The organism is Providencia sp. JUb39 (assembly GCF_012272845.1).
GTDB lineage: Bacteria > Pseudomonadota > Gammaproteobacteria > Enterobacterales > Enterobacteriaceae > Providencia > Providencia lanzhouensis.
Genome location: NZ_JAAWXD020000001.1, coordinates 3,916,549 through 3,974,219 on the forward strand (window position 1 = coordinate 3,916,549; position 57,671 = coordinate 3,974,219).

The window sequence follows — 57,671 nt, forward strand, 5'->3', positions numbered from 1 at the left end:
TTAATAAAAAACCATAGTTGATCTAACGGTTTATACTTCTCGACCAAAGTATAGCGGATATTCGGGCGATCAAAGCTGCTCACATGAACTAATGGGTCATTAAGCTCGAGTAAGCGAATAATATCAGCGCGCGTGGTTTCATCTGCCGTGGCAGTCAGCGCCATCACTGGTACATTCGGTAAAGAGTGACGTAATTGACCTAATGAACGATATTCAGGGCGGAAATCGTGGCCCCATTGGGAAATACAGTGTGCTTCATCTACCGCCAATAAGGCGATATCCCAGCTACCAATTTGCTGAATAAAATAGTCAGTCAATAAACGCTCTGGCGCCACATACAGAAGCTTAATTTTCCCTTGAGCGCATAATTCCATAATTTGGCGCTGCTCTAGCGGGGTTTGTGAGGAATTTAAACAAGCCGCTTCAACGCCGTGTAACTTGAGTTGATCGACTTGATCCTTCATTAAGGAAATTAAAGGTGATACCACCAGCGTAATGCCTTGTTTGACCAGCGCAGGCACTTGGTAGCAGAGCGATTTCCCGCCCCCTGTTGGCATCAATACTAAGCAGTCACGACCATCGAGGATACCGCCAATGACAGCATCTTGCCCCGGACGAAAGGATTGGTAGCCGAATGTGCTATTGAGCACATTTTCAGCGAGTGAAAGTTGATTGATAACGCAAGCGGTAGACACGAATTCCCTCTAGAGGTTGAAACAAATAGCTGCCCGAAAAGAGCAGCTATTGGCAAGATATTACCCTGAAATGACTGGAATGTCTGCCCAGATCACATGATATCGTTAAGCATCACACCGATACCAAAACGTGTTTGGCGATAGTCGTAGTCTATCATCGACTCACCATAACCGCTAAATAGCTGGGTATACAAACGCACATGCTTCGTCATTGGATAGCTCCAGCCCAACTCCGCGTTACCATACCCTGTATTCCAGTTATAGTGACCCGCAGCTGAAATAACGCTATCCCCAAGTGCATATCCCACTTTTACGCGGTAATAGCCGAGATATTTATTAATATCTGGATTGTCATCACTACTTTCACTTTCAGGAATGCGGTACCACGGTTTCAATTCAACTTGCCAGTCACCCTTTTGCGCCATTGCTCGGGCATAAACACGGTTCCAACTACGGGATGTTGGATCGGAGCGACCATTTGATTCATGGTTAAATCCCGTTTCGAATTCGCGTAACGTCCAGCCTGCAAATTGGTTATCAAGCGCCCAACCGATAAAAATCTGTGGTTCATAGTTGGTTTCACGAAATGGCGAGGACTCTTTCTTATTACTTAATTGCCACCAAGAACGCTGGGTATAAGATGCCGCAAGAACCGAATTTTCCCCCGCAATACCACGCCAAATAGGGAACGCCAAGCTTAATTGGAATTTCACTTCATCTTTCAGTGCATCATTACCCCAATCATAACTCGCGATAGCCTTCTTATTCATCGAAGACGTATAGGTATAAATGATGTAATTGGGTTCATAAGGATACAGAACGAATGGGTTATCATAATTTTGCAGTAACCCCGAAATAATACTTCCGCGAACGGGTGTATGATTTTCAGTATCCTGCTGTGCCGGTTCGTTGGTATTGTCAGATGCAAAAAGTGAAACAGACCAGAAACAGAGCACAGAACTCAACAACATTTGTAAAGCGCGCATTTGCCATTCCTATTTCAACTGCGGTGAAAAAATTTGCCTCATTTTACACCGAAAAATGATCAACCGTTGAAAGATTATTCATTTGTTTTCTAGATATTAGCACATACATAATGTTAACTTATCATTAACATCATAGACAAGGATCCTAAAATGAATGACCGCATCTATACCTTCGAAGAAGCCAGCAAGTTTATGAGCGATGCATTTATCTATAAAATGCCTTTTAATCAATTACTTGGAATTGAACTACTACAAATGACGGATGGCTTAGTCCAGCTATCCGTGAAAAACCGTCCTGAGCTTATTGGTAATTTCACCCAAAACATTCTCCATGGTGGTGTTATTGCATCCTTATTAGATGTTGCGGGAGGCATGGTGTGTATCAACCGGATCCTTCAACGCATTGAGCCCCTCGTTCACCAAGATATTGCCGACAAGATGTCCAAAATGGGTACGATTGATTTACGCGTTGACTATTTGCGCCCTGGTCGTGGAGAGGTTTTTATCGCGAGCGCCAGCTTACTACGCGATGGTAATAAAATCGCCGTTACCCGCTGTGAATTACATAATGAAAAAAATCAGCATATTGCTACAGCCACTGCGACTTATTTGATTGGGTAAAAAAATCTGAGCGAATGAAACAGCCTAGTAAATAATTAATAACCTCATTAACTAATAGCTTGTAAAAAAACCTGAGCAATGTCACATTAACGGCATCACACATCGAGCCTCTCACATTCTTGGCTTCGATCTCTCAGTTTGACTTTATATCAATTTCAGAGCTATTCATGAGCCAACAAAATACTACCAAAGGCGTACTATGTGCCTTAGGCGCTTATTTTATTTGGGGTGTCGCCCCCATTTATTTTAAATCCATCAAAGAAGTGCCTGCAGAAGAAATTTTGACTCACCGTATTATTTGGTCATTCTTCTTTATGCTGTTATTACTGACCATCACGCGCCATTGGAATTATTTCCGCCAAGTCTTAAAACAGCCTAAAAAGATCTTAATTTTAGGTGTAACAGCTGTGACAATTGCGTCTAACTGGCTGATTTATATCTGGGCGGTAAATAATGGGCATATGCTGCAAGCCAGCTTAGGGTATTTTATCAACCCTCTGGTTAACGTATTGTTTGGCATGATATTTTTACATGAACGCTTCCGCCGAATGCAATGGGTTGCGGTCGGATTAGCTCTTACCGGCGTATTAATTCAACTCTGGCAGTTTGGCTCCGTGCCAATCATTGGATTAAGCCTTGCCGTGACGTTTGCCACCTACGGTTTATTACGTAAAAAATTAGGTGTTGATGCGCAAACGGGTATGACATTTGAAACCTTATGGCTGCTACCTGTCGGCGTTATCTTCCTATTATTCTTTGCAGATAGCCCGACAAGCGACATGACGATGAACAGCTGGCATTTAAATATTCTCCTGATCGCTGCAGGGATTATTACCACAGTGCCATTGTTACTGTTTACTGAAGCCGCTAACCATTTAAGACTATCAACGTTAGGGTTCTTCCAGTATTTAGGCCCAAGCATTATGTTCTTACTCGCCGTATTTGTGTATGGCGAAGTAATGACCCAAGAATTGTTAATTACATTTGGTTTTATCTGGGTTGCATTAATTTTATTTACTTTAGATGCTTTATATACACAGCAGAAACTCAGAAGAAAATAGAATTTAATTTTTCGTATTATGGGCATTCGTGCCCATAATATCTGTCTTAAATTAGTATTAACCCGCTTATTATATTACCCACTTAATGCACGTTTCATTTAATGGAACTGGAAAGTTTAAATTATTTAATATAATCAGCTTATTTTTATTAAAAATAATTTACCTTTTAGGTGTTTTTCTCTTGTTTGGGTTAATTCCAAAATTAAAGATTTTATCTTTATATTTCAATATATTATAAAAATTTTTATTCCTTGATTTTATCGGGAATTTGATTCATATTTAACTTACGTTAAATTTAACCTTGTTTATACACCTTTCAAATATCAACCCATTGAAATAAAACAGTATATTTATTTGTTGAAATAAATGATTGCTTAATAGGAACTTGATAATTATATTGTACGCCGCTTGTATTCACCCCAGCGGATGGTAATGGTCCGATTCATTACTGACGTTTCATTAAAGTGCGCACGATGACAGTGATTTATATTCTGTCCTGGTGCGAGGTTTTCTGAAATTGAATACAAGGCGTCTATCCACATACCTAATTAAATGATTTGTGTATGTAAAAAACAAAACATGTAGTGCTATAGCTCAAGTTATATGGCTGCATTTTAGGTTCACTCGGCCTGTGTATTCAGACAGAGTTAACGTTGTTAAGGGCTTTTGGGAAGGGCTTCAAAATGCAACAGAATACCGTTCAAATGAAACGTGTACTGACCACCCCTGCGTTAGTATTTTTCGGGCTGGCCTATATGGTCCCACTCGGAATTTTTACCACCTATGGACAAGTGACTGTATTAAGTGAAGGGCATTTGCCTATCGCTTATTTAATTACGCTCGCTGCTGTCTTCTTTACCGCCATGAGCTATTGCCGTATGACCAGTGCACTCCCGCTTTCTGGGTCTGCTTATTCGTATGTGCAAAAAACCTTTGGTGGCACTCTTGGATTTCTTGTTGGTTGGGCACAACTGCTGGATTATCTATTTCTGCCGATTATTAACTACATTGCGATTGGGATCTTTGTCCACGAAGCGTTCCCGAATATCCCAATGCCAGTGATAATCTGCTCAACCATCGCTGTTGTCAGCATCATGAACATTTTGGGTATCAAATTGGTATCTTGGATGAATATGCTGATTATTCTGATGCAATTTGTCTTCATCGCCATTTTCTTGTACATCTGCTTGCAAAACGCGATGGTACTGGATGTTGAAGCATTGATGGCACCGCTCACTGTGATGTCATCACAAGTGTCGGGGCTGTTTGCGGGTGCTGCGGTACTGTGCTTAGCCTTCTTAGGCTTTGATGCCATTTCAACCATGGCCGAAGAAACAAAAGACGCACGCCGTGCTTTACCTAAAGCGATTTTATATACCGTATTTATTGCGGGAGCCTTGTTTATTGCCATCTCTTACGGCGCACATTTAATGTATCCGGTATGGCAAGATTTTCTCCCTAATACGGATGTTGCCAGTATCGCGGTGATGCAGCAAGTGGGCGATAAAATGAAGTGGATCGGCGCCTCCTTGATGGCATCAAGCTTTATTACCGCTTATGTTATCGGAGTCTTTGCTTCAGCAATGACTTCACAAGCCAGTATCGTGCGTATTTTCTATGCAATGGGTCGTGAAGGTGTGCTACCACGCTCTATCTTTGCGTATTTGCACCCACGCCTGAATACACCGGTCTATTCCATTATCTTTGTGGCTGTGGCTTCGTTGATGTCGCTGGTGTTATCACTCAGCATGGTTGCGTCGATGATTAGCTTTGGTGCGCTAATAGCCTTTACCTTTGTGAACTTGTCAGTCATCAAACATTTCTACATCGACCGCAAAGCCTCGTTGGATAATACCAAGCTGCTCACTTGTCTGATCATGCCATCCATTGGGGTTGTTTTAACCTTGTGGTTATGGACAAGTTTAGATGCAGAAGCCTTCACAGTCGGCTTATGCTGGCTAGCAGCAGGGGCAGGCTACCTCACGCTTCTGACTCATGGTTTTACTCGTCGTCCACCTGCTATCTCTGATGCCGAGACTGAGATGATTATCAATTAATCCTCCGGTACCTTTCGTTGATTATGGGGAAGCTTATCTTCCCCATTGTTTTTTTGGTTCTGGCTCCGTAGGAGCCCCTGATACAGACGGTTTACGATGAATAATAAAATTGCTGATGTTATTTATTTCAACGGTTATATCTATACCGCAGACAGTCAAGATAGTGTTGTCGACGCTATCGCCTTGAAAGAAGGTTATATTCTTGCAACAGGGACTTCAGATGAATTACATCAATATGTTGGTCCAGAAACTGAGAGCATCGACCTTGAAGGCAAGATGATGATGCCAGGGATCATTGATGGACATATGCACCCATTTTGGGGCGGCATTCAGCTGTTCGGCTGCCATCTTAATTACGAATCCCTGACTATCGACCAAATTTTACAACGCGTGCAAGATCACCTCGATAAAGATCCTCGCACCGGCGAAAATGACTGGCTAAAAGTCACGGCATGGTTACGCCAAGGCATGTTACCAGCAGGTATTGATATGTACCGTGAAGACATGGACAAGCTCAATACTAAGCGCCCAGTGGTGTTGTTCTCTAATGACTGCCATACCCTCTTAGCCAATAGTCGCGCCCTCGAATTATTCGGGATCACCAAAGAGACCCCTGAGCCACCTGATGGCAAAATCGGTAAATACGAGAATGGCGAACTTAACGGAATTTTAGAAGATGCACCTGCCATGCGTGCTGCGGATAGCATCCCGTCTATTCGTGATGAGCAAGCGGTTGAAGTGGCTGAATTAGTCCAAAAAGTATTGAATCAGCAAGGCGTTACCATGGTGATGGATGCCCGTGTTTCTGAGCAGCAATTAAGCGCGTTCCACCAACTTCAACAACGTGGTGAACTCACTTTGCGCTTCCAAGCTGCACGCGAAATCACGCCTGATGATACCCCGAATGTGGCTGCCGTTGCGGCTGCTGTCGATAAAGCCGTGGCGTTCGCCAAAAAATGGCACCAAGCAGAGTGGACACCGGCACCAGGTATTGGTCTGCGTAATATCAAAATGTTTGTGGATGGCGTGCTGCAATATCCAACCATGACTGCCTCATTATTACAGCCATACCGCGTGAACAAAGGGACTGATTCCGCCCCGAATTGGGTAGAAACCGATAACTACGGCGACCTCTATTTCACGGCTGAAATTCTCGATGAGCTACTCGAAAAAATCGCCGCAGCGGGTTACGACCCTCACTTACATACCGTCGGTGAAGGCGCCGTCTCTATCGTGCTGGATGCCATTGAGAAAATGCGTGCGGCTCACCCAGAGAAAGATATCCGCCCAGGCCTTGCTCACAATGAATTGGTTGATGCCAAAGATTATGCCCGTTTTGCGCGCCTGAAAACCATTGCATGCTTATCATTCCAGTGGGCAGCACCAACGCCTGAACTGGCTGCTTTCGAGAAAAATATGCTGGGCGAAACCCGTTTCCAACAGCTCGAACCTATCGCTAAGTTTATTGATGCAGGTGCAGTGGTTGCCTTTGGTAGTGATTGGCCAATTGATGATTTTGACGAATGGTATGATTTAAAAGTCGCCGCAACCCGCCGTGGCCGTGATATTAATGGTCAGCCAGCCCCAAGGCTGGATAACGACCGTGATATGACCGTGAGCGAAGTTTTACGTTCAGCGACCATTGACTCTGCTTATGCTCAACATCGTGAAGATGTTTTAGGATCACTTGAGGCAGGTAAATTCGCGGACATGATCGTGCTGGATCGCAATGTATTTACCATCCCAGCAGATGATATTGAAAATGTGAAAGTACTACGCACTATTGTGGGCGGAAAAACGGTTCATATCGCTTCTTAAGTATTTAATTATCATTAATCTGATGAAGGCGTAAAAATATGCCTTCATCTCAATCAATTAAACCTGTAAGTTAAAATAATAACCTTATTACCTAAAATAATAACTTAATGCTAAAATCCTGTTATATAAATAGGAATACCAAATATAGATTGATAATAAGAATTCACGTTTTCTGCACTTTTAACATGATCTGAAACGCTAACTTCCTTATTTAGGTTAGCACTGTTTTCAGCAATACGATTTGATGTTGCGTCAATATTGTATTGCCCTGCTTTCCTTATGACCCTATCATAACGCCCAACTCTATGAATTAATTCATTGTTGTCATTTATTTTAGCTTCTTTTTCTTTCATTCTGGTATTATTTTCATAATACTCATCAAAAATCTTATTTTGCTCGAGCCCAAATTCATAATATTCTGAATCACTAGTAAAATCATCCCTATCCTTATTAATAAATTCAGAATTCAAACGTTCTTCTAATTGACCGTTACGATATCTCAACACATTAAATTCATGTTCCAGTTCATTTTTTTCTTTTCGTAGCAACTCAATAAGCTTTTTGTTTTGTTCAAGTTTATTCATTTATAACTTCATCCATGTTGAAAGCATCATTTCTTTCACCAGAAGTAATGCTTTTATTAAAAACCATCTAATAAGAGAACAGGAATTATATAAAAAATATATAGTTAGCCATTAATCAATAATGGAACCTCGCCTGTAGCTCTAGTTAAAATGCTATCTAGCATACTGTTATGATTAATACTAACGATATTAGTTGTATCAATGCATGAAATGACCTCAACTAATTTTTCAAGGCTATACATCTCATTTATATACTCATTACCATAATCAACCATTTCATACTCCTGTCCAGATTCAAAGCAACTCACAATTTCTGGAGTATTATATTCTTCATACTGGTGCTCAGATTGGTTATTCATATAAATCTCATCTTTATATTTTAAATTTTTAATATCAGTCTTAAGTTTAATTAAATCCGAATTCAAATTCAGCATAATATTTCCTTTACCATTAAGATCATTAATATAAATTAAATAAGCAACAATCAATCACAGCTTGAAAAAAATCAAAGTTAAAAAATAAATAACCGCTGATAGATATAAAAACAAATAATTATAATAATTCCACTTGAAAGATATTATTGATTAATTTTTACATTATCAATAGATAATGTGATTTAAAACTTACTTTAGGAGCTAATTCAAAATCTGAAAAGAAATCAAGAAAAATACTCATATGAAAAATTAAAACCATAAAGTTAAAGAATAAAACATTTATTTATAAAGGAATCAATTTTAGGATAAAGATTAATTTTACTCTTTTTTCCTTTTCTCTCTTGCAAAAGGAAAAAGTTCCCGTTAATATCCGCTGCGTTTTCATTCATTTAATCAATTCACTGCAAGGAGGTTCATCATGACAACAATTAATCAAACTCTTTGCGGGCAACCACAGAAATAGTCTTAAACGTTAAAAATAACCTTAGACGTTATAAATCGTTTTAAACGTTAGTTCAGCTATCTTCTCAAAACTTGCCTGCTAATCACCTTATTTTTCACATTAAAAATGAGTTAATAGCTTATGGGCAATACCCTTCATTCTGTCGGTGAACACGTTAGTTATATCGCGACAGAATCTACATGGATTGAAAGTAAAGCAATCCAACAATTACAAACAACCGCTAATTTACCCGACATGGTTTCTGTGGTCGGCATGCCTGACTTACACCCAGGACGTGGCTACCCAATTGGTGCAGCATTTTTCTCAGCTAAACGCTTCTATCCGGCGTTGGTTGGCAATGATATTGGCTGTGGCATGAGCCTGTTCCAAACTGATATTAAGCGCGCCAAAGTTAACTTGGATAAGCTGGAAAAACAGCTCTCTGAAATGATGGATCATGCGCCATTAGAGTGGCTAGATGAACACGTTCCTGAGTCGATGAAATCCCATGATTTTATGACTTCGCTCAGTTCTATTGGTGGCGGTAACCATTTCGCGGAGTTTCAATCCGTCGATAAAATCATAAACCAAGAATTGTTTGAGCAAAGCGGTCTTGATAAACAAAAATTGTTATTACTCGTGCACAGTGGATCGCGTGGTTTAGGGCAATCTATTCTACGCCAGCATGTTGAGCAACATAGCCATAATGGGCTGGATGAACAATCCGATGATGCCAAGACTTACCTCAAAGCACACCAAGACGCGCTACAGTTCGCACAGATCAATCGCCTATTGATTGGGCTGCGCATGATGCAGCAAGTTAAGGCTTCGGGGGAGCAACGTTTCGATCTCAATCATAATCTTGTTGAGCCATGCCATATCGACGGGATCAACGGCTGGCTACACCGCAAAGGTGCTACGCCATCCGATAGAGGTTTCGTGGTGATCCCCGGCTCTCGCGGTGACTACAGCTATTTAGTGGCGCCAGTTGCCAGTGATTTGAGCTTAAATTCCCTCGCTCACGGTGCAGGGCGAAAATGGATGAGAACGGAATGCAAAGGTCGTTTATCACATAAATATACGCCATTACAGCTATCCCGAACCACTTTAGGCAGCCGAGTCATTTGTGCAAACAAACAATTGATTTATGAAGAAGCACCGCAGTCCTATAAATCCATTGAGACCGTTATCGAAAGCATGGTTGAGGTCGGCATTATTCAGGTTATTGCCCGCTTAGCGCCCGTGATCACCTATAAAACGAGCGGAGATTGTTAATGACATTATTACAGTTTTCCTCAGCTCAAGGACCCGATGAGTGCTGTATCGCCGTGGAAAAAGCGTTTTCTTGTTTTTTAAAAGAAGCCGCTTTGTTAGATGTTCAAGTTGATGTGTTGGAGTCTTTTCCATCCAAGCAGGGACTAAAGTCAGTGTTAGTCTCCTTAGAGGGGAAACAGAGCGAACAGCTGATCAACGCGTGGAGTGGAACCGTTCAATGGCAATGCCAAAGCCCTCTGCGACCACGCCATAAACGCAAAAACTGGTTTATTAGCATAATCACATTTGCGCCTATTCAGCCCCTAGAGGAGAGTGAAATCGAATATGAATTCACAAAATCTCAAGGTGCAGGAGGTCAGCATGTGAATAAAACCTGTTCCGCGGTGCGTGCCAAACATATCGCAACAGGGATTAGTGTGAAAGTTCAATCGGAGCGTAGCCAGCATGCCAATAAAAAACTGGCGAAAGAGCTAATCCATTGGAAGCTCAGTGAATTTCAATCTCAACAACTGAATTCCTTAGATAAGCAGCGCCATCTTTCTCATTATCAAATTGAGCGAGGTAATGCGGCATTAATTTTTGCTGGAAAAGAGTTTAAACGAGTTAACTAAGTTATGGTGAGCCACCATAAATCGGAGGCTCACCAATTTACTTCCTAGTAATTATGCGGAATACCAAGATAAATACCACCCCCGCCATAAATAGCGCTTGGTCCAAATGCATTCAACAGATTGTTATCAACTGGGCTACCGTCTTTTGAACTTAATGTAGCAATTTGCTCAATCATCATCGATTCCTTTTGATTGCCGTTAAGACAGATCGAAATTTGCGGCTCATTCATTCTTGTTAATGTCTCATTTGCAACCTCAGAAAATTGAAGGTATTGAGCATTTAAATTACAAAATGCCTGATCTATTATCACTTTATTATTATAAAATGATAATACAGCTTGCTGAGTGAATGGTTCTGACAATAAAATATCCTTAGGAAAAACAGCAGGTTTCTGAGGTAAGGAGTCAATAATAGACTGTAATTTATTTATAAAATCCACTGCATAATCTAAATTATCACCACTTTCTAAATCATTTAGAAAATTATCTATTTTTGTTATTGCGGCTTCATAGCCAGAATATTTTTCCTGGTTAATTCTAACTTCCTCTTCCGCTTGTAAAATATATTGCTCTGTAGATTCTTTATCTTTCGTTAAAATGGAAGTATTTCTACCAATAAAATTCTTTAAATCAATCAGGTGCTTTTCTTGGCTTTCTTTATAATTTTCAAAAGATTCTTTGTACACTTCAAAATGCAATTTAAATTGATTAAATTTATTTTTTAAGTTAATCATATAATTCATCCTTTATTTATATTTAAACTAACAAACTTTTTATTATCTTTATGTCAACAAGATAATAGATTCAAAATAAAGGTAGGTGGATTAAAAAACAAACTTATTATTTATATATAAGTTGTAGTTTTATTATTACAGTGATTAATTTACAGCCCGCCCCTTTGCAGAGGCGGCATGGACGAGAAAGGGTTACAGTATTTTTTCAGTTAAAAACCAACCGGCAATACTTTCACGCTTTTGTTGAGTAGGTAGGACTTCATGGGGAAAATCTTCAGACATAAAAAACACCATGCGACCTGCAAGCGGCTCTAAGGTAAATAGCTCGTTATCTTGAATATCATACATAACAATCTCACCACCATCTCCCTGCTGCCATGATTCATTCATATACAGAACAGTGGTTATTCGACGACGTCCTTGTCCACGGAAGTTATCCACATGCTTTTTATAGAACCCACCATTAGGATAGCGACAAAAATGCGTTTCAAAATCCCTAAGCCCAAGAAATAACTGGCAGTTAAGTTCCTGACGCAAATTTTCCATCTTATCTAGATAGTGCACGATTGGCGCTCCCATTTCAGGTTCGAGCCACACCGTTTGGTCGCCACGGATGGTTTTGTTGTCTTGTAATGTATTTTGATAGCCAATACGCGCGTCTTGTAACGTATCGGGGATACAACTTTTAATAGCCTGAATTTCTGACAGATTCAGAAATTCGTTCCACACATACCAACCTTGTGTGGAAAGTGAATCAATAAGTTGATTGATAGACATGATGAATCTAAGAGTGGTGATTAGGTAAGATTTTATACTTGATTAGTGTAAAAAATTAAAATAAAAAACGTAAATCTTGATGATTCAATAACCATATCGAAACTATGAACTTAAAAATTATTCATGCCCTATCATAGGACTAAAGATATTCAAACAAAAAAGGTACCTGGATACATCAGGTACCTTAAGAGACGATGAAAAATCAACCTTCTCACTACGAGACATTAGCTACAAAAACCAGTTCGTCCTCTACCACCACAACTACATTTAACTGGTGATGTATCTGCAATAGCAATAAGCTCATTGAAAAATATATTACTCATTTCAACTATGTTAAAACCAGATATCATCTCTAAAATTATTTGTTCATTACTTTGAGATAACATTAATTCTTTTTGATATGCTGCTATTAATACTTCGGATTTTTCCATATTAAATTCTTGCGTCACTTGGAACTCTAATTGATGAATTTCCATTAAAGCATTGTTTATGTGTTTATATTGACTATTAATAAATACGATATTTTTTTGAATTGGTCTAGGTAAAGAATTAAAATCACTTAATAAAATTATTGATACTAAATTTTTTTCATTAAAATCCTGCGAGGAATAACTCAATAAATTAGCTTTTTTATATGTGTCTATTTCAGTCGCTAAACTTTCAGAATTCCAATCTCGATTTTTTATAGTATCTAACTCTTCATTCATTTCAGATATTCTATTCTTGAGTGAAGCTTGCATTGCTTCTGAGATTTTTTCTAGTTTCGATACTTCATTATCAATTAGTTTCTTTACCTCAGCATAATTATTCATATCATAAGCTATCGCGTTTTTATTCAAAATAATATCCGCAGCCTTTATTTTAGCAATCCGATTATTTATCATATTCAATAATCGACTGATTTTATTAATCTCAGATTTAGTTTCCATATAAAAATCCTTTTTAAACAAATGAAATTAAATTTTATTCCAATTATATTAGAATAACAAATTCAGATTTTATATAGTTAGCATGGTAACCAAAAAATATTAATATAAATACTTACACCTCAATAAAGAATTTATTGATATTCTCAATCATATAGGTAAAGCAGAGAATTTATTATTTCTACTTTACCTATATAAAAACTAAATGTTCTCTAATCGCGCATAAGACGCCACCAGCCATTTAATCCCTTGCCCTTGAAAAGCAATTTGCAAGCGGCAATGTTCCCCACTACCTTCGAGATTAATAATAGTGCCTTCACCGAATTTAGGGTGCATCACTCTCTGCCCTAACGCATAGCCAGAATCATTTTGGCTAATCGGTGTGCCAAGACGTTGATGGCTGACAGGGCGGGAAACCGTGGCTCTTAATCGAACTTCCTCCACACACTCCGTCGGCAGCTCGCCAATAAAACGGGATGGGCGATGGTAAACTTCTTTGCCATAAAGACGACGGCTTTCGGCGTAAGTGATTGTCAATTTCACCATAGCGCGGGTGATCCCCACATAGGCAAGACGGCGCTCTTCTTCTAAGCGCCCACTTTCATCCATCGACATTTGGCTTGGGAACATGCCTTCTTCCACACCCACCATAAACACAACAGGGAATTCCAGCCCTTTCGCCGAGTGTAGCGTCATCAATTGCACCGCATCTTGGCTGGCATCCGCTTGGCTGTCTCCGGATTCCAATGCCGCATGAGATAAAAATGCCTGTAATGGCATCAAATCTTGGTCTTCATCTTGATAACTAAAATCGCGGGTTGCGTTAACTAACTCTTCCAAGTTTTCAATTCGCGCTTGGGCTTTCTCGCCTTTTTCCTGCTCATACATCGCGCGCAAACCAGAGTCATTGATCACACGGTCAGCTTGCACATGCAGTGGCATCTCTTGGGTTTCTTTCGCTAATGCGTCGATTAACTCTAAGAAACGTTCGATGGAGCTTGCCGCTCTTCCTCCCAGGACTTGCTCGCGAAGTAAGTACTCACAACTTTCCCATAGTGTCAGTTGCTGATCCCGTGCAGTTTGGCGAACCGTATCCAACGTGCGCTCACCAATGCCTCGTGTTGGCGTGTTGACCACACGCTCAAAAGAGGCATCGTCGTTACGGTTAGCAATTAATCGAAGGTAGGATAATGCGTCTTTGATCTCTTGGCGTTCAAAGAAGCGCTGACCACCATAAATACGGTATGCCATCGCGCCTTGAATCAACGCTTCTTCCATCACACGAGATTGAGCGTTGCTGCGGTAAAGAATGGCACAGTCTTGCAGCGCACCGCCATTTTCATGCCACTGTTTAATTCGCCCAACCACATAGCGAGCTTCATCAAGCTCATTGAAGGCGCAATAAAGGGAAATCGGCTCACCATCACCGCCCTCCGTCCATAAATTCTTACCGAGACGGTCACTGTTATTGGCGATAAGCGTATTTGCTGCTTTCAAAATATTGTTGGTCGAACGGTAGTTTTGCTCGAGTCGGATAGTTTCTGCGCCGGGGAAATCATTCAAGAAACGCTGAATATTTTCAACTTGAGCGCCACGCCAGCCATAGATTGATTGGTCATCATCGCCGACAATCATCACTTTGCCAGTCTCACCCGCTAACACGCGGATCCACGCATATTGAATGCTGTTGGTATCTTGGAACTCATCCACCAAAATATTGGTAAAACGCTCGCGATAATGCTGTAAAACATGAGGCTTATTCAGCCATAGCTCATGAGCGCGTAGCAGTAATTCGGCAAAATCTACCAGCCCTGCACGGTCACAAGCTTCTTGATAGGCTTGATACACTTTCAGCCATGTCGCTTCGACTGGATTACCATAGCTTTCAACATGCTGAGGACGCAGCCCTTCATCTTTTTTGCCGTTGATGTACCACATTCCCTGACGAGGCGGCCACTGCTTCTCATCAAGATTCATGGCTTTAAGCAGGCGACGAATCAAACGGTACTGGTCATCACTGTCTAGAATTTGGAAATCTTGCGGCAGATTCGCATCCAAGTAATGCTGGCGAAGTAAACGGTGTGCGAGACCGTGGAAAGTACCGATCCACATGCCGCCTTCGCTAGTTCCCACCAACTGATTGATACGATGACGCATTTCTGCGGCGGCTTTGTTGGTAAACGTCACGGCCATAATCGAAAATGGGGAGGCATTCTCCACCGACATAAGCCACGCAATGCGATGAACCAACACACGGGTTTTACCGCTACCTGCACCTGCAAGTACCAGTAAATTAGTGCGCGGGGCTGCAACCGCTTCGCGCTGTTTGTCATTAAGACCTTCGAGCAGATATGAGACGTCCATAGTTACCATCAAAGCAAGACAGTGGCTTCCACCACTGTGAGGTTACTGACAAAGAGGGAGAAAAGCGTGGTTTTTCCCTCTTTGTGTTATCAGGCGAAAATCAATAACTTGATTTTCCTCGTTTATTTTCATAAACCTAAACAACCATTTCAAACCTGATTGGTTTGGTAATGGTTTAACAGTGGCTACCACCACTGTGTTTTTATACAGAGAAAGGATTATACCAATGACAGGAGAGAATCCAACCGACAAATTTCCACATGAGGCAATACGCGCCCCTCTTTCTCATCCATTAACGTCATATGATCCACGTTGAACCAGCAGGCTTGCATACCGCTATTAATCGCCCCTTCTACGTCGGTCAGCAGATTATCTCCAACATGTAAAATAGCGCCCGGCTCGATATTCAAACGAGTAGAGGCAAGGTGATACATATCGCAGCATGGCTTAGAGCGCCCATCCGGACCCGCTTTTAATACAAACTGAAAATATTGCCCTAGCCCACACGCTTGCGGCTCTGCGTTACCATTTGTAATCGCCACCAGCGGTAATTTTTCGGCTAATTTTGCTAGCGTTTCATGAGTGGATTGCGGGACATGAATTTGATTACGCCAGTAGGTAAAGTGCGCCATAATATCGTCCGCACCTTTGAGGGCATCCTCTTTATTATAACCATAGTGGCACAGCATCATTTTCGACGATAGCCAGCGCCAGCGGGTAATATCATGGCGAATATCCGGCTCTTGTTCTTCCACAAGATAGCGAAAAGCATAAATGTCATCGTTCGTAAAATGATGAAAACGCGGGTCATATTCACGAATAAACCGTAAAACTTCTTCCTCCGTTTTATCAATCACGGGATGGTTGTCGTACAACGTATCATCCAAATCAAACGTCATCGCTTTGATGGGTGATAACGGACGGTAAAAATGCATTAAGATTTCTCCCTCTTCGCTCGCGGATGTGCCACATCATAAACATTAGCGAGATGTTGGAAATCAAGATGGGTGTAGATTTGGGTGGTAGAGAGATTAGCATGACCTAATAACTCTTGTACCCCTCGTAAATTACCACTTGATTCGAGAATATGAGTTGCAAAAGAGTGACGTAATTTATGGGGATTTATATGGCTATTTACCGCTTGTTTAATACCCCACTGCTCAAACCGCTTTTGCACATTGCGATTCGAAATACGCTTACCACTTTTCGTGGAAATAAATACCGCGCCATCGACAGGCTCGTACAATTCACGCATTTCAAGCCAGCGTTTTAACCAACTCACTGCCGTTTTCCCTAGAGGAATTTTGCGTTCCTTGCTGCCTTTCCCCATCACCCAAACCTCACCTAAATTGAGGTCAAGGTGCTTCACATCCAAACCAACCAGCTCAGAGAGACGCAATCCCGCGCCATACATCACTTCCAGCATGGTTCTGTCTCGCACCACGAGCGGGTCGCCACTGTCCATATTCAACAGTTGAGAAACTTCGTCCACATCCATATTTTTCGGTAGACGTTTTTTCGCTTTAGGGGCATGAATAGTTTTAACTGGGTTTGCCGGTAGCTCGCCTTGCTGCACCATCCAATCACAAAAACTACGTAGTGCGGAAAGCCTTAATGCCATGCTCGCTGCTTGCAAGCCTGTTCGACGGCTCTTCGCGGCAATATTGCGCCCTATCGTCATATCCAACTGCTGCCATTGGCTCACTTTCAGTTCACCTAAAATTTGGCAAACTGCACCTAATTGGCGACGATAATTCGTTATCGTGACTGGACTCAATCGACGTTCAACACGGAGGTAACGCAAAAAGGCTTCCACTTGAATCATCAGCCCTTCAGGCTGAATGTCTACAGGCGTTCTATCCATTGACATAATAACCTCGGTAGAATTTGAGCCACTTTTTCCAGCATTACTGTACCCATACCCTGTTGATAGTGCTCACGGTCACGGCTGGTAAATATCACCATACCGGATTCCCCATGATGCCCAAACAACGAAATCGCTACTGAACCTACATTTTGTGCATCAGGAAGTAAAAGCTGCAACTCAGGACCATTTAGTCGCCCAAGATAATTTAGGTTATCCCCAAAACGCTGAATACGTATGGGTTCAAAAACGCGGCGTGGGAGCACCAATTCGTAGGCATCCAATGGCGCAGATAATCGCCAGCTATCACTAAATAGGCGTACAGAAGCCCCTGATAACCCGAGTTTTTTAGCCCAGCGATTCAACACAAACAGCATCTCCCGCAAACTATTTGCGGAAGACATTTCAATGACGAGATAAAGAAGCTCATCGAACAGTAGTCCATTTTCGTGGGCTTGTTCCACCATAAAGCGGATATCCTGCTCGAGATTTTTGATTTTTTGACGTTGACGGCTCATCACCAATTCAGGAAGCGAGATAGCCTCCTGAACGGCATGAGGAACCTTGATATGTTCAGCAAGAGACGCATTGCGAATAAAGAAATAAGGGTTCTGTTTTAAATATTGCACCACATCTTGCTCATCAATTAACTGAGCAATCTCCGGCACTTGTTCAGGCTTATCCATTATTCCCCTCTTTCCACTCAATCAAGATTAAATTTGGATCACTCCATCATAAACATGGGTCGCAGGACCTGTCATATACAGCGGTGATCCGGGACCTTCCCAACTAATATCGAGGGAACCGCCCGGCAAATCGACACGAACACGGCTAGCTAATAATCCCTGTCCTACACCCACGGCAACTGCGGCGCATGCACCGCTACCGCATGCTTGGGTTTCCCCCGCACCACGTTCATAAACACGTAGGCGAATATAGTCTGCGCTGACAATCTCCATAAAACCGATGTTGGCACGTTCAGGGAAGCGTTCGTGGCTTTCCAATGCAGGACCCAACACTTCTACCTCTGCAGTTTGGACACTGTCCACTTGCACCACACAGTGTGGATTTCCCATCGAGACAACACCCGCAAACACTGTACGTTCTTGTGCTCGAATAATATAGGTTTTTTCCGCTTTCACGGCACGAAAAGGGACGTTTTGCGGCTCAAAATCAGGCTCGCCCATATTCACACAAACATCATCATTTTCATTAATTGTGAGAGTCATTCGCCCAGACTGAGTGCTCACTTTAATTTTTTGTTTGTTTGTCAGACCTTTTAAACGGACAAAACGTGCAAAACAGCGCGCTCCGTTGCCACATTGTGCAACTTCACTGCCATCTGCGTTAAAAATACGGTAATGGAAATCGAGATCAGGATCATAAGGGGCTTCGACCAGTAAAAGCTGATCAAAACCGACGCCAGTATGCCTATCCGCTAAACGACAAATCAGTTCAGGTGAAAAATAGACATTCTGTGTGACGCCATCCACCACCATAAAATCATTGCCTAAGCCATGCATTTTTGAGAACTGCAATTCACGTTCCATAACAGAGGCTTACTGTTTGGTCGCAGCAGGCTCTTGGTTCGAGCTGCTTGGAGCTTTAGGTTGCACGTCAGATTTAGCAGGCGCCGCTGCATTGTCTTCAGGCGGAAAATATAACGGCCCTTTTAAGCCACAGCCAGAAAGGGTGAATAAAACGAGAAGTGCGCTAAGTCCAAATAAACTTTTTTTCATTATGATGTTTCGCCTGTAAGACTAAATTTTGCAATCTGATATTTCACACAGTAACAGGTGTCGCTTTTCAAATCACGCCTGTTTATCAAACATATTAATATTATATACGTTAAATAATTCAAATGGCATCTCACAAGTAAGATGTGCGCCGTTTGACCCCCGAACACATTCAACCCTATAATTTCGCCTAAATAAAAGTATAAACAGGAAATACATCATGAACGATAGCGAATTTCATCAGTTAGCAGAGCAATTGCTCAGCTCGATTGAAGAGCATTTAGATAATTACGATGGCGATGCGGATATTGATAGTGAAATTAATGGCGGCGTCATGACCTTAAGCTTTGAAGATGGCAGCAAAATCATCATCAACAAACAAGAAGCCTTCCACCAAATCTGGTTAGCAACCAAACAAGGTGGTTATCATTATGATTATAAAGATGGAAAATGGATTTGCGACCGTTCAGGTCAAGAGTTCTTGTCCATGCTGGGCAATGCAATTACCTTCCAAAGCCACTTCCCATTCTCGTTCTAAATACGCACACAAAAAAATCATAGGCGGAGTCTATAATTTACTCGGCCTATTTTTTATTTTAATAAAATCAATAATATTGGGCGTGCTGTTTAGAGTGGTCTAGCTGCTCAGATTGGCTTAACTGAGGTGCTGAGGGATATTCATCATCCTCTTCTTCTTCAGTAAATGGCCAAGAAGCATCAGAGAAGACAATAACTTGCTTTTTGCCTTCTTCTTCCACAATTTGATAAAACTGTGGCAAATTGAAATTGATAAAGTTTGCACCGTAGGTAAAGCGGTCATGGGAGGAGGAGTAGAATTTGCTAACATCGCGCACTAGCTCTTCTTTGGAACCTTCACAATGAGAGTATATTTCCACGCGATTAGCTTCATCCAATACGTAGATATTAAACCCTGTATTATCTGATGTATTTTCAAAGAAAAACTGCACAATTCCTTCGCTGGCATAGCCATCCACAACTGCAGGAAGATGATTATCCCCTTTCGCTTGTAATTTTACCGGCCAACCATGCAACTTGTTATGGGAGATTGCACCGTAAAACTCAACAGCATTTTCGAGTTTTTGTACAGAGACGTTTAAACGCTCAAAGAACAGACCCCATGTTTGCCCTGCAATGCGTAATGCCTTAAAGCGACCAGGTTCATGACGATTGCTGGATAAGCGCAATTCAATGCATTCGGACACTAGCTGCTGTACACGAGTACGAATAAGCCCACGTAAATGTTCGCTATAACAGAATACTTCAACTGCTTCAGGCGGAGCCGCGTCTTGGTGCATTTTACCGAGGATGGTTTTTAGCGCTTCTAACATACACTGCTCGCCGCTGAAATGCAGGGTACGAACTTCATTCCATGAATTGCGATACAGAAGATCGATGCTGCTTATCAAACATTGCTGAGATTCACCAAAACTGAAAATATCCAGTTTTCTGAAATCCACATGCACCACCTGCTCAGAATAGACCTGTGTCGGATCTTTTTCTAAGTTAACGATGATGGCTAAGTGGCGGATTTCACACGGGCTATACAGTGCTTTAGGGGTTGGAGCTGGCAATCTTATTGGGAAATGGCTCGATACATCATGCATTAATTCCAATAACTTACGCTCATCGCATTGGGATTTACCATGATGCATATGAACTTGCGTATTTTCAGTCAGTAACCCATTAAAATAGGCCCACGCCACCAGCTTATTCAGATAGCGGTTATATTCTAAAGGTTGATGACCGATAATCGTGTCGATTTGCGGCGCTTGGTTATACAGATACCAGCCGCTACGATTGGCACGCCCTTCAGGCACATAAATAAATGTCAGGTGCTCTTCGCTAAGATCCGGTGAAATTTGTGGATTTACTAATGTCACTTTACCAGGTAGCGCTTCAAACGCGGCATATAACTTACGGGTTAATACCCCAATATCTTGTGGGCTAGCACTAACACTTAAATTATTACGACGGGCAAATCGAATTAAGTTACGGTAACTTTGCATCATCGTATCGAGCAGCTCATTATGCGCTTCACGCACACGCTCAATTTTCCACTGGTTACGCGTATCTAACACAGCCAGACGCTCGGCGCTCCATCCCCACGACTCCACTAGCTGGGACAGTACATCACGACGCCAACCGGAACATTGGTCATCTTCATCTTCAGAAAGCTTTTCACAGACTTTTAGATAGAAGCAGCGACGAATTAAATCTAAACGTGTGGAATCATTAATTTCAGTCAGATAACGGGTTACGCGCTCCAACATGAGACAGTATGAATCCAATCCGTAACAGACGATTTCACCGGCATGTAAATGGCGTTTAAACTCCAACGCTAACAACTTACCGTGTGGATAATCCCAAGAGTAGGACTCCAGTAAAATACTTTTCAACACCGCTTTATACGGAGAATCGACACTTTTATATAGCTGCCACAAACTGGCGCCAAAGTATTCCGCGGCTGACAATTCACCGAGGCCGCCTAAATCCAGCCATTCGTTTGGTGTTAGTACCCCTTGAGCGTACAGCCCCATGACATATTCGTCATAGTGTTGCTCTTCTTCAACAGGCACCATTGTCCATAGCAGACGTTTCCCAGCCATACGCACCGCTGTACGATAAAATTCATCCAGCAATAAAATATGTTGTGTTGAACCACAATCTTCACCACCAAGATGCCCGCTCGCATTATGGCGAAAACGATTTTCATCGATTAAAAAGACAGTGACATCAATGCCCAGCGAGGCTGCCCACTGTTCAATTAACGTACATTTTTTCTGTAAAGATCGTTTTTCTTCGTTATCTAACCAAGAAGGATGACAAACCCACACATCAATATCAGAGCAGTGACTTTGCCCCACAGAGGAGGTACTACCCATCGAGTAAATGCCTGTAATTGGCAATTCACCATTAGCTTGGCTGTTTGTGGATAAGAAGCGTTCGAAAGGTTGTAACCATTTGAGTTGTTCTGCATCTGGCGAGAAGAAACAGACGCCATGAGGGACGTTGCCTTCAATATAACCCGGCATCATTGGATGATGATAATGAAACAAGACCGGCAACAAGCTGTAGACCTTCGAAAAGGTTTCACTCATAGAAGCCGTCGCGCGTTCCAACCGTAATTGGTTTATCGCATCAAGTCTTTGCTTTAAAGTTTCAATATAGAGGTACAAAGGTTACGCCTGACTGAAAGAATGTAATGACAAACCTGGGGAATTTTCCCAGCACCCAACAGATAGAGAAAAACTTAAATTACTTTTCAAAGGGATTGTCGGAAACGTGATCAATTTAACACCTTGGAGCAAAAGGGTAAAGTAGATCACATAATTTTTCCCGTCTATTTTTAGTACAAATTATTTTTCAACATATTGTATAAAAAGACTTTTTATTTTTGCATTGCAGAAATATCCCTTGTTTTTCAATGGAATAATATCACCATCATGGGTTGTATAACAAAAAAGCGGCCTTAATCTAAATTCAGCCCAGTGCTGGCAGGGTCTGCGCTTACACGCTTCAACAAAATTCCTTCAAAATATCACCCACTGTAATTCTAAAAAAGCACGAATAGCTAAAGAAATTTGTTATCTAGATCCTCTTTTAAGTCATTTTTTTCCAAGAGACTCACAAAAAAGATGTAAAAAAGCGAACTTCACTTGATACATCTCATCCGTTCATTCTTCTTATATCGCTCATTCTGCGACCAACTGGAAAAATTACCGCTAACATGTTAAAACTAACGCCAATTGTATGGTTAATCTGCGGCGATATTCGCCTGAGAAAACAGTGAAATGACATCAACAAATATCGTGCGTATCGCAACGCGTAAAAGCCCTCTAGCGCTATGGCAAGCTTATTTCGTAAAAGCAGAATTAGAGCAACGCCATCCTGGATTACAGGTAGAGTTAGTCCCAATGGTCACCAAAGGGGACATTATTTTAGATACCCCATTAGCAAAAGTCGGTGGAAAAGGTTTATTCGTCAAAGAATTAGAGCTGGCGTTACTTGAAGGTCGCGCAGATATTGCCGTTCACTCAATGAAGGACGTACCTGTAGAGTTCCCTGAAGGGTTAGGCTTGGTCACCATTTGTGAGCGCGAAGACCCACGAGATGCGTTCGTTTCTAACCATTATGCCAATATTGATGCACTCCCAGCGGGCAGCATCGTCGGTACATCCAGCTTACGCCGTCAGTGCCAGTTACGAGAATTACGTCCAGATTTAGTTATCCGTGACCTACGCGGCAACGTCGGTACCCGCCTGTCTAAGCTCGACAACGGCGAATACGATGCCATTATCCTTGCGGTGGCAGGTCTAAAACGCTTAAAACTTGATGAGCGTATCAAAGCTGCACTAGAACCAGAGCAATCTTTACCTGCCGTTGGACAAGGCGCCGTAGGTATTGAGTGCCGCTTAGATGATCAACGCACCCGTGACTTACTCGCAGCATTGAATCACGATGAAACCTCCGTGTGTGTCCTTGCTGAACGCGCCATGAATATGCGCCTTGAAGGTGGTTGCCAAGTGCCTATTGGGAGCTATGCTATTTGGCAAGGGGATAAAATCTGGTTACGCGCGCTCGTCGGTGCCCCAGATGGCAGCCAAGTCATTCGTGGAGAACGCTTAATCGCGCCTGCCGACGCAATCCAAGCTGGTATTTCTCTCGCAGAAGAGTTACTTGATAATGGCGCCCGTGAAATTCTCACAGAAGTCTATAAAGGCAATGCACCAGCATGAAGGTCCTTGTTACTCGCCCAGAGCCATCAGGCTCCGCGTTGATAACAGCCATTAATGCTACTGGAGGGCAGGCTTACCCGGCTCCCTTAATTACGATTGAAGCGGGTTCACAGCTCAATACTTTGTGCTCTCGCTTAAATGGATTATCGGAAAACGATCTTGTCTTTCTTTTATCCAAAAATGCCGTCTGGTATGCACATTTAGCATTGGAACAAGCAGGACGAGACTGGTCAGATAAGTTATCCTACTATGGTATAGGACAATCTACAGGTCACTATTTTCAACAACTAACTGGGCAAACTATCCGTTGGGCTGAAGCAGGAGAAACCAGCGAGGTGTTACTCACCCACCCTGACCTGCAAAATTTAGTGGGGAAACGTGCCTTACTCCTTCGAGGTAATGGCGGTCGTGAACTCCTTGCCTCAACATTACGCGCTCGAGGTGCAGATGTTGATTACTGCGAATGCTACGCAAGGCGACCTATACACTATGATAAAACTGAGTTTAACCAAACTTGGTTTAACACGGGTATCACCGACATTGTGGTGACAAGCGGTGAAATGTTGACCCTACTTAACGATTTGATTGCTGAAGATATGCAACAATGGTGGTATTCCCGCCGGCTACTGGTTGTCAGCGAACGAATTGCAGAAAAAGCCCGCCAAAGTGGGTGGCGTCGGGTCAGTGTGGCAACTAGCGCAGATAATCACGCTTTACTTGAAGCATTAATTTCAACCGATATGGGATGCTAATTTATGACGGAACAAGACAAAATTACCGACACTGTTAATGATGAAGCTGTGACAGAGAAAAAAGAGACTCGTCAGCCGACGCCTTCATCCAAACAGAAACGCCCTGGTCTTGCAGTCAGTGCGATCGCTATCGCCATTATCGTCGTCATGGGCGGCGGGATGTACTACTTTACTCAGCAAAGTAATGCGCAATTGGTTCATGATAATAACCAACTGAAACAGCAAGTCAGTGAATTAGTTGAACAACAAAATGCCGATAGACAACGTGTAGATGCGCTCATCGCGACCAACACCGAGCTAAAAAACCATGCGCGTGATTATGAAGATCAACTCAATCGTCGCATGCAAGAATTACAAGCTCACGTCACCGCACTCTCCAGCTCAGACGTAAAAAACTGGCTGATTGCCCAAGCTGATTTTATGGTGAAAATGGCAGGTCGCAAATTATGGAATGACCATGATCCTGTTACTGCTGCCGTTCTACTCAAAAGCGCAGACACCAGTTTAGCGGAAATGAATGACCCAAGTTTGTTGGATATTCGTAAAGCTATCGCCAATGATATGAACAAGCTAGCTGCCATCAACCAAATTGATTATGACGGCATTATTTTACGTTTGAATCAGCTCAGTAATGATGTCGATAACTTACGCCTCGCCGATTTAAATAATGGCGACGCACCGGAAGATACTGGCACCAATGTCAGCGACGATATTGCAGACTGGAAAGATAACCTCGCGCGCAGCTGGAAAAGTTTCACGAGCGATTTTATCACCGTACGCGCTCGTGATGGCTCCGAAGCCCCATTGTTAGCACCAAACCAAGATATTTATCTGCGTGAAAATATTCGCTCCCAATTGCTCATTGCGGCTCAAGCTGTACCACGTTATCAAGAAGAGACATATAAACAGTCCCTTGAGCAAGCTTCCACGTGGGTACGCGCTTACTTTGATGTGGACGCACCAGCCACTAAAGCCTTTTTGACGGAACTCGATGATTTAATTAATCAACCGATTGATGCCGATATGCCTGAAACTTTAGAAAGCCAAGCGAAGCTGGAAAAAGTGATGCAAACACGAGTGCGCAATTTATTATCTCAAAATCCAGAACCAACTGGCGTTTCCGAGGATGCTGCGCTTGAAGCAGTAAAAGAAGCCGATAAAGCTGCTGAAGAGGTGACGGCTCCATCAGATACACAAACCGACAAACCGGACGTTGCCGCCGAAGCTCCTGTAACGGACGCGGCAAACGCCCCTGAGCATAAGGGGTGATCATGATTAAAGTCTTTGTTCTCTTTATCGTCCTGATTGCGGGCATTATCTTGGGTCCTCTATTAGCAGGTCACCAAGGCTATGTATTTATTCGTACCGATAGCTACGATATTACGACCAGCGTCACCAGCCTTGTGCTGTGTTTTATCCTGCTGCAATTTGTTCTGTTATTCCTTGGATGGTGCTACCGCCGCTTTATGAGCACCACCTCACGGACAAAAGGCTGGCTCAGCGGTCATAAATACCATAAAGCGCACACTCAAACGCAAAAAGCCTTACTCAAATTAGCCGAAGGTGATTTGGAGCAAGTCGAGAAACTAATGAGTAAGCATGCTGATTTTTCTCAGCAGCCAGTCATTAACTACTTGATGGCAGCTGAAGCCGCCCAGCAACGTGGGGATAGTTATCGCACCCATCAATATTTAGATAGGGCTGCTGAAGCCGCAGGTAAAGATCAACTTCCCGTGGATATTAGCCGTGTTCGCATCCAATTGGCGGAAGGCGAAATTCATGCTGCCCGTAATGGCATCGACAAGCTGCTCGACCAAGCACCACGCCACCCAGAAATTTTACGTTTAGCTGAACAAGCTTACTTAGGTACCGGCGCATACCAAGCACTCATTGAGCTGCTGCCGATTATGGCAAAAGTCCAGTTACATAATGAAGATGAGCTTGAAGCGTTAAAACTCAAAGCGTACAAAGGGCTCATGAACCAATGTATGGCTGAAGGTGGTAGCGATGGCTTGAAAAATTGGTGGAAAGCTCAGCCGCGTAAAGTTCGCCATGAAGTGCCATTACAAGCTTTCTTAGCCGAACATTTAATTGAATGTGGTGATACGCGTAGCGCAGAAAAGATGATTATTGATGGATTGAAGCAGCAATATGACGAACGTCTATTGTTGTTGATCCCGAAATTACAGAGCGAACAACCTGAAGTGCTTGAAAAAACGCTGTTAAGCCTCGTCAAACAGTCTGGTGCGACACCATTACTCAATAGCACATTGGGGATCCTTGCGCTTCAACATGCCCAATGGGAAAAAGCAGAAACCTACTTTAAAGCCGCATTAGCGCAGCGTTTTGATGCTTATGATGCAGCTTGGTTAGCCGATGCTTATGACAAGCTACACAAACCGAATGAAGCGGCGAAAATTCGCCAAGAGGCGCTCACTCACTCCCTCAAGCAAGAGCGAGCAAAAGCGTAAATTTTTAACTCATTCGTTAAGCTTTTATCTAAAACGCCTCCTAATCCGAGGCGTTTTTTATATCTGCAGTTTGGATCTTTACTATTTATCTCAAAAAGATAGTCTTTGAGAGCGTCACTTTTAGCGAATCGAGGCAAACCGCATATTGCTATGTTATAAAAGGGTCACATAGTGTATAAATAATCGTATACATTTTCGTTTTGAATGAATTCAGGATAAAGATATGAATGTAGTGAAAACTCTCTGGCGTTGGATTGTAGCGAGCCAAAATCGTTTACAGATCTTTTTTGACCTGCTACTTCTGATTTTATCCCCGTTTATTTTTATTTCGATCATTGGCTTCAATACCGCCGATCTGAATAAAGATATCTTTATTATTACCTTTATTATTATTGCCTATACCTATGTGACTCGCTGGATCAGCAAGTGGTTAAGCAAAGAGAAAAAAGCGTAAGCGAGAAGATAACGTTTCTTTCCTAATGCTCATCAGGTTAGGAAAGAACATGACAACCCAAGATTGATACAAAAAAAACACCTGCCGAAGCAGGTGTAAATAACAATCAGGTCTACAGACGGATGGTGCCTCACTCAACGTTTCGCCCGTTCGCTGATGGTAAGAGGATTAGCTCTTGATCATCTAAATTGGACAATAGGCACCGATAATCGGCTTTGCGTCATCCCTGGGTTTATGAAGCTAGGCTGTCATAATAAGTGGGATGAGCATCTACATAATAGATAATGCAGAATGCGTGCCAACTTTTATATCGTTCCACTTTTTTCTTTTTTCACCTCGTAACTCCCCTGCTTCTAAACGATATTTTTATTTCTTACTTATTGTGATTTTTTAACACCTCACTCTTACCAAATCCCATTCTGTTCGATTCAGCTATTTTGTCTCAATTTAGAGACAGCTTAGAATGCCTATTAATTTCTCCATATAAATCAATCAGTAAAATGTCTCTTTTTGACGACATGGAAATAGGGGTTTGTATCGGATCTGAGACAAATATTTTTATTCATAAAAAACATAACGTTATAAGCACATTCAGATAAGAACCATTCTTGTTAAAAGCGATGCCTGAGATATCAATAATAAAGATAATAAAAAATAGACTCATAGATAAAGATAAGAAGATAAGAAGATAAGAAGATAAGAATATGGAAAGGAAAATAATCAGGTTAGAAATGGTTAAGGTTTTAAAATGCAAAAACCCCGCTCGATTGAGCGGGGTTCTTTAAATTGGTCGGCGAGAGAGGATTCGAACCTCCGACCCACTGGTCCCAAACCAGTTGCGCTACCAAGCTGCGCTACTCGCCGAAATTTAACTGCTTAAGGCAGTAACTCGACATCATTTTTTTCGTGGTGCGAAAGGGGGGACTTGAACCCCCACGTCCATAGGACACTAACACCTGAAGCTAGCGCGTCTACCAATTCCGCCACCCTCGCAATGTCACAAAAAAAATGGGGTGGCTAATGGGACTCGAACCCACGACAACTGGAATCACAATCCAGGGCTCTACCAACTGAGCTATAGCCACCATAACTTCACTTATTTCAAAGTGTTGTCATACTACTACATACAACTTTATTTTGCCACCGTAGCTTGTCACCTTTTGATGGTGCGCCCGACAGGATTCGAACCTGAGACCTCTGCCTCCGGAGGGCAGCGCTCTATCCAGCTGAGCTACGGGCGCTTAACGCCGTTGCGGGAGAGGATAGTACGGATTTATCCCCCTGCTGTCTAGTCCTTTTTTCAATAAAATTATCGATTGCTTGCCTTTTATCCATTTCGTCGAGAAAGAGAGCATTTTTTCCCTCTTTCTCGCCTATTTTGGCGTTTCTGACTCGAAAACAATTTCTATGATGGACTTTTTTCCTTACGGCTCAGGCAGCGGATTACAAAATAAAGCCCTGAAACCGTCAATAAAAAGATAGCCCCAACAATCAGTGACAAACGCGTTTCTGGATTAATCGCCATCCCCACCAGCACACAGCCTAAAAACAGCAGTGTGGCGTAGTTCACCCATGGAAACAGAATCGATTTAAACGTATGCCCTGCCATCTGCTGCTGGTTCTGCTTGCGAAAACGTAGCTGGCTGGTCAAGATCACTAACCAAGGTACCATTCCCGGCAAGACACTCGCACTATATACATACACAAACACCTGCTCAGGATTTGGAATGATGTAGTTCAAGCTCGACCCTGCAACCAAGCATAAGATAGTAAAACCGACACAACGCGCTGGAACGCCGTTTTTCGTCAGTTTTAATAGTCCACTTGGTAACTGCTTATTTTGCGCCAGTGCGTATAGCATACGTCCGCCGCTGTACATGCCGCTATTGCAACCAGATAATGCTGCGGTGAGCACCACAAAGTTAATAACCGCGGCTGCCGAGACAATTCCCACTTTAGCGAACGTCATCACAAACGGGCTGCCTTGTTGCCCGACTTCCGTCCACGGGAACAGTGTCACCACAATAAAAATGGCGCCGACATAGAAAATAAGAATACGCCACAGAATATTATTGATGGCTTTTTTCAGTGTCACTTGCGGATTTTTGGCTTCTCCCGCGGTGATCCCGACGAGCTCAACACCTTGATAAGACGCCACCACAATACACAACGCAAATAAGAAACCTTTCCAGCCACCAGCGAAGAATCCGCCATGCTCAGTCAAGTTAGCCAATCCAATCGGTTCGAAATTATTGCCAAGACCAAAGAAAATTAACCCCAAACCAATCAAAATCATCACGACGATCGTGGTCACTTTGATCATCGCAAACCAGAACTCTAGCTCGCCGTATAGCCTTACTGCGGCGAGGTTTGCCAGTGCCACCAACGCAACGGCAACCATCGCAAATATCCACTGGGGCACATCAGGGAACCAATACTTTGCATATTCCCCTATTGCGGTTATCTCTGAAATTCCAACCGCGACCCACATAAACCAATAACCCCACGCGGTTAAACACCCCCAAAAAGGACTTAAATATTTATAACCAAATGAAGCGAATGAACCAGTGACTGGCTCCAGAAAGAGCATTTCGCCCATAGAACGCATGATGAAGAAGACAAATAACCCTGCGATAATATACGCCAGCAATACGGATGGTCCCGCCCACTTCAACGTACTCGCTGAGCCCATAAATAGCCCAACCCCAATTGTTCCGCCCAAAGCAATCAGCTCAATATGACGGGCTTCTAGCCCTCGCTGAAGACCTTGCTGTGGCTTGTCCATAATTTCCCCTGTCGATAATAACCATTCGATATTCGCAGCTCTAATAGCCATAACTTTTTAGTCATCGCGGCTGGTTGTCGAAAATAAAATAAAAAATACAATCTCCCAAGATACCGTGAGATCCCTTAGGTTGCATCTATTTTTGAACAATTACAGGTATATTTGAAGCGAGAATGGTGGTGCCAGAAAGGAATAAACCCGCATTATGCGGGTTTATTCAGTCAGAAAAGCGCTTAAAGCTTACCGCCGTAGTAGTAGCCTAAAAACTTCAGCAATTTAAACTGTCGTTTAATTCGTGTTGGTTGGGAAAGTAAGCGATACAGCCATTCTAGCCCTAAGTTTTGCCAGACTTTAGGCGCACGCTTAACGTGACCGGTGAACACGTCATAAGTCCCACCGACACCCATATATAAGGCATCAGGATGCACGACACGGCAATCACGCATAAAGATTTCTTGCTTAGGAGAGCCCATCGCCACGGTCACAATCTTGGCACCGCTCGCGTGAATACGCTCAAACAGTGCACTGCGGTCTTCTGCCGTAAAGTAGCCATCTTGGGAATCCACAATGTTGACATTCCATTGTGCGCGTAGCTTCGCTTTGGTCTGCTCAAGAATTTCTGGCTTGCCGCCCACTAAAAATACTGGGGTGCCTTCTTTTCCTGCGCGCTCCATTAAGCCTTCCCATAAGTCGGCACCTGCCACACGAGAAACCTCGGCTTTCGGATATTTACGGCGAATAGCACGCACAATGCTGATCCCATCTGCATAAAGGTATTCTGCCTGCCCTAATAAGGTATTCAGCGCAGTATCTTGCTCTGCGATCATCACTTTCTCTGCGTTGATAGCCACTAATGTGCCTGTTTTGGTCTTACCGTCAGCAAACAGATAGTCCAAGAAATGGGCCATGTTTTTAAAGCCCCAAATATTATGACCTCTGATGCTATATTGAGGAATTGACGACTGTTCCATGATGCTCCTTTTAACGGCTTTCCCGTTGACCACTTTTTAAATATAAAGCGGCTTTGGTACGAATAAGACCGGCACTTTCAAATAACCAGTACAGTAATTTAGCTAATACTAAACATAGCCCGAAGACTAAACAGAAAAAGACTACGCGCGAGACAAAGGAGTCGACCCCTTCACGAGCTAATACAATCATGTTGAAGATGGCGCCGAAACAAAATGCCTGCATAATCGCAGCCTTGTAACGGTTGGATTCTTTTAGGCTTAAACCATAAATCCAATCAAACCATTTAATGATCATACCCACCACGATGGCGCCCAGCGGGATAAACAGCACGCCCCCCATGACCACCAGAGAACCAATTAACGTAGGAGAAATCGCTAACCCAGAATGGTTATTCAGCACTTCCCACGTAAAATAGTTAGCTGAGTTTAATACCGTATCAGGGCGCTCAGGCCATACCCATGCTGGAATAAACACATAGAAATCACGGATAATCGGCGCTAAACCTTGGAATTCCATTTGGTCATAATAGCTGAGCAATAATCCTAAGTTTTCCCATGGCGAGAACGTATCGCGAGTTAGATACAAGAAGGTGTAAAACGCTTCGGCACCGCTCACATCAAGACCGTAACGCTTGAGAGCTAACCAGAACATCCCAACAATACTTGCCACACCCGCCGCTGCCAGCATCCAAAGCGTGATCCAGCCTCTGACAATCCCGATAAATAGGAACAGGGCAAATGCCAAGATAATGTTGGCACGGGTTCCGCCTACAATCACATAAGTTAAGAAACCGAATGAAACCGTGCTGATCAGGAAGAAAATCCAGCGTTTTTGTGTGGGTTTCAAGAAATAAACAATCAGCATTGCAGGGATGAAGAAGTAGAAAAAGCGCTTCAATGCCACGCCCGACACCTGACTGGAGAATATCTGGCTATAGGATTTCAACTTAAACAGTAAAAAGCCGTTATCCATGAAGAAAATGCCTACAGTGATCACAGCCACGGCAATAAGTAGCAGGCAGGTCAGATTGGTTTCCACCTTATTCATGCTAAATACGGCACGACGCTGGGTATCCACGCGCTTAGTTAAACGCGTTTTGTACGTCACATAGTAAATGGCGTAGAAGCTGGTTGACGCCAACATGGCATACATCAAGTAATCTGCGGGGACGATTGCCACGTCAAACTGGAAAACCAATGCACAAGTCAGCGGAAATCCGAAGTAAAACGTCAGCAAATACAATAAGGTAAAGAAAATATTAAAATTAAAGCGCACGCGTAAAAACTCTTTATACATCAGCGTGCCGATAAAGATAATAGAGATTAGGTAGATAAGCGCTAAGCCACCCAATTCAAGCAATGTCATGCTTTCGCCTCCGCAATGCTGAGGATCTGTTTCCAGCCATCAGTAAAGTTAGGCGCAAAGAATTCAATATGCTGTTTATTCAGCGAATTCATTTGGCGTTGCGCTTCATCCACTAATGGCAGAGTCAGCTCATCACCATAGAAAAAGACTGGGACATTCTGCGCCGTTAAATCTTGCCAGAAGGTATTTTGGCGACTAATGACAAAAGGAATAGAGAACTGAATAAGCAAACAAACCGTTCCAACCCCTTGCTGGCGGTTAAAAATAAAGTAGCCAAGATCGCAGGTTTTCAGCAAATTCAGGTAATCATCGAACGCCATACGTTCTTTAAGAATATCCACCTGCCCCTGAGGGAATTCGCTTTGTGCTGCTTGCTCAACTTCGGCAATATAGTTTTGGTTATTCGCTGGGTAGCCCATCGGGACTATCACCTTCACCTTGTCACCAAATTGCTGTTTAATCGCGCTCAGCGCTTCCACATGACGATTAGAGCGGTCACCTGAGTTACCGAGCAGGATAGTTAATTGCTCGCCCTCACGAGGCTGACGTTCGTTTAGCGTCAATGCCGGATCCATACGCGTCGGGAAATAGAGAACCGACGATGGCACATTAGGATTCGACTGCTGAAAATGGCACAAATCTCCCCGTGTTGCACAAACGTGCCCCACTTTTTTTTGAGCCAGACGACGTAGAATATAAAACAGCTTGAATTTCAGTGAGCTAGATTCTTCATAGAGATCAGCGCCCCAAATATGCCACCAGAATTGATGGGATTTTATCTTGCCAAAAAGCAGTGCTAACCAAATTGGCGCATTAAATTGCCCATGGAAGAAAAAGCGTGTACGACGCTCCGCTTTCGCGCGACGAATAACGCTATCTGCAATAGATTGTTTGCTGTCAAAAACTTCAATTTCAAGCATCGGATAGGCAGCAGCAAGCTGCGCATCCTGGCTCACCACCATAAAATGCTGCTTTTGTGACGGTGCCATCTCTTGGCAAATAACGTTATTAAAAAACGTTAAAACCGTCTGATTATGATGCGGGAGATCAGATCCCAGTACATGTATTAAGGTTGTCATGCTCGCCTACGGTAGATCAAAAATACGCAACAACAGAGAGTAAAATATACGATATAGGTCGCCATATAGGCTTGTGTCGCCCCCACGGCGCCATGTTCAGGAATAAACCAATGGGCAAAGCCCGTTAACAGAACAAATTGGCTAACTTCCGTAAGAACATAAAAACGTAGCGCTGCTTTCGCGATGACGAGATAACCAAAGACGTAAGCACCCACTTTCAATACATCGCCGACCAGCTGCCAAGCAAACAGGTCTCTCATCCCTGTAAACTCTTTTGAGAACAGCAGCCAAATCGCAAAATCGCGCAGCAGCCAAACCGTAAAGCTCACGGCGGCAACAGCCGGTAATACAAACTTCAACGCCTTAACAATTTCGGCAGAAATTTCATTTTTATGCTGTAAACGGGACAGCGTGGGCAGTAAATAGACCGAAAATGTTGCTGTGATGAATTGTAAATAGGCATCCGAAATCGTGGTAACGCCCGTCCATAATCCCACTTCATCCCAGCTATAAGTCTGTGCCAATAAATTTCGCATCATGATATAGGCAACAGGCAGTGTGATTGCCGTGAGCATTGCCATGATGGTGAACTTACCTAAATTAGTGGCAATGGCTTTATCCCATGCGGGTTTTAGTGATGACAACGCAAATTGTTTACGTCGAATAATCATCCCAACCGCAGGCAATACCACTAAAGCGGGTACCAATGCTAGCCCTGCAAGTGCGCCATCATAACCGCCCATCAGATAGCATAAATAATAGGCGACTACGCCGATTATGCTACCAAAAATGATGGCCGTCGCATTCCCAGCAGCGTCTCGGTAACCTTTCAAAATCGCCAAGAAATAGTTCGCATACGCGATACCCATTTGAATCAAGGCAACCATGCGGATCACGCCACTGTATTGCTCAGTATCAAATAGTGCAGCACTGATAGGGGCACTACATAGCAAGAAAATAATCGCCAGTAACGTTGAAAATCCGAGGATTATCGTTGAAGACGTTCCCAGCACAGCCCGTAATTTCTGCGGATCTTGATGGTGTTCTGCCACATATTTTGTGACGCCATTGAAGATCCCAGCGCCAGACAATACGCCTAGCACCGTAATTAATTGGCGGAAGTTCCCCGCCAGACCCACACCACTCGGGCCAAATGAGACTGCAAATAATTTCACGATCAACAGGCCCACCCCGATTTTAATCAGGGTAGACCCAGCAGTCCAAACCGATGCTTTAGCGAGTGACATTAGGCAAAGAACGCTTTGATTCGCTCAATAACCACTTGTTGCTCGTCGTCTGTCATGTTGTAGAACATTGGCAGGCGCACTAAACGGTCACTTTCAACCGAAGTGTATTTATCTTCACCGTGGAAATAGCCGAATTCCAGTCCAGCAGGGCTGGTGTGCAGTGGCACATAATGGAACACCGTCAAAATACCATGGGATTTCATATAGTCATTGAACGCTGTGCGCTCTTCCACATCTTTGAGTTTGATATAGAACATATGGGCATTATGCTTCAGCCCTTCCGGCACGGTTGCTAACACTAAACGACCTGCAGCCACCAGTGGTTGTAACGCTTGATAATAGCGATCCCACAGCAGTAAGCGGCGTTCGTTGATTTTGTCTGCTTCTTCTAACTGCGCCCATAAATAGGCTGCTTGTAAGTCAGATAACAGGTAGCTTGAACCGATGTCGCGCCAGGTGTATTTATCCACTTGACCACGGAAAAATTGGCTGCGGTTTGTGCCTTTTTCGCGGATCACTTCTGCACGGTTAATCAACGCTTTATCATTGATTAAGGTCGCACCACCTTCACCACCCGAAGAGTAGTTTTTGGTTTCATGGAAGCTATAGCAACCAATATGACCGATGGTACCCAGTGCTTTACCTTTGTAGGTAGACATCACACCTTGCGCTGCGTCTTCAATCACAAATAAATTGTGTTTCTTCGCAATCGCCATAATGGTGTCCATTTCGCAAGCCACGCCTGCGTAGTGAACAGGAACAATTGCACGTGTACGATCAGTGATTGCCGCTTCAATTTTGGTTTCATCGATATTCATCGTATCTGGACGAATATCCACGAACACAATTTTAGCGCCACGTAACACGAATGCGTTAGAGGTCGATACGAAGGTAAAGCTTGGCATGATGACTTCATCGCCTGGCTTAATATCAATCAGGATCGCTGCCATTTCTAATGAAGCGGTGCAAGACGGCGTTAACTGGACCTTCGGACAGTTAAAACGTTTCTCCATCCACTCTTCACAACGCTTAGTGAAACCACCATCCCCGCACAGTTTGCCACTTGCCATGGCCTGCTTCATATACTCAACTTCAGTACCTACAACGGGTGGTTTATTAAATGGAATCATGTTGTCCCCTGTATAACCAATATGCTGTGCTGGCGATAGCCGCACCGCTACGTGAATAAAGATTTAACGCCGCAACATTGCTCATTTGTGTGGCAACATTTAACTGTCTTTTTTGGTGTTGCACACACCACTGATACGCTGCTGACATTAATTTCCGACCGATACCGCGCCCTGCTGCACTTGGCGTTGCCGCTAACAACCCAATTCGCGCTGTATTTGCATCAAGGCTGCGTAGGCTAACGAAACCTAAAATATCACCTGCATTATCTCTAAGGAGTAAACAGGTGTGGTCAAAGGTGCCGAGAACGGCTTTTTCTATCCATAATGCATAAAACCGACCGCTGTCCCCTTCATGGTACCAAGGGGTTCTAAAGCGGCTGTTACTAAACACAGAGGCCGCGGTGTCGCGCAGAGAAACAATATCCCCTGTTTGTGCAACAACCACATTATCCGTCTCTGATAACGCTGTGTTTAGATAAGCATTTTCTGTGCCAATAGTTAACGCAAAATCAATTTCGCCTTCAACAAAACTGAATCCCATACTGGCAAGTTCATCGATTTTAGCTGTTTCGGATGCCGCGACTTTCGCTTGCACAATATCAAATTTATCCAATTGATAAGAAAGAATAATTTGTGCATCAGTCGCGGCGAAATCCAGTTTCGCCGTTGAACGTTTGAAAAAATCAGACTCCCAATCTAGGGGATCAATATTGGCGCGGACGGACACGAAGTAAGTCCTCTAAATATTTGCCATAACCTGTTTTATTCAGGCGAGTTGCGGCTTCTTTAACTTGGTCGTCAGATAACCAGCCATTGCGCCATGCAATCTCTTCTAAACAAGCCACTTTAAAGCCTTGGCGTTTCTCAACGGTCTGAACAAATGTTCCAGCTTCAATTAAGCTGTCATGGGTTCCCGTATCTAACCAAGCGAATCCACGGCCAAGCAGCTCAACACTAAGCTCGCCGCGCTCTAAATACATTTGGTTGATGGAGGTAATTTCTAATTCACCACGTTCGGAAGGTTTTACTTGCTTAGCAAAATCAACCACTTGATTATCATAGAAATATAAACCGGTTACTGCCCAGTTTGATTTTGGCTGTTTTGGTTTCTCTTCGATAGACAACGCTTTGAAATTGTCATCAAATTCCACCACACCAAAACGCTCAGGATCCATCACTTGGTAGCCGAATACTGTCGCGCCTTTTTGGCGTGCCGCAACTGACATTAATTTAGGGCTGAATGAGTGACCGAAGAAAATGTTGTCGCCCAGCACTAAGCAGCAAGAGTCCCCATTAATGAACTCTTCACCAATGATAAATGCTTGAGCCAGTCCATCTGGAGAAGGCTGTTCCGCATAGCTCAATTCGATACCAAATTCATGACCATCGCCCAGCAAACGCTGGAACATAGGCAAATCATCCGGCGTTGAAATCACCAGAATTTCACGGATCCCTGCTAGCATTAACACTGACAGCGGATAGTAGATCATTGGCTTATCATAAATAGGCAGCAACTGTTTTGAGATGCCGCGAGTGATCGGGTGCAAACGCGTTCCCGAGCCACCAGCCAGAATAATACCTTTCATATTGCCTCCTAGCTGCCTAAGCCCAGACGTTCACCGGCATAGGAGCCATCTTGCACACGACGCCACCAAGTTTCGTTGTTTAAATACCACAGAACCGTTTTACGGATCCCGGATTCAAACGTCTCTTCAGGTGTCCAGCCTAATTCACGCTCAATTTTATCGGCGTCAATGGCGTAGCGCATATCGTGACCAGGACGATCTTTCACATACGTGATTAAGTCGCGGTAATGAGCAACCCCTTGAGGTTTCTGCGGGTGCAGTTCTTCAAGTAATTCACAAATTGTTTCAACCACTTGAATATTACGACGCTCGTTATGACCACCAATATTGTAGGTTGAACCTGGCTGTGCTTGAGTGGCCACTAAATGCAGCGCACGGGCATGGTCTTCCACAAACAGCCAGTCGCGAATTTGCTCACCTTTGCCATACACTGGCAGCGGCTTGCCGGAAATCGCATTCAAAATAATCAATGGGATTAACTTCTCAGGGAAGTGATAAGGACCATAGTTATTTGAGCAGTTGGTGATCATGGTCGGTAAACCATAAGTTCTCTGCCACGCACGCACTAAGTGGTCGCTAGACGCTTTTGAGGCTGAATATGGGCTGCTTGGTGCATACGGTGTAGTTTCCGTAAAGAAGCCATCTGGACCTTCCAAGTCGCCATACACTTCATCGGTTGAAATGTGATGGAAACGGAAAGCCACTTTTTTACTATCTTCGAGTGCAGACCAGTAATGACGCGCTGCTTCTAACAGTGTGTAAGTACCCACAATGTTGGTTTCGATAAACGCCGCTGGACCATCAATTGAGCGGTCAACGTGGCTTTCTGCCGCTAAATGCATCACAACATCAGGCTTGTGTTCAGCAAACACTTTATCCAATGCGGCACGGTCACAAATGTTCACTTGTTCAAAAGCGTAGCGCTCGCTATTGGCGACTTCCGCTAATGATTCCAAATTACCCGCGTAGGTTAAACAGTCAACCACAATCGCGTGATCTTTTGTGTTTTCAATCACATGACGAACAACAGCAGAGCCGATAAAGCCGGCTCCACCTGTAATTAAAATACGTTTCAACGCCATACTCCTTTTGTATCCACAACCCATTTTTGTGGGATAGCAGAACCTTGGATACCTTTAAACAGGTTATGGTCGACTAACATCAGGATCACATCCGCTTCGCTCACAGCAGTTTCAATAGAAACCAGCTCCGCAATACCTTTCAGTGCAGTTGGTAATTCGTGAATATGTGGTTCAACCGCAAATGTTTTACCTGGGTTCCAGTTCGCAACCATTTTGGTGATATGCATTGCTGGGCTCTCACGCAGGTCATCGATGTTTGGTTTGAACGATAAACCGAAACATGCGATTTTGATTTCATTCGCTTTTTTGCCAGTTTCCACTAAGCAATCAGCCACTGCGGCTTTCACTTGATCAACAACCCAGATTGGCTTGCCATCGTTAACTAAACGCGCAGTGTGGATTAAACGAGATTGTTTTGGGCTTTGTGCCACGATAAACCATGGGTCTACTGCGATACAGTGACCACCAACGCCTGGGCCCGGTTGCAAAATGTTCACGCGAGGGTGACGGTTTGCAAGGCTAATCAGTTCCCAAACATTGATATCTTGGTCTGCACAAATCAGCGATAATTCGTTAGCAAATGCGATATTGACGTCACGGAAGCTGTTTTCCGTTAACTTACACATTTCAGCTGTTCTTGAGTTAGTGATTACACACTCACCTTCTAAGAAGATGTTGTACAGTTCGCTAGCACGCAGTGAAGATTTAGGTGTCATCCCGCCTACAACACGGTCGTTTTTGATCAGTTCAACCATCACTTGGCCTGGCAGTACGCGTTCAGGGCAATATGCCACGTCGATATCTGCTTCTTCACCAGCTTGGTGAGGGAAGGTCAAATCAGGGCGAGCTGCTGCTAACCACTGTGCCATTTGCTCAGTCGTACCTACTGGAGACGTGGACTCCAGAATCACTAAATCACCTTTTTTCAGGACTGGAGCGATAGATTCAGCTGCCGCTTTCACGTACACCAAATCAGGCTCGTGTTCACCTTTGAATGGTGTCGGAACAGCAATCAGGAATGCGTCTGCGGCTTGTGGCTTGGTGAAGGCTTTTAAGTGACCTTCTTCAACTGCTTTTTTCACCACAACGTCCAGCTCAGGTTCCACAATATGGATTTTACCTTGATTGATAGTGTCAACAGCATGCTGGTTGACATCTACGCCGACAACCTGCTTCTTACGAGATGCGAAGGCTGCCGCTGTTGGTAAACCGATATAACCGAGGCCGATAACAGAAATAGTTTCAAAACTCATAATTTCACCTGATTGCTTTTTAATGCTGCAAGAATACGCTGACAAGCATGACCATCACCATACGGGTTATGTGCGCGGCTCATTTCGTGATATTCCGCTTCATCTGTCAGTAACCGATTAACTTCATTTACAATGGTTTTTGTATCTGTACCCACTAAACGGACTGTCCCTGCATCAACAGCTTCAGGGCGTTCAGTGGTATCTCTCATAACTAAAACAGGCTTGCCTAAAGATGGCGCTTCTTCTTGAATACCGCCGGAATCCGTTAAAATCAGATACGCATGGTTCATCAAATAGACGAACGGCAAATATTCTTGAGGACTAATTAAGATAATATTATCAATACCATGCAAAATACGTTTTACAGGCTCGCTCACATTCGGGTTTAAGTGAACAGGGTAAACCACTTGAACATCAGGGTGAGTTTGAGCGATATCCGCTAATGCATGGCAAATGCGCTCAAAACCACCACCAAAACTTTCACGGCGGTGACCCGTTACAAGCAACATTTTTTTATTTGGATCGATAAATGGGTAATTTCCGGCTAATTCAGCCATCATGTTTTGGTTACCCATTACCTTCTCTTTGACCCACAACAGCGCATCAATGACCGTATTACCAGTCACAAAAATATGGCTATCGGGAATGGATTCGTTGAGTAAGTTTTGGCGCGAATTTTCTGTAGGCGCAAAATGGTACTGAGCAAGGTGCCCCGCAATTTTACGGTTACCTTCTTCTGGCCATGGAGAGTAGAGGTTCCCTGTACGCAGTCCAGCTTCAACATGCCCAACGGGGATGCGATGGTAGAATGCCGCAAGACTGGTTGCCATTGTTGTGGCGGTATCGCCATGAACAAGGACAACATCGGGTTGGAAATCCGCAAATACTGCCTTTAATCCTTCCAGAATACGGCAAGTAATATCGGTTAAATCCTGACCTGGTTTCATAATGTTGAGATCATAATCAGGCGTGATCTCAAATAAGTTCAGTACTTGATCTAGCATTTCACGGTGCTGAGCAGTGACACACACTTTCGCTTCAAAGTCTGCATCATCAGCAAGAGCATGAACCAATGGAGCCATTTTAATGGCTTCAGGCCGTGTGCCGAATACAGTCAATACTTTCACAGTGACTCTCTTATATTTTCTTCGCAGTTTACTGCTTTCTTTAGTTTTAATGATGCTATTTCGCCACCGACCTTGCCGCCGGTGGCGAATATGACATTACGATGGGCGACGGCGAGACAGTACCACTCCGGCACCTACTAACATACCAATTGCACCCCACAGAACAGCAATAAATGCTCTGCGCGGACTATCGCGTTTGATTGGATCTTCAGGCGTTCGCAGATAACGATACGCATGGAAATTATCTTGAAGAACAGGCTCAACATTCAGCGTCGATAACATCGCCACATTTTGATCATAATCCGTGTCAAAATCTGGGCCCGTTGCTTTTAATGTCTCAATTTGAGCTTGCAGTAATGGAACTCCTAACATAAACATTTTTGAGTCGGGAATTTCATCCACTGGCGCGGTCGTTTGATTACGTAAAATGCCTTGTTTTTCCGCTACTTTTAGGGCTTGTTCAAGGCTATTTAGACGACGATCATACGCTGCCGTTGCGACCATCGCTTCACGTTTAACTAACGCTTTCATTGATTGGGTTTTGGTTGCCCACGTCCCTTTCAATTCATCATTCAAATTTGTGGTTGCGCGTTGATTAGCAAACTCAATATATTCACGTAAGAGTTGGTTGCTGTCTGTTGCTGTCTCAGCCACTAACTTCACGCTATCTGTTGGGTTTTTAAGTGCATCAGCTGGCGTATATTCGATATTGTTGATTAGCTCATCCAACAATGCCGCATCCGCTTTCGGGTCATTCTCCAAACGCTGTTTATAATACTCAGTACCTAACCAAAATTGGCGGCGAGTATCGTAAGAACCAAGTTGTTTGGTAAATTCTTCATAAGCTTCTTTGGCAATCGTTGGTAATTGCCCTTCTTGCCCCACCGCATTAATACGAGAATCAAGGTTGCGCAGAAACTGTTGCTGAGAATAATAACTTCCCAGATTGTTCACAGTTGGTAAATCCGTGATAGCCGTTGTGCTCCACTTCGGCTGCATAAAATAGGACGCTCCCAGTGCAATCGCAGCAAAAATCACTGCACATGCGACGATCCAAATTTTACCCTGCCACAGTGAGCGGCATAAATCACGAATATCTAACTCCGCTTCAAGCGAGGTTTGATGTTGATTAGGTTGCGTTTCTGAGTTATTCACTGCACAGAACCTCTATAGTTCGTTTGTCGTTACCGGACCGCACTCTTACGCGCACGACGTCTAATTCGTTTGATAAAACGGGCGACTTTCCATGCTCGCTTGATGCAGTAACCATACATCATAAATACAAGCAAAAATAATGCCAACATTACCCATTCAGGAACGAATGAAAGGCGCTCGCCAATAATACCAATACACGCAAGAATTGCCGCAGCCAATGTGATGATTACAAATGCCCCTTTCGGGGTAAAACCTGAGCGCATAATCAAGTGATGAATATGCTGACGATCCGGTGAAAATGGACTCATACCTTTACGAATACGGCGGTACATAATTGCCACCATATCCATAAGCGGGATAGCAATAATCCATAATGCAGTCACTGGGTTGATTGGATGAACGTCTTCTTGTGTTGATGCTACCAAGATCCAAATAATGGTAAAACCAATCAACGTACTTCCCGCATCACCCATGAACACTTTAAAGCGACGCCCTAAAACACCCATATTCATGAGGATATAAGGAAGGATAGCCGCTATAAACGCAAAACACCAAAACGCTAACGCATAGTTACCATTTTGATACAGTAAGAAACCAAGGGCACCAAAGGAAACCGAGGACAAGCCGCCTAACAGGCCATCAATACCATCAACCATGTTGAAGGCATTGATCGCAGCCCAAACGGCAAATAAGGTGACTATATAACCAAATGGCCCAAGTACCAGTTCCCAAGGACCAAATGCATGGCCTAGAGATTCCAGTGACAGCCCACCCGCAGTCATCATTACCACGGCGACAATCGCTTGAACTCCAGCACGTAACTTCACACTGATGTCAAACCTATCATCTAGTGCACCAACGAACACTAAGAGCCCCGCACAAGCAATATATAGCCACTTATGGGGAATATATTCTTCTGTGATCATAAACGCGAAGCAAACGCCAAAGAAAACAGAGATCCCCCCAACCAGCGGAACCAATCCTACGTGTTTCTTCCTGAAATTCGGTTTATCAACCAAGCCAATTTTTTTAGCTACGATACGCGCGACAAAAATAAAGGCTAAGGTAAACAAAAAGACATAGAAGAGATTACTCATAAAGTGTGTGCTATCCACTGTTCTACTCTCTTATATTTCTATCTAACTTTTAAACACTAAAACTTTTGGTTGCTGTGATAGAAGTCCATCACACAGTATTCGAACAAAAATCAATCGTACGCTAAAACACATTTTTCTTGTTTTTAACATGCACAAAACATGCCGAAAAAAACATACAGCTCAAATTCAGCATAAATAAACAGTTTTGTGTGACAAATTTAACCTAAAGATTTTATCCTTTAATAAAGCAAGATGCATGCCATAAAACACAATCTCAGATTTGTTAACCATGATTTATGATTGTTTCCATCTAAACGAGTAAACATCAGCCATTGGTTCTACTTAAGTATAAAAATTAATGTAGAAAATACCATCTTCTAGTGAATAAGCTAGTATCCGTTAATTATTTTATTTTACACATAAATAAAGTAACTCATGCTCATGTTGATAAATAATAAAGACTATTGTTTTGTGAATACTCACAGTTCATTGATAAAAAAAATAGGCGCTCTAATTAGAGCGCCTATTTCTATACTCATAATCCTAACGAGACTATGCTCTTTTCATAAAATCAAAGAACTCTTCGTTAGTCTTAGTCATAGCTAATTTGCTGATAAGGAATTCCATTGCATCGATTTCGCCCATTGGGTGAATAATCTTACGCAGAATCCACATTTTTTGCAGTTCATCTTGAGAGGTGAGCAGCTCTTCTTTACGTGTACCAGAGCGGTTGTAATCAATCGCAGGGAAAACACGTTTTTCAGCAATTTTACGGGACAGGTGTAATTCCATGTTACCTGTTCCTTTAAATTCTTCGTAAATTACTTCATCCATTTTTGAACCGGTATCAACCAACGCGGTTGCGATGATAGTCAAGCTTCCGCCTTCTTCGACGTTACGAGCAGCACCGAAGAAACGTTTTGGACGATGTAATGCGTTTGCATCCACACCACCAGTCAATACTTTACCTGAAGAAGGTACGACGGTGTTGTATGCACGAGCAAGACGAGTAATAGAATCCAGTAAAATGATAACGTCTTTTTTATGCTCAACCAGACGTTTCGCTTTCTCGATAACCATTTCAGCAACTTGAACGTGACGTGCAGCTGGCTCATCAAATGTTGAAGCGATCACTTCACCTTTAACTAAGCGTTGCATCTCAGTAACTTCTTCTGGACGCTCATCGATCAGCAGAACCATCAATACGCAGTCAGGATAGTTGTGGGCAATGTTAGCCGCAATATTTTGCAGTAACATGGTTTTACCCGCTTTCGGAGGTGCAACGATCAAACCACGCTGTCCACGGCCGATAGGTGCGGCTAAGTCCAATACACGCGCGGTTAAATCTTCAGTAGAACCGTTACCACGCTCCATGCGCAGACGATTATTGGCATGTAATGGGGTTAAGTTTTCAAAAAGGATTTTGCTGCGGGCGTTTTCAGGTTTGTCAAAGTTAACTTCGTTAACTTTCAAGAGTGCAAAATAACGTTCACCTTCTTTCGGGGGACGAATTTTTCCTGAAATGGTGTCGCCGGTGCGTAGGTTAAAGCGGCGAATTTGGCTAGGGGAAACATAGATATCATCAGGGCCTGCGAGGTAAGAACTGTCTGCTGAACGGAGGAAACCAAATCCATCCTGCAATATTTCCAGTACGCCATCGCCGAAAATATCTTCTCCACTTTTAGCATGCTGCTTCAAAATTGAGAAAATAATATCCTGCTTTCTCATACGGGCTAAGTTCTCTAGCCCCATGTTTTCGCCTAACGTAATCAGTTCTGATACTGGCGTATTTTTTAATTCGGTAAGATTCATAATGGTGGGTTCTTTAACTCGGGGTATTTCTCGAACTATGAACGTAAATTGGAGGCAACTTTTATAGTGAACCTATTTAGTATAGTGAACCTATGAAGCGCCAGTTTAACTTTATAGTGCCCTGTTGATAGATATGGACTCATAACCAACAACAATGCATTAAAATTTGTGCTAGCTACAACTAATATTGCTGTGAAGGTGTTGTGACTAACGAAAGCGTTATAATCATCAAGATGACATGCCGCATATTATTAGAAACGTAATCAATATTAGCAATAGTTTTTTATACATTTTAGGACAACATCTTATCCCTAATACAGCCCATTTATTTTACTCAAGACTTAAGCCACAGTGATACAACCATGAATTATCAACTTTATATTAATAATCAGTAACTAAAATTGGCATTGAACAGAACTGCAAGCTAGACGTTTCAGAAAAGAGCAAAGGCAAACAAGGTAATTCTTACGGGTACTCTATGAGGAATGCGGATAACTTATCATGCTTAAATGGGGACGTCTAGCGACTCTCTATATAAAATAAATACGCCGCTAAACGTTTTGGCTTATATAAAGCTATAACTTACAGATTTTCGTCTAGAAATTCTTTCAGTTGGGTTTTAGATAAAGCACCAACTTTAGTTGCAGCTACACTGCCGTTTTTGAATAATAACAGTGTAGGGATACCGCGAATACCAAATTTTGGGGCAGTCGCTGGATTATCATCAATATTCAGTTTTGCGATAGTCACTTTGCCTGTATATTCTTCAGCAACTTCATCAAGGATTGGCGCGATCATTTTACAAGGTCCACACCATGCAGCCCAGAAGTCGACTAAAACAGGTGAACTTGCATTTAGAACGTCTGACTCAAAACTTGCATCAGTAATATGTTTAATTTTGTCGCTCATGTTGTACTCCAAAGGATCATTTTTACAGACATAGTGTAACATTAATTGGCAGCAGTATGCTTTATTTCAAAAGATACGCTTTCGTAAACCAACCGATAACTGATATTCTAACATACTATGAGTAAAGCACACTTGACAGAAAAGAAGTTTTCCGACTTCGCATTGCACCCAAAAGTCATTGAAGCACTTAATAAAAAAGGCTTCAACTTTTGCACGCCTATTCAGGCGTCTACCCTGCCTTATACTGTCGAAGGCAAAGATGTTGCGGGGCAAGCACAAACAGGTACAGGTAAAACGTTAGCATTCCTAACGTCTACATTTCATTTTCTCTTAACTCACCCGGCAATTGAGGGGAAAAAAACCAATCAGCCACGTGCGCTGATTATGGCTCCGACTCGCGAATTAGCCGTACAGATCTACTCCGATGCTAAAGAGCTAGCTGATTACACTGGTTTGAAAATGGGTCTAGCCTATGGTGGTGATGGCTATGACGAACAATTACGCGTACTACAAAACGGCGTTGATATCCTTATTGGAACAACGGGTCGCCTTATTGATTACGCAAAACAAGGTCACATTGATTTAGCGGCTATCCAAGTTGTTGTTTTGGATGAAGCTGACCGTATGTATGACCTCGGTTTTATTAAAGATATTCGTTGGCTATTCCGCCGTATGCCTGGCGCAGCGGACAGACTCAACTTGCTGTTCTCCGCGACGCTCTCTTACCGTGTTAGAGAATTAGCGTTCGAACAAATGAACAGCCCGGAATATGTGGAAGTTGAACCACTACAAAAAACCGGTCACCGTATTAAAGAAGAGTTATTTTATCCATCCAACGAAGAAAAAATGCGCCTGCTGCAAACGCTACTCGAAGAAGAGTGGCCTGAGCGTTGCATTATTTTCGCAAATACGAAACATCGTTGTGATGATATCTGGGCTCACCTTGCTGCTGATGGTCACCGCGTCGGTTTATTGACTGGCGATGTTGCACAGAAAAAACGTCTGCGCATTTTAGAGCAGTTCACTCAAGGTCAAATTGATATCTTGGTTGCGACTGACGTTGCCGCTCGTGGATTACATATACCATCAGTAACTCATGTATTTAACTATGATTTACCTGACGATTGCGAAGACTATGTACACCGTATTGGACGTACAGGTCGTGCGGGTGAAAGCGGAAATTCTATCAGCTTAGCGTGTGAAGAATACGCATTAAACTTACCTGCTATCGAAGAGTATATTCAGCACTCCATCCCTGTCAGTAAATATAACAGTGATGCACTGCTGAGCGACCTGCCGGCACCAAAACGCCGTCATCGTCCGCGCCCAAGTGGTCCACGCCGCAATTCTAATGCGCCGCGTCGCCATAATGGCCCACGTAATAACCATAAACGTGCAGGCTGAGTAAATACCCTATGCTGAAATCTTCTTCTCTGTATGCAGCTATCGATTTGGGTTCCAACAGCTTTCATATGCTGGTTGTTCGCGAGACCGCAGGTAGCATTCAGATTATTTCTCGGGTTAAACGGAAAGTTCGCCTGGCTGCGGGTTTAGATAAAGATAATGTTTTATCTGAGCAAGCCATGGAGCGAGGCTGGCAATGCCTGCGTCTCTTCTCAGAACATCTGCAAGATATTCCTAACTCGCAAATTCGAGTTGTGGCAACCGCGACATTGCGCCTTGCCAAAAATGCCGATGTTTTTATTGAGAAAGCCAGCCAGATCCTCGGAAATCCCGTGAAAGTGATCCAAGGAGAAGAAGAGGCTCGCTTGATTTATCAAGGCGTCGCCCATACAACCGGCGGCCCAGAGCAACGCTTAGTGGTTGACATCGGGGGCGGCAGCACCGAACTTGTCACCGGTACAGGCGCTAAAGCTCAGTTACTTTATAGCCTCGAAATGGGTTGTGTGACTTGGCTTGAACGCTACTTTAGCGACAGAACGCTAACAGAAGAAAACTTTGCTCAAGCCGAAGCGGCTGCTCAACATGTCATTGCGCCTATCGCAGATGCCCTTAAAAATCACGGGTGGAAAATTTGTGTCGGCGCATCAGGCACTGTACAGGCGATTCAGGAAATTATGATTGCTCAAGGGATGGATGAACTCATCACCCTGAGTAAATTACAGCAACTGAAGCACAAAGCTATCCAGTGCCATAAATTAGAAGAGCTTGAAATCGAGGGTCTCACGTTTGAACGTGCCCTCGTTTTCCCGAGTGGCTTATCGATTCTGATCGCGATTTTCAAAGCACTGAATATCGAAAATATGACATTAGCCGGCGGCGCTCTTCGCGAAGGCTTAGTGTACGGCATGCTTGAACTGCCTATTGAGCAAGATATTCGCGCACGCACGCTACGCAATATTCAGCGACGCTTCCTTGTGGATATTGAGCAAGCTAACCGCGTACGTCAGCTTGCTGAACATTTCTACCTGCAAGTGGCCAAAGAGTGGGAATTAGATAGCCGTTGCCGTGATTTGTTATCCAGCGCTTGTGCATTACATGAAATTGGGCTGAGTGTTGATTTTCGCAAAGGTCCAGAGCACGCCAGCTATTTAATCACTCACCTTGATTTACCAGGCTTCACTCCCGCGCAAAAACGTTTTCTCGCTGTTCTTCTCAAAAACCAGCAAGGTCAAATCGATCTCGCTTCCCTGAGCCAACAAAATGCACTACCCATTCAGCAAACTTACGCATTATGCCGTTTATTACGACTAGCCATTATTTTCGCCAGCCGTAGACGTGATGATACATTACCAGCATTGCGCCTTAATGCTAATGGACAGGATTTAACCATCGCATTGCCGTACCGCTGGCTTGAAGAGCACCCTTTACGAGCTGAAAATTTACAGCAAGAGATTCAGTGGCAAGGGTATGTGAATTGGCAATTGACCTTAGAAGAGCGTAATAGCTCCAATTGATATCGTTCTAGATTGGTGATGAGAGGCTCCCACCCGTCGTGGGAACTCTCTTAGACCCTTTCGCTACTGATCAGTTTTCTTATTTAATCCTAAGCGTGCCTTGATATCCGCTAAAGCGGACTGCCCTTTTTGCATTCGCTCTTCGGCAGTAACCACTTTTCGTTGCTGCTCCCACACCAAATCATCTTGCGGTAATTCCATCAAAAAGCGGCTCAGTTCAGGGCGGATCAGTTCACCGTATTGGCGACGCTCACGGCTATGAGTAAAGAATAACTCTCGCTGTGCTCGCGTAATACCCACGTAAGCCAGTCGACGCTCTTCATCAATATTATTTTCATCGATACTACTTTGATGAGGTAATAATCCCTCTTCCATTCCAACTAAGAAAACATAAGGAAATTCAAGACCTTTAGATGCATGCAATGTCATCAACTGAACCTGATCTGAATCTTCATCATCTTCCCCACGTTCCATCATATCGCGCAATGTAAAACGAGTGACAACCTGATTGAGCGTCATTGGGTCATTCAGCTCATCCCCTTCAATCATTTCGCTCATCCATGTAAACAATTGATTGACGTTTTTCATTCGCATTTCGGCGGCTTTGGTACTGGCAGAGGTTTCGTACAACCAGCTTTCGTAATCCATTTCCCGTAAAAGATCACGTACCGCTATCAACGGCTCACGCTCCGAAATTCGGACTATCCCTTCCATCCAATGAGTGAAACGTTGCAACGCTTCCAACCCTTTCCCTGTTAAAGTCTGTTCCAGACCTAAATCAAAGCTGGCGTGATATAAGCTTTTGCCTCGTTGATTCGCCCATTCGCCCAATTTTTGGATAGTTTTAGGACCAATTTCTCGGCGCGGCGTATTCACAATGCGCAAAAAAGCGCTGTCATCTTCAGGGTTAGTCAGCACTCGCAAATAAGCTAAAAGATCTTTAATTTCCGGACGCGAGAAAAATGATGTTCCACCTGAAATTCGGTAAGGAATGCGGTTTTGCATCAGCATTTTTTCAAAAATACGCGACTGATGATTGCCGCGATACAAAATCGCATAGTCTTTATATTGGGTTTTATTAATAAAGTGGTGAGCAATTAATTCACCAATCACGCGTTCCGCTTCATGGTCTTCATTATTTGCTGTCAGCACCTTTAATGGCGCCCCGAAGCCCAATTCAGAAAATAATTTTTTCTCGAAGACATGGGGGTTATTGGCAATCAAAATATTGGCGGCTTTCAAAATACGACCTGATGAGCGGTAATTTTGCTCCAATTTAATCACATTCAGCTTTGGAAAATCTTGGCTGAGTAATACTAAGTTTTGCGGTCTTGCGCCACGCCAAGAGTAAATAGATTGATCATCATCGCCAACGACGGTAAAGCGGGCACGGCTACCCACCAGTAATTTCACTAACTGATACTGGCTGGTGTTCGTATCTTGGTATTCATCCACCAGCAAATAACGGATTTTTTGCTGCCAGCGCTCCCTAACTTCTTCATTATGATACAGCAGCAATGTTGGTTTGCTGATTAAGTCATCAAAATCCAAGACATTACAACTTTTTAAATGTAGCTCATAGCGGCGATAGCATTCAGCAAAATGGTGCTCTTTTTCCGTTCTCGCTTGCCCAACCACTTGCTGAGGAGAGATAAGATCGTTTTTCCAATTTGAGATCGCAGAGATCAATTGTTGGAGAAGATCTTTATCTTCTTCAAGCAAATCAAACGTGAGTTCTTTCAGTAATGCCATTTGGTCTTGGTCATCAAACAAAGAAAAATTGGCTTTGATCCCTAGCGCCTTATATTCACGTTTGATAATTTCCAGTCCCAAAGTATGGAATGTGGAAATAATTAACCCACGGGCTTCTTTTTTACCTAATGTTTGCCCCACACGCTCTTTCATTTCGCGCGCGGCTTTATTGGTAAATGTCACCGCCGCAATTTGCCGAGGTTGATAGCCACAATGGCGGATCAAATGCGCAATTTTATTGGTAATAACCCGTGTTTTACCTGAGCCTGCCCCTGCCAAAACAAGGCACGGGCCATCTACATATTCAACTGCCTGTTGCTGGCTAGGATTTAATCGCATGGTTTTTTACGTCACTCTCTAATGCTAAAAGATGCAGCCCGAATTGTAGCAGAAACCAAACCTCACAGAAAAATAACTGAGCTAATAGTCGACAATCTAAAGTAATTAAGATTATAGAAGCAAAAAAGCCGCACCATAAAATGGCACGACTTCAATTTTATACTTAAAATAATCACAGTTGGCTTCCTCTAAATCATTTGTACTAGAGGAAGGCGGCAAACAAAACTATCCCTAGGAGCATACAAAAGTATGTGACTAGGGTAGTTTAGTGAAGCCAACGCACCTATAGTACGAAGGATGACGAGGAATTATTGTGCGCTAGAAATTTTCTTCATATCCGTCATATACCCCCGTAAAGTCTTACCGATCTTCTCGATAGGATGATTACGAATAGCTTCGTTGATATCACGCAATTGCGCGTTATCGGTACCATTATCTGCAACTGGTTTTGCTAAATCACCCGCTTGTAACTTGGTCATAAACTCTTTCAGCATTGGAACTGCTGCGAATGAGAACAGATAGTTACCGTACTCTGCAGTATCAGAGATAACGACGTTCATTTCATATAAACGCTTACGTGCGATTGTGTTAGCAATCAGTGGCAACTCATGCAGCGATTCATAGTATGCTGACTCTTCTAAGATACCCGCTTCTAACATGGTATCAAACGCTAACTCAACACCCGCTTTAACCATCGCAACTAACAGAACGCCGTGGTCGAAATATTCTTGCTCTGCGATTTTACCTGCAAATTCTGGGTAGTTTTCAAAAGATGATTTACCAGTCTCTTCACGCCATGTCAGCAAGTTTTTATCATTATTCGCCCAGTCAGCCATCATTGTTGATGAAAACTCGCCAGAAATAATGTCATCCATATGTTTTTGGAACAGTGGCGCTAAAATGGTTTTCAGTTGCTCTGATAATGCATAAGCACGGATTTTCGCTGGGTTAGATAAGCGATCCATCATCAGGGTGATGCCGCCCTGCTTCAGTGCCTCAGTGATTGTTTCCCAGCCAAACTGAATTAATTTCCCTGCATAGCCTGGCTCTACGCCATCAGCAACCATTTTGTCATAGCTCAGTAACGCACCAGCTTGCAACATACCGCACAGAATAGTTTGCTCGCCCATTAAGTCAGACTTAACTTCAGCAACGAAAGAGGATTCCAAAACACCCGCACGATGGCCGCCAGTCGCTGCTGCCCATGCTTTCGCAATTGCCATCCCCTCGCCTTTCGGGTCATTTTCAGGGTGAACTGCGATCAATGTTGGAACACCGAAACCACGCTTATATTCTTCACGAACTTCGGTACCTGGGCATTTTGGTGCAACCATCACAACAGTGATGTCTTTACGGATTTCTTCACCCACTTCAACGATGTTAAAACCATGAGAATAACCCAGCGCAGCGCCTTGTTTCATCATTGGCTGAACAGCACGAACAACAGTGGAGTGTTGTTTGTCTGGCGTTAAGTTAACAACTAAATCTGCTTCAGGGATCAGTTCTTCATAAGTCCCAACTTTGAAACCATTTTCTGTCGCCTTACGCCATGATGCACGTTTCTCGTTGATTGCTTCTGGACGCAGCGCATAAGCGATATCTAAGCCAGAATCGCGCATGTTCAAACCTTGGTTCAGACCTTGAGCACCACAACCGACGATGACGATTTTTTTACCTTTCAGATAGCCAGCTTCATCCGCAAATTCTTCGCGCTTCATGAAACGACACTTGCCTAATTGCGCTAACTGCTCACGTAAATTCAATGTATTAAAATAATTCGCCATGGTCTTACTCCATTATTCGGTCAGTGTTCTGTTGTGTTCGTATTATCAGGCAACGTCGTTACCTGTTGCTCATTATTGAGCAGTTATGGATTTACTATATGCGATGATGAGCATTGCTTAAATTGATATATTAACAATATAATGTTGCAATATTTGCAACGATAATCAAGGTATCATCAGAGGGCAAAATGGATATTCGTGATCTACAACTGTTTTTGCACTTAGCAGAAAGCTGCCACTTTGGTCGCACGTCAAAAGCCATGCATGTCAGCCCATCCACACTATCAAGACAAATTCAGCGTTTAGAAGATCAATTGGGTCATCCTCTGTTTATCCGTGATAACCGCTCGGTGAAACTGACCCAAGCGGGTGAGCATCTCAAGCAATTTGCCCAGCAAACGTTGCTGCAATATCAGCAACTAAAACATGCTCTCAATCAGCAAAGTCCATCATTAAGCGGTGAATTACGCCTATTTTGCTCAGTCACCGCCGCTTATAGTCATTTACCTCAAGTACTTGATAAATTTCGTGCTTTGCATCCGCTCGTTGAAATAAAACTCACTACGGGCGATGCCGCAGATGCCGTTGAAAAAGTCGAAACCAAAGAAGCTGATTTAGGTATCGCAGGTAAACCTGAAAAATTGCCAGATAACGTGCGATTCGCCAAAATTGGGGAAATTCCCCTAGTGCTTATTGCCCCATCACTGCCTTGTGCGGTACGGAGTATGGTGACAGAAAAGGAGCCTGATTGGTCTACAGTGCCTTTCATTCTTCCTGAACATGGACCTTCTCGTAAACGTATTGAATTATGGTTTAAACGTCATCGTATCCATAACCCTGTGATTTACGCGACTGTTTCAGGTCATGAAGCTATTGTTTCTATGGTGGCATTGGGCTGCGGTATTGCATTAATACCGAGTGTCGTCGTCGATAATAGCCCCGAGCCTGTTCGTAGCCGTGTATCTCAACTCGATAATATTTCGATGGTCGAACCGTTTGAACTTGGCGTTTGCCTGCTCAGCAAACGCCTGAGTGAACCATTAATTAAAGCATTCTGGGAATTGCTCCCAGAACACTCAATCTAATGTTTTTCTGCTATCTTGAGGCGCTAAAAAGAAACGGAAGGATGGATTCCCTGTTTCATCATGATATTCATACCCTAGCGCATCAAGGTGGCGATCAAAGCGTACTTCTGGACCCGAAAGCTCAAAGGCCGCCAGCACTCGCCCATAGTCCGTTCCATGACTACGATAATGAAATAGCGTGATATTCCAGTGAGTTCCTAGTGTTTCTAAGAATTTCAATAACGCCCCTGGAGATTCAGGAAACTCAAAACTATACAGCTTTTCATCCAATGGCTTCGATGGGCGCCCACCAATCATATAGCGCACATGCAACTTAGCCATTTCATCATCCGATAAATCAGCGACTTCATAACCATTATTTTGCAGCCCTTGAATAATGTCGTGCCGCTCTTGCTCACCACCATTTAAGCGAACACCCACAAAAATGCAGGCACGCTCTGGGTCAGCATCTGTATAGCGATAATTAAACTCAGTGATTGAGCGGTTACCAAGCAATTGGCAGAATCGCAAAAAACTACCTTTCTGTTCAGGAATAGTCACCGCAAGCAGCGCTTCTCGTTGTTCACCTAATTCGCAACGCTCGGAGACATAACGTAAACCATGGAAGTTCATGTTTGCACCTGACAAAATATGCGCCAGCCTTTCACCTTTAATGTTATGTTGCTGAACATATTTTTTCAGTCCCGCCAGCGCTAACGCCCCCGACGGTTCTGCAATCGCTCTCACATCTTCAAAAATATCCTTCAGTGCCGCACAAATGGCATCACTATCTACGGTGATCACATCATCGACATACTGCTGACATAGGCGAAAGGTTTCGTCACCAATGCGTTTCACAGCAACGCCTTCCGCAAATAAACCAACACGAGGGAGATCAACAGGATGACCAGCCTCTAATGCCGCTTTTAGACAGGCTGCATCTTCAGCTTCTACACCGATAATCTTAATTTCAGGCATCAACTGCTTGATTAATACAGCAACGCCTGCAATCAATCCACCGCCCCCAACAGGCACGAAAATACGGTCGAGGTGAGCATCCTGCTGAAGGAGTTCTAGTGCAATAGTTGCTTGGCCGGCTATCACTGACGGATGATCAAATGGCGGCACAAAGGTATATCCTTCACGTTTTGCCATCTCAATTGCGTGAGCTTTAGCTTCATCAAAATTTGCGCCGTATAAAATGGCCTCTCCACCAAAGCTGCGAACAGCATCCACTTTGATATCTGCGGTTGCCACTGGCATAACAATTTTGGCCTTAATTCCGACACGATTAGCCGACAACGCTACGCCCTGCGCATGATTCCCCGCGGATGCAGTGACAACACCTTTGGCTTTTTGCTCTTCAGTCAAGCCCGCAATCATGGCGTAAGCGCCACGTAATTTAAAACTGTGTACTGGCTGCCTATCTTCACGTTTGACTAAAATCGTATTACCCAGACGTGAAGAGAGCTTGCTCATTTCTTGTAGCGGCGTCACTTGTGCTGCTTCATAAACAGGCGCACTAAGCGCCGCCTTGAGATAATCGGCACCTGTCGGTGCCGCAGGTAATGGTTTTGCGGCTGCCACAATTAGCCTCCTAATTTAGACTTATCGCGTACAGCACCTTTATCCGCACTCGTCGCCAAAGAAGCATAAGCACGCAAAGCGAAAGAAACCTCACGCTGACGATTACGCGGAGTATAGGCTTTATCTCCGCGCGCTAATTCTGCTTCGCGACGTTTTACTAACTCACTGTCGTTAACATCTAGGGACATGGTACGCTTTGGAATATTGATATCGATAATATCCCCATCTTGTACCAACGCCAGTAACCCGCCACTTGCCGCTTCAGGAGAGATATGCCCGATTGATAAACCTGAACTTCCTCCTGAGAAACGTCCATCGGTGATCAGTGCACAATCTTTACCTAATCCCATCGATTTCAGATAAGAAGTTGGGTACAACATTTCTTGCATACCTGGTCCGCCTTTAGGACCTTCATAACGGATAACAACAACATCGCCGGCAACAACTTTTCCACCTAAGATAGCCTCTACCGCATCATCTTGGCTTTCAAACACTTTTGCAGGTCCACGGAAAGTTAAGCTACCTTCATCAACCCCTGCCGTTTTCACGATACAGCCATCTTCGGCGATATTGCCAGCAAGTACCGCCAAACCACCATCCAAGCTATAAGCATGCTCAAGATTGCGGATACAACCATTTTCACGGTCAGTATCTAGCGATGGCCAACGGCAATTTTGAGAAAATGCTTGGGTGGTACGAATACCCGCAGGTCCCGCTGAAAACATAGATCTTACAGATTCATCCTTCGTCAACATAACATCGTACTGAGCTAATGTTTCTGGTAATGAAAGACCTAGAATATTCTTCACATCTTCCTGCAATAAACCTGCACGGCTCAGCTCCCCAAGAATACCAATCACACCACCAGCACGGTGTACATCTTCCATATGATATTTTTGTGTGCTTGGTGCAACTTTACATAAATGAGGGACTTGACGAGATAAGCGGTCAATATCATCCATGGTGAAATCTACTTCTGCTTCTTGTGCAGCTGCCAGTAAATGCAGAACAGTATTTGTAGAGCCTCCCATCGCAATATCTAATGTCATCGCATTTTCAAATGCAGCCTTTGTCGCGATATTACGCGGTAATGCGCTTTCATCATTCTGTTCGTAATAACGTTTAGTCAGCTCAACAATCCGCTTACCTGCATTGATAAATAACGTTTTACGATCAGCGTGAGTCGCAAGTAATGAACCATTTCCTGGCTGAGAAAGACCCAATGCTTCGGTTAAACAGTTCATTGAATTCGCAGTGAACATCCCTGAGCATGACCCACATGTTGGGCATGCTGAACGTTCAATTTTTTCACTATCTTCATCACTGACATTGGGATTCGCGCCTTGGATCATCGCATCCACAAGGTCAAGTTTGATGATTTGATCTGAAAGCTTGGTTTTTCCTGCTTCCATTGGTCCACCGGAAACAAAAATCACGGGAATATTCAGGCGCAAGGATGCCATTAACATACCTGGGGTGATTTTGTCACAGTTGGAAATACATACCATGGCATCTGCGCAGTGCGCATTCACCATATATTCTACCGAGTCTGCTATCAGTTCACGGGAAGGTAAGGAATACAGCATACCGCCATGTCCCATTGCAATCCCATCATCCACTGCAATAGTGTTAAACTCTTTCGCGACGCCGCCCGCTTGTTCGATTTGTTCTGCGACGAGCTTGCCTAAATCACGTAAGTGCACATGACCCGGAACAAACTGAGTAAATGAGTTTACAACGGCAATAATTGGCTTCCCAAAATCATCATCGGTCATACCTGTCGCGCGCCATAATGCTCGCGCTCCTGCCATATTACGGCCATGCGTGGTTGTTGCTGAACGGTACTTAGGCATATCTTAACTCCCGAGTTTTAAAACAGGCGGGGAACGACCGCCTGTAATTTTTAATATTTAATTATTGAGGGTTTACTGGATCTAACCAGCCCCATTTGTCTTCTGTTGTACCGTTAAATAAGCCAAAGAATGCTTGCTGAATTTTCTTCGTCACAGGCCCACAACGACCGATACCTACTTGGATACCATCAACACTGCGAACTGGTGTAATTTCAGCTGCGGTTCCTGTCATAAAGACTTCATCCGCTAAGTACAGAGATTCACGAGACAGCGTTTGTTCACGCACTTCAATTCCCATATCTTTCGCCAATGTCAAAATGGCATCACGGGTGATCCCTGGTAACGCTGATGACGTA

General features: G+C 43.4%; 49 protein-coding genes and 4 tRNA genes (2 of these 53 only partly in view). 15 read left to right on the plus strand and 38 right to left on the minus strand.

All coding sequences use genetic code 11. From position 1 onward, the window contains the following. Together recQ and pldA are read right to left on the minus strand one after the other, a co-directional pair. Positions 1-695, minus strand: the 5' portion of a protein-coding gene (recQ, locus tag HFU86_RS18170; protein WP_132496325.1) for an ATP-dependent DNA helicase RecQ. The gene continues 1,132 nt to the left of window position 1, outside the view; the window shows 695 of its 1,827 coding nt (coding positions 1-695); its start codon is at positions 693-695; the stop codon falls past the left edge of the window. A 92-nt stretch (positions 696-787) separates the two neighbouring features. Beyond that, positions 788-1,681, minus strand: a complete 894-nt coding sequence (gene pldA, locus HFU86_RS18175) for a phospholipase A (protein WP_132496324.1) — start codon at positions 1,679-1,681, stop codon at positions 788-790. A 150-nt stretch (positions 1,682-1,831) separates the two neighbouring features. On the opposite strand from pldA, the gene HFU86_RS18180 reads away from it, so the two are divergent. The 4 genes from HFU86_RS18180 (at position 1,832) to HFU86_RS18195 (ending at position 7,238) form a co-directional block, all read left to right on the plus strand. After that, positions 1,832-2,302: a thioesterase family protein gene (locus HFU86_RS18180; RefSeq protein WP_132496323.1), complete on the plus strand. Its 471-nt coding sequence runs from the start codon at positions 1,832-1,834 to the stop codon at positions 2,300-2,302. 167 nt (positions 2,303-2,469) lie between these two features. Then, a complete protein-coding gene (rarD, locus tag HFU86_RS18185; RefSeq protein WP_036948885.1) occupies positions 2,470-3,363 on the plus strand; it encodes an EamA family transporter RarD in 894 nt (297 codons plus the stop codon). Positions 3,364-4,046: 683 nt separating this feature from the next. Continuing rightward, positions 4,047-5,420, plus strand: a complete 1,374-nt coding sequence (locus tag HFU86_RS18190) for an APC family permease (protein ID WP_132496322.1) — start codon at positions 4,047-4,049, stop codon at positions 5,418-5,420. A gap of 96 nt (positions 5,421-5,516) precedes the next feature. Further along, positions 5,517-7,238, plus strand: a complete 1,722-nt coding sequence (locus tag HFU86_RS18195; RefSeq protein WP_187129782.1) for an amidohydrolase — start codon at positions 5,517-5,519, stop codon at positions 7,236-7,238. A gap of 110 nt (positions 7,239-7,348) precedes the next feature. On the opposite strand, the gene HFU86_RS18200 is transcribed toward HFU86_RS18195, so the two are convergent. Further along, complete coding sequence (locus HFU86_RS18200) at positions 7,349-7,822, minus strand: hypothetical protein (protein WP_132496320.1); 474 nt, start codon at positions 7,820-7,822, stop codon at positions 7,349-7,351. A gap of 104 nt (positions 7,823-7,926) precedes the next feature. Continuing rightward, a complete protein-coding gene (locus HFU86_RS18205; protein ID WP_187129783.1) occupies positions 7,927-8,256 on the minus strand; it encodes a hypothetical protein in 330 nt (109 codons plus the stop codon). Between the two features lie 583 nt (positions 8,257-8,839). Between HFU86_RS18205 and HFU86_RS18210 the strand changes: the two genes are divergently transcribed. Both HFU86_RS18210 and prfH read left to right on the plus strand, forming a co-directional pair. Beyond that, positions 8,840-9,973, plus strand: a complete 1,134-nt coding sequence (locus HFU86_RS18210) for an RNA ligase RtcB family protein (RefSeq protein ID WP_187129784.1) — start codon at positions 8,840-8,842, stop codon at positions 9,971-9,973. Next, on the plus strand, positions 9,973-10,584 hold the full coding sequence (prfH, locus tag HFU86_RS18215; RefSeq protein WP_132496317.1) for a peptide chain release factor H: 612 nt from the start codon (positions 9,973-9,975) through the stop codon (positions 10,582-10,584). Before HFU86_RS18210 ends, prfH begins: the two co-directional genes overlap by 1 nt. Positions 10,585-10,628: 44 nt before the next feature. Here the strand turns inward: prfH and HFU86_RS18220 are convergent, their stop codons facing one another. From HFU86_RS18220 to lptM, 9 genes are all read right to left on the minus strand, one after another. Then, positions 10,629-11,318 (minus strand): hypothetical protein, encoded by a 690-nt coding sequence (locus tag HFU86_RS18220; RefSeq protein WP_187129785.1) that lies wholly within the window; start codon positions 11,316-11,318, stop codon positions 10,629-10,631. Between the two features lie 192 nt (positions 11,319-11,510). Then, a complete protein-coding gene (locus HFU86_RS18225) occupies positions 11,511-12,095 on the minus strand; it encodes a 2OG-Fe(II) oxygenase (protein ID WP_132496315.1) in 585 nt (194 codons plus the stop codon). A gap of 224 nt (positions 12,096-12,319) precedes the next feature. Continuing rightward, the gene (locus HFU86_RS18230; RefSeq protein WP_187129786.1) at positions 12,320-13,024 is read right to left on the minus strand and encodes a hypothetical protein; all 705 of its coding nucleotides are present in this window, start codon (positions 13,022-13,024) and stop codon (positions 12,320-12,322) included. 198 nt (positions 13,025-13,222) lie between these two features. Next, positions 13,223-15,385, minus strand: coding sequence for a DNA helicase II (gene uvrD, locus HFU86_RS18235; RefSeq protein WP_132496313.1), 2,163 nt, complete (start codon positions 15,383-15,385; stop codon positions 13,223-13,225). Between the two features lie 218 nt (positions 15,386-15,603). Then, positions 15,604-16,320 carry a 5-amino-6-(5-phospho-D-ribitylamino)uracil phosphatase YigB gene (gene yigB, locus HFU86_RS18240; RefSeq protein WP_132496312.1) on the minus strand — a complete coding sequence of 239 codons (717 nt, stop codon included), beginning with the start codon at positions 16,318-16,320 and terminating at the stop codon, positions 15,604-15,606. Further along, a complete protein-coding gene (xerC, locus tag HFU86_RS18245; protein ID WP_132496311.1) occupies positions 16,320-17,249 on the minus strand; it encodes a tyrosine recombinase XerC in 930 nt (309 codons plus the stop codon). Before xerC ends, yigB begins: the two co-directional genes overlap by 1 nt. After that, a complete protein-coding gene (locus tag HFU86_RS18250; protein WP_132496310.1) occupies positions 17,231-17,935 on the minus strand; it encodes a DUF484 domain-containing protein in 705 nt (234 codons plus the stop codon). The genes xerC and HFU86_RS18250 overlap by 19 nt, the downstream gene beginning before the upstream one ends. A 27-nt stretch (positions 17,936-17,962) precedes the next feature. Then, a complete protein-coding gene (gene dapF / locus HFU86_RS18255) occupies positions 17,963-18,787 on the minus strand; it encodes a diaminopimelate epimerase (RefSeq protein ID WP_036949260.1) in 825 nt (274 codons plus the stop codon). A gap of 21 nt (positions 18,788-18,808) precedes the next feature. After that, the gene (gene lptM, locus HFU86_RS18260; RefSeq protein ID WP_036948849.1) at positions 18,809-18,988 is read right to left on the minus strand and encodes an LPS translocon maturation chaperone LptM; all 180 of its coding nucleotides are present in this window, start codon (positions 18,986-18,988) and stop codon (positions 18,809-18,811) included. 217 nt (positions 18,989-19,205) lie between these two features. Here lptM and cyaY point away from each other — a divergent pair, with 217 nt between their 5' ends. Continuing rightward, on the plus strand, positions 19,206-19,523 hold the full coding sequence (cyaY, locus tag HFU86_RS18265) for an iron donor protein CyaY (protein WP_006658190.1): 318 nt from the start codon (positions 19,206-19,208) through the stop codon (positions 19,521-19,523). 67 nt (positions 19,524-19,590) lie between these two features. Here the strand turns inward: cyaY and HFU86_RS18270 are convergent, their stop codons facing one another. Beyond that, on the minus strand, positions 19,591-22,182 hold the full coding sequence (locus tag HFU86_RS18270) for a class I adenylate cyclase (protein ID WP_187129787.1): 2,592 nt from the start codon (positions 22,180-22,182) through the stop codon (positions 19,591-19,593). Positions 22,183-22,797: 615 nt separating this feature from the next. On the opposite strand from HFU86_RS18270, the gene hemC reads away from it, so the two are divergent. The 5 genes from hemC (at position 22,798) to HFU86_RS18295 (ending at position 27,419) form a co-directional block, all read left to right on the plus strand. After that, positions 22,798-23,742, plus strand: coding sequence for a hydroxymethylbilane synthase (gene hemC / locus HFU86_RS18275; RefSeq protein WP_187129788.1), 945 nt, complete (start codon positions 22,798-22,800; stop codon positions 23,740-23,742). Then, on the plus strand, positions 23,739-24,494 hold the full coding sequence (locus HFU86_RS18280; protein WP_187129789.1) for a uroporphyrinogen-III synthase: 756 nt from the start codon (positions 23,739-23,741) through the stop codon (positions 24,492-24,494). Before hemC ends, HFU86_RS18280 begins: the two co-directional genes overlap by 4 nt. Before the next feature lie 3 nt (positions 24,495-24,497). Continuing rightward, positions 24,498-25,763, plus strand: a complete 1,266-nt coding sequence (gene hemX / locus HFU86_RS18285) for a uroporphyrinogen-III C-methyltransferase (RefSeq protein ID WP_108478787.1) — start codon at positions 24,498-24,500, stop codon at positions 25,761-25,763. 2 nt (positions 25,764-25,765) lie between these two features. Continuing rightward, a complete protein-coding gene (hemY, locus tag HFU86_RS18290; protein WP_108478786.1) occupies positions 25,766-26,965 on the plus strand; it encodes a protoheme IX biogenesis protein HemY in 1,200 nt (399 codons plus the stop codon). Between the two features lie 223 nt (positions 26,966-27,188). Further along, entirely contained in the window at positions 27,189-27,419 is a 231-nt protein-coding gene (locus HFU86_RS18295; RefSeq protein WP_006658197.1) for a DUF4014 domain-containing protein, read from the plus strand. Positions 27,420-28,206: 787 nt separating this feature from the next. Here HFU86_RS18295 and HFU86_RS18300 read toward each other — a convergent pair. The 19 genes from HFU86_RS18300 to trxA form a co-directional block, all read right to left on the minus strand. Further along, positions 28,207-28,283, minus strand: a tRNA-Pro gene (locus HFU86_RS18300). A 43-nt stretch (positions 28,284-28,326) separates the two neighbouring features. Further along, positions 28,327-28,412, minus strand: a tRNA-Leu gene (locus HFU86_RS18305). Between the two features lie 16 nt (positions 28,413-28,428). After that, a tRNA-His gene (locus tag HFU86_RS18310) sits at positions 28,429-28,504 on the minus strand. 79 nt (positions 28,505-28,583) lie between these two features. Continuing rightward, positions 28,584-28,660 (minus strand) — tRNA-Arg (locus HFU86_RS18315). 164 nt (positions 28,661-28,824) lie between these two features. Then, positions 28,825-30,204 (minus strand): bifunctional threonine/serine APC transporter ThrP, encoded by a 1,380-nt coding sequence (thrP, locus tag HFU86_RS18320; RefSeq protein WP_132496481.1) that lies wholly within the window; start codon positions 30,202-30,204, stop codon positions 28,825-28,827. A 233-nt stretch (positions 30,205-30,437) separates the two neighbouring features. After that, entirely contained in the window at positions 30,438-31,175 is a 738-nt protein-coding gene (gene wecG, locus HFU86_RS18325) for a lipopolysaccharide N-acetylmannosaminouronosyltransferase (RefSeq protein ID WP_036948834.1), read from the minus strand. Between the two features lie 10 nt (positions 31,176-31,185). After that, positions 31,186-32,541 (minus strand): ECA oligosaccharide polymerase, encoded by a 1,356-nt coding sequence (wzyE, locus tag HFU86_RS18330; RefSeq protein ID WP_187129790.1) that lies wholly within the window; start codon positions 32,539-32,541, stop codon positions 31,186-31,188. After that, positions 32,538-33,620, minus strand: a complete 1,083-nt coding sequence (locus HFU86_RS18335; protein ID WP_187129791.1) for a TDP-N-acetylfucosamine:lipid II N-acetylfucosaminyltransferase — start codon at positions 33,618-33,620, stop codon at positions 32,538-32,540. The genes wzyE and HFU86_RS18335 overlap by 4 nt, the downstream gene beginning before the upstream one ends. Further along, on the minus strand, positions 33,617-34,867 hold the full coding sequence (wzxE, locus tag HFU86_RS18340; protein WP_036948828.1) for a lipid III flippase WzxE: 1,251 nt from the start codon (positions 34,865-34,867) through the stop codon (positions 33,617-33,619). The genes HFU86_RS18335 and wzxE overlap by 4 nt, the downstream gene beginning before the upstream one ends. Then, complete coding sequence (gene rffA / locus HFU86_RS18345; protein ID WP_154599724.1) at positions 34,867-35,997, minus strand: dTDP-4-amino-4,6-dideoxygalactose transaminase; 1,131 nt, start codon at positions 35,995-35,997, stop codon at positions 34,867-34,869. Before rffA ends, wzxE begins: the two co-directional genes overlap by 1 nt. Beyond that, the gene (rffC, locus tag HFU86_RS18350; RefSeq protein ID WP_036948823.1) at positions 35,984-36,724 is read right to left on the minus strand and encodes a dTDP-4-amino-4,6-dideoxy-D-galactose acyltransferase; all 741 of its coding nucleotides are present in this window, start codon (positions 36,722-36,724) and stop codon (positions 35,984-35,986) included. The genes rffA and rffC overlap by 14 nt, the downstream gene beginning before the upstream one ends. After that, positions 36,702-37,583 carry a glucose-1-phosphate thymidylyltransferase RfbA gene (rfbA, locus tag HFU86_RS18355; protein ID WP_036948820.1) on the minus strand — a complete coding sequence of 294 codons (882 nt, stop codon included), beginning with the start codon at positions 37,581-37,583 and terminating at the stop codon, positions 36,702-36,704. The genes rffC and rfbA overlap by 23 nt, the downstream gene beginning before the upstream one ends. An 8-nt stretch (positions 37,584-37,591) precedes the next feature. Then, entirely contained in the window at positions 37,592-38,665 is a 1,074-nt protein-coding gene (gene rffG / locus HFU86_RS18360) for a dTDP-glucose 4,6-dehydratase (protein WP_187129792.1), read from the minus strand. Then, positions 38,656-39,918 (minus strand): UDP-N-acetyl-D-mannosamine dehydrogenase, encoded by a 1,263-nt coding sequence (gene wecC, locus HFU86_RS18365; RefSeq protein WP_132496301.1) that lies wholly within the window; start codon positions 39,916-39,918, stop codon positions 38,656-38,658. Before wecC ends, rffG begins: the two co-directional genes overlap by 10 nt. After that, positions 39,915-41,045 (minus strand): non-hydrolyzing UDP-N-acetylglucosamine 2-epimerase, encoded by a 1,131-nt coding sequence (gene wecB, locus HFU86_RS18370; protein WP_036948815.1) that lies wholly within the window; start codon positions 41,043-41,045, stop codon positions 39,915-39,917. The genes wecC and wecB overlap by 4 nt, the downstream gene beginning before the upstream one ends. Before the next feature lie 96 nt (positions 41,046-41,141). After that, positions 41,142-42,200, minus strand: coding sequence for an ECA polysaccharide chain length modulation protein (wzzE, locus tag HFU86_RS18375; RefSeq protein WP_108478779.1), 1,059 nt, complete (start codon positions 42,198-42,200; stop codon positions 41,142-41,144). A 29-nt stretch (positions 42,201-42,229) separates the two neighbouring features. Then, positions 42,230-43,297, minus strand: coding sequence for a UDP-N-acetylglucosamine--undecaprenyl-phosphate N-acetylglucosaminephosphotransferase (gene wecA, locus HFU86_RS18380; RefSeq protein ID WP_132496300.1), 1,068 nt, complete (start codon positions 43,295-43,297; stop codon positions 42,230-42,232). Positions 43,298-43,849: 552 nt separating this feature from the next. Then, the gene (gene rho / locus HFU86_RS18385) at positions 43,850-45,109 is read right to left on the minus strand and encodes a transcription termination factor Rho (protein ID WP_004915469.1); all 1,260 of its coding nucleotides are present in this window, start codon (positions 45,107-45,109) and stop codon (positions 43,850-43,852) included. A 582-nt stretch (positions 45,110-45,691) separates the two neighbouring features. Continuing rightward, entirely contained in the window at positions 45,692-46,018 is a 327-nt protein-coding gene (trxA, locus tag HFU86_RS18390) for a thioredoxin TrxA (RefSeq protein WP_036948804.1), read from the minus strand. Between the two features lie 117 nt (positions 46,019-46,135). Between trxA and rhlB the strand changes: the two genes are divergently transcribed. Both rhlB and gppA read left to right on the plus strand, forming a co-directional pair. Beyond that, the gene (gene rhlB, locus HFU86_RS18395) at positions 46,136-47,422 is read left to right on the plus strand and encodes an ATP-dependent RNA helicase RhlB (protein ID WP_132496299.1); all 1,287 of its coding nucleotides are present in this window, start codon (positions 46,136-46,138) and stop codon (positions 47,420-47,422) included. Between the two features lie 11 nt (positions 47,423-47,433). Further along, positions 47,434-48,936 (plus strand): guanosine-5'-triphosphate,3'-diphosphate diphosphatase, encoded by a 1,503-nt coding sequence (gene gppA, locus HFU86_RS18400; RefSeq protein WP_132496298.1) that lies wholly within the window; start codon positions 47,434-47,436, stop codon positions 48,934-48,936. A 63-nt stretch (positions 48,937-48,999) separates the two neighbouring features. On the opposite strand, the gene rep is transcribed toward gppA, so the two are convergent. Then, complete coding sequence (rep, locus tag HFU86_RS18405; protein ID WP_108478778.1) at positions 49,000-51,027, minus strand: DNA helicase Rep; 2,028 nt, start codon at positions 51,025-51,027, stop codon at positions 49,000-49,002. A 308-nt stretch (positions 51,028-51,335) separates the two neighbouring features. Continuing rightward, complete coding sequence (gene ilvC / locus HFU86_RS18410) at positions 51,336-52,811, minus strand: ketol-acid reductoisomerase (protein WP_132496296.1); 1,476 nt, start codon at positions 52,809-52,811, stop codon at positions 51,336-51,338. Positions 52,812-52,999: 188 nt separating this feature from the next. Here ilvC and ilvY point away from each other — a divergent pair, with 188 nt between their 5' ends. Then, positions 53,000-53,896 carry an HTH-type transcriptional activator IlvY gene (ilvY, locus tag HFU86_RS18415; protein ID WP_132496295.1) on the plus strand — a complete coding sequence of 299 codons (897 nt, stop codon included), beginning with the start codon at positions 53,000-53,002 and terminating at the stop codon, positions 53,894-53,896. On the opposite strand, the gene ilvA is transcribed toward ilvY, so the two are convergent. The 3 genes from ilvA to HFU86_RS18430 all read right to left on the minus strand — a co-directional run. Beyond that, positions 53,888-55,462, minus strand: a complete 1,575-nt coding sequence (gene ilvA, locus HFU86_RS18420) for a threonine ammonia-lyase, biosynthetic (protein ID WP_108478775.1) — start codon at positions 55,460-55,462, stop codon at positions 53,888-53,890. The two genes, ilvY and ilvA, sit on opposite strands and share 9 nt — an antisense overlap. A 2-nt stretch (positions 55,463-55,464) precedes the next feature. Next, positions 55,465-57,315, minus strand: a complete 1,851-nt coding sequence (ilvD, locus tag HFU86_RS18425) for a dihydroxy-acid dehydratase (RefSeq protein WP_132496293.1) — start codon at positions 57,313-57,315, stop codon at positions 55,465-55,467. Between the two features lie 61 nt (positions 57,316-57,376). After that, positions 57,377-57,671, minus strand: partial view of a branched-chain amino acid transaminase gene (locus tag HFU86_RS18430; RefSeq protein ID WP_006658220.1) — the final stretch only. It continues 635 nt past the right edge of the window; only the last 295 of its 930 coding nucleotides appear in the window; the start codon falls outside the window, past its right edge — the gene reads right to left on this strand; its stop codon occupies positions 57,377-57,379.

Bases quoted from the DNA above. Each gene is read 5' to 3' on its own strand.
- rep (WP_108478778.1), bottom strand. From the start codon at position 51,027: ATGCGATTAAATCCTAGCCAGCAACAGGCAGTTGAATATGTAGATGGC.
- trxA (WP_036948804.1), bottom strand. From the start codon at position 46,018: ATGAGCGACAAAATTAAACATATTACTGATGCAAGTTTTGAGTCAGAC.
- yigB (WP_132496312.1), bottom strand. From the start codon at position 16,320: ATGCATTTTTACCGTCCGTTATCACCCATCAAAGCGATGACGTTTGAT.
- rarD (WP_036948885.1), top strand. From the start codon at position 2,470: ATGAGCCAACAAAATACTACCAAAGGCGTACTATGTGCCTTAGGCGCT.
- prfH (WP_132496317.1), top strand. From the start codon at position 9,973: ATGACATTATTACAGTTTTCCTCAGCTCAAGGACCCGATGAGTGCTGT.
- HFU86_RS18335 (WP_187129791.1), bottom strand. From the start codon at position 33,620: ATGACAACCTTAATACATGTACTGGGATCTGATCTCCCGCATCATAAT.
- hemC (WP_187129788.1), top strand. From the start codon at position 22,798: ATGACATCAACAAATATCGTGCGTATCGCAACGCGTAAAAGCCCTCTA.
- lptM (WP_036948849.1), bottom strand. From the start codon at position 18,988: ATGAAAAAAAGTTTATTTGGACTTAGCGCACTTCTCGTTTTATTCACC.
- ilvD (WP_132496293.1), bottom strand. From the start codon at position 57,315: ATGCCTAAGTACCGTTCAGCAACAACCACGCATGGCCGTAATATGGCA.
- hemY (WP_108478786.1), top strand. From the start codon at position 25,766: ATGATTAAAGTCTTTGTTCTCTTTATCGTCCTGATTGCGGGCATTATC.
- thrP (WP_132496481.1), bottom strand. From the start codon at position 30,204: ATGGACAAGCCACAGCAAGGTCTTCAGCGAGGGCTAGAAGCCCGTCAT.
- rffG (WP_187129792.1), bottom strand. From the start codon at position 38,665: ATGGCGTTGAAACGTATTTTAATTACAGGTGGAGCCGGCTTTATCGGC.
- HFU86_RS18295 (WP_006658197.1), top strand. From the start codon at position 27,189: ATGAATGTAGTGAAAACTCTCTGGCGTTGGATTGTAGCGAGCCAAAAT.
- rfbA (WP_036948820.1), bottom strand. From the start codon at position 37,583: ATGAAAGGTATTATTCTGGCTGGTGGCTCGGGAACGCGTTTGCACCCG.
- uvrD (WP_132496313.1), bottom strand. From the start codon at position 15,385: ATGGACGTCTCATATCTGCTCGAAGGTCTTAATGACAAACAGCGCGAA.
- rho (WP_004915469.1), bottom strand. From the start codon at position 45,109: ATGAATCTTACCGAATTAAAAAATACGCCAGTATCAGAACTGATTACG.
- cyaY (WP_006658190.1), top strand. From the start codon at position 19,206: ATGAACGATAGCGAATTTCATCAGTTAGCAGAGCAATTGCTCAGCTCG.
- gppA (WP_132496298.1), top strand. From the start codon at position 47,434: ATGCTGAAATCTTCTTCTCTGTATGCAGCTATCGATTTGGGTTCCAAC.
- wzyE (WP_187129790.1), bottom strand. From the start codon at position 32,541: ATGACATTGCTTGAATTGGGTGGCTTAGCGCTTATCTACCTAATCTCT.
- HFU86_RS18180 (WP_132496323.1), top strand. From the start codon at position 1,832: ATGAATGACCGCATCTATACCTTCGAAGAAGCCAGCAAGTTTATGAGC.
- HFU86_RS18200 (WP_132496320.1), bottom strand. From the start codon at position 7,822: ATGAATAAACTTGAACAAAACAAAAAGCTTATTGAGTTGCTACGAAAA.
- xerC (WP_132496311.1), bottom strand. From the start codon at position 17,249: ATGGATAGAACGCCTGTAGACATTCAGCCTGAAGGGCTGATGATTCAA.
- HFU86_RS18220 (WP_187129785.1), bottom strand. From the start codon at position 11,318: ATGATTAACTTAAAAAATAAATTTAATCAATTTAAATTGCATTTTGAA.
- HFU86_RS18190 (WP_132496322.1), top strand. From the start codon at position 4,047: ATGCAACAGAATACCGTTCAAATGAAACGTGTACTGACCACCCCTGCG.
- HFU86_RS18230 (WP_187129786.1), bottom strand. From the start codon at position 13,024: ATGGAAACTAAATCTGAGATTAATAAAATCAGTCGATTATTGAATATG.
- ilvC (WP_132496296.1), bottom strand. From the start codon at position 52,811: ATGGCGAATTATTTTAATACATTGAATTTACGTGAGCAGTTAGCGCAA.
- pldA (WP_132496324.1), bottom strand. From the start codon at position 1,681: ATGCGCGCTTTACAAATGTTGTTGAGTTCTGTGCTCTGTTTCTGGTCT.
- HFU86_RS18225 (WP_132496315.1), bottom strand. From the start codon at position 12,095: ATGTCTATCAATCAACTTATTGATTCACTTTCCACACAAGGTTGGTAT.
- wzxE (WP_036948828.1), bottom strand. From the start codon at position 34,867: ATGTCACTCGCTAAAGCATCGGTTTGGACTGCTGGGTCTACCCTGATT.
- wecA (WP_132496300.1), bottom strand. From the start codon at position 43,297: ATGAGTAATCTCTTCTATGTCTTTTTGTTTACCTTAGCCTTTATTTTT.
- HFU86_RS18250 (WP_132496310.1), bottom strand. From the start codon at position 17,935: ATGGATAAGCCTGAACAAGTGCCGGAGATTGCTCAGTTAATTGATGAG.
- HFU86_RS18210 (WP_187129784.1), top strand. From the start codon at position 8,840: ATGGGCAATACCCTTCATTCTGTCGGTGAACACGTTAGTTATATCGCG.
- HFU86_RS18280 (WP_187129789.1), top strand. From the start codon at position 23,739: ATGAAGGTCCTTGTTACTCGCCCAGAGCCATCAGGCTCCGCGTTGATA.
- HFU86_RS18195 (WP_187129782.1), top strand. From the start codon at position 5,517: ATGAATAATAAAATTGCTGATGTTATTTATTTCAACGGTTATATCTAT.
- hemX (WP_108478787.1), top strand. From the start codon at position 24,498: ATGACGGAACAAGACAAAATTACCGACACTGTTAATGATGAAGCTGTG.
- HFU86_RS18205 (WP_187129783.1), bottom strand. From the start codon at position 8,256: ATGCTGAATTTGAATTCGGATTTAATTAAACTTAAGACTGATATTAAA.
- rffA (WP_154599724.1), bottom strand. From the start codon at position 35,997: ATGATTCCATTTAATAAACCACCCGTTGTAGGTACTGAAGTTGAGTAT.
- wecG (WP_036948834.1), bottom strand. From the start codon at position 31,175: ATGGAACAGTCGTCAATTCCTCAATATAGCATCAGAGGTCATAATATT.
- rhlB (WP_132496299.1), top strand. From the start codon at position 46,136: ATGAGTAAAGCACACTTGACAGAAAAGAAGTTTTCCGACTTCGCATTG.
- ilvY (WP_132496295.1), top strand. From the start codon at position 53,000: ATGGATATTCGTGATCTACAACTGTTTTTGCACTTAGCAGAAAGCTGC.
- wecC (WP_132496301.1), bottom strand. From the start codon at position 39,918: ATGAGTTTTGAAACTATTTCTGTTATCGGCCTCGGTTATATCGGTTTA.